Origin of the sequence: Kitasatospora sp. NPDC018058 (assembly GCF_044327205.1) — a bacterium.
Lineage (GTDB): Bacteria > Actinomycetota > Actinomycetes > Streptomycetales > Streptomycetaceae > Kitasatospora.
Window position 1 is genome coordinate 1 of record NZ_JBIRFA010000040.1, and the last position, 57,671, is coordinate 57,671.

Sequence of the window (57,671 nt, forward strand, 5' to 3'; positions counted from 1 at the left end):
CTGTTGAGTTCTCAAGGAACGGACGCTTCCTTCGGACCGCCTTCCAGCGGGCCCTCCGGGCGCTTCGTTCTTTCGTGTTTCCAGCTTATCAGATGCTTTCCGCTCCGTTTTCCGGAGTTTCATTTATCCGATATGGCTTTCGCCTTTCGGCGCTCCCGAACTCTATCAGAGTTTCTCGGTCCGTTTTCCCGGTCGCTCTCGAATTCAGATTCGAGGACTTCCTTGGGGCTCGTCCCGTGGGGCAACCCGGAGAACATTACGCACCGGGTCGCCCCACGTCAAACCAGCCTCAGCAGGGGCCGGAGGAGGCTCAGACCTCGACCACGACCGGCAGGATCATCGGCCGGCGGCGGTAGTTGTCCGCGACCCACTTGCCGATGGTCCGGCGGACCAGCTGCTGCACCTGGCGGGGCTCCAGCACGCCGTCGCTGGCCGAGCGGTCCAGGGCCTCCTGGAGCTTGGAGGCCACGGGGACGAAGGCGCTGTCCTCGATGCCGGAGCCGCGGGCCTGGATGGTCGGGCCACCGACGATCTTGCCGTTGGTCGAGTCGACCGCGACGAAGACCGAGATGAAGCCCTCCTCGCCGAGGATCTTGCGGTCCTTGAGCGAGGCCTCGGAGATGTCGCCGACCGAGGCACCGTCCACGTAGACGTAACCGGCCTGCACCTTGCCGACGATCCGGGCGACGCCGCCCTCCAGGTCCACGCAGACGCCGTCCTCGGCGATGACCACGCGGTTGCGCGGCACGCCGGTGGCGACGCCCAGCTCGGCGGCGGCCCGCAGGTGGCGCCACTCGCCGTGGACCGGCATCAGGTTCCGCGGCTTGCAGATGTTGAAGAAGTAGAGCAGCTCGCCGGCCGAGGCGTGGCCGGAGACGTGCACCTTGGCGTTGCCCTTGTGCACGACCTTGGCGCCCCAGCGGGTCAGGCCGTTGATCACGCGGTAGACGGCGTTCTCGTTGCCCGGGATGAGCGAGGACGCCAGGACGACGGTGTCGCCCTCGACGATGCGGATCTGGTGGTCGCGGTTGGCCATCCGGGACAGCGCCGCCATCGGCTCGCCCTGCGAACCGGTGCAGATCAGCACGACCTCCTTGTCCGGCAGGTCGTCGAGCTGCTTGACGTCGACGACCATGTTGCCGGGGACCTTCAGGTACCCGAGGTCGCGGGCGATGCCCATGTTGCGGACCATCGAGCGGCCGACGAAGGCGACCTTGCGCTTGTACTCGTGCGCGGCGTCCAGCACCTGCTGGATGCGGTGCACGTGGCTGGCGAAGGAGGCGACGATGATGCGCTTCTCGGCGTTCGCGAAAACGTTGCGCAGTGCGGCCGAGATGTCCCGCTCGTGCGGGATGAAGCCGGGGACCTCGGCGTTGGTGGAGTCCACCAGCAGCAGGTCCATGCCCTCCTCCGCCAGCTTGGCGAAGGTCGGCAGGTCGGTCAGTCGACCGTCCAGCGGCAGCTGGTCCATCTTGAAGTCGCCGGTGGCCACGACCATGCCGGCGGGGGTGCGGACCGCCACCGCGAGGGCGTCCGGGATGGAGTGGTTGACCGCGATGAACTCGCAGTCGAAGGGGCCGATGCGCTCGCGCTCGCCCTCCTTGACCTCCAGCACGTACGGCCGGATGCGGTGCTCGGCGAGCTTGGCCTCGATCAGGGCCAGGGTCAGCTTCGAACCGATCAGCGGGATGTCCGGGTTCTCCCGCAGGAGGAAGGGGACGGCGCCGATGTGGTCCTCGTGCCCGTGGGTGAGGATGATGCCGTCGACCTTGTCGAGGCGGTCCCGGATGTAGCTGAAGTCCGGGAGGATCAGGTCCACGCCGGGCTGCTCGTCCTCGGGGAAGAGGACGCCGCAGTCGACGATCAGGATGCGGTCCCCGTACTCGAGGACCGTCATGTTGCGGCCGATCTCGCCGAGGCCGCCGAGCGGAGTGATACGGAGGGCGCCCTCCTTCAGTGCCGGAGGCGCGCCGAGCTCGGGATGCGGGTGGCTCAAAAGACTCTCCTCACGACGCACGCCATATGCCCGGGGTCCTCCCCCTGGAGACATATGGCGTGCGTACTCAGTGTCGTTTTCCTACTGGGTCTGTGCTCTCGCGCCTTCGGTCCGGTCCAGCGGCGGACCCCGTGAGGGTCCGGCGAGCCGGGGCGCGCACGTCTGTGTCTGCTACAGGTGTACCCCGCCGGCGGCGAGATCCTGCTTCAATCGGTCGATCTCCTCGGGCGTCGCACCGACCAGCGGCAGCCGCAGCGGGCCGGCCGGCAGGCCCTGGAGTTCCAGCGCGGCCTTGGAGAGGATCACGCCCTGGGTGCGGAACATACCCGTGAACACGGGCAACAGGCTCTGGTGGATCGCGGTGGCCTTGGCCACATCGCCCGCCAGGTAGGCCTCGATCATCGCCTTCAGCTCACCGGCGACCACGTGCCCGACGACGCTGACCACGCCGACGGCTCCGACCGACAGCAGCGGCAGGTTCAGGATGTCGTCGCCGGAGTACCAGGCGAGGTCGGAGCGGGCGATCGCCCAGGCCGCGGCGCCGAGGTCGCCCTTGGCGTCCTTGTTGGCGACGATCCGCGGGTGCTCCCCGAGCCGGACCAGCGTCTCGTGGCTCAGCGCGACCCCGCTGCGGCCCGGGATGTCGTACGCCATGACCGGCAGGCCGGTGGCGTCGGCGACCCGGGTGAAGTGCCGGTACAGGCCCTCCTGCGGGGGCTTGTTGTAGTACGGCGTGACCACCAGCAGGCCGTGCGCCCCGGCGGCCTCCGCCTGGCGGGCCAGCTCGACGCTGTGGTGGGTGTCGTTGGTGCCGACGCCGGCCACCACGTGGGCCCGGTCCCCGACCGCCTCCACCACGGCGCGGACGAGCTGGGCCTTCTCGGCGTCGCTGGTGGTCGGGGACTCACCGGTGGTGCCGTTGACGACGAGACCGTCGTTCCCGGAGTCGACGAGATGCGTGGCGAGGCGCTGGGCGCCGTCGATGTCGAGTCCGCCGTCGGCGGTGAACGGGGTGACCATCGCGGTCAGCACCCGGCCGAACGGCGTCTGGGGGGTGGAGGTCGGAGCCATGCGTCCAAAGCTACTCGTAGGCGGTGGGGCGGCACCCATGCCGGTCCATGGTTCGGACAGGTGCAGCAGGTCAGGGGCAAAGAGATGGGATCCCGGTGCTGCCCGCTCGGGGGTTCGGGCAGCACCGGAATCCGTGGTCACGAATGTATGGAGCGGCTAGAAAAGCCGCAATCCAGACATGCCCGACACTCTGCCCATATGCCTGTCGTCCCAGGTCAGGGGGCGACTCGCCCGTGCTTCTCGAAAGCCGCATGGGTGAGCGGCATGAGCCGGGCCCACTGCTCCTCCATCTGCTCGGCGACCATCTCGATCTCGCGCTGCGGGAAGGACGGCACCGCCGAGTTCTCCCGCCGGGTGCGCAGCGAGAGGAAGTGCATCAGCGAGCGCGCGTTGCAGGTCGCGTACATCGAGGAGAACAGGCCGACCGGCAGCACCGCACGGGCCACCTCGCGGGCCACGCCGGCCGCCAGCATCTCCTGGTAGCGGGCGTACGACTCGCGGTACGCGGCCTCCATCGCCTCGGCGGTGGTCTTGTGCTGCTCCGGGGTGCCCTCGGTGAACTCGTACTTGCCCGGGCGGCCCTCCTGGACCAGCTTGCGGTCCTCGCCGGGGACGTAGAAGACCGGCTGCAGCTCGCGGTAGCGGCCGGACTCCTCGTTGTACGACCAGCCGCTGCGGTGCCGGTGGAACTCGCGGAACACGAAGATCGGCGCACTGATGAAGAAGGTCATCGAGTTGTGCTCGAACGGCGTGCCGTGCCGGTCCCGCATCAGGAAGTTGATCAGGCCCTTGGACTTCTCCGGGTCCTGCTGGAGCGCCTCCAGGGACTGCTCTCCCGCGGTCGAGACCCGGGCCGCCCAGATGACGTCCGAGTCGGCGGCGGCGCTGCGGACCAGCTCCACCGTCACGTCGCTGCGGAAGCTGGGGGCCGTCGGTTCGTCGCTCACGCGTTACTCCTTGCGGGTTCGGTGCTGTGCAGCTTGATGGCGTGCTGCATGGTCTTGCGGGCGCGCGGGGTGTCGCCGGCGTCGGCGTAGGCCACGGCGAGGCGGAACCAGACCCGCCAGTCGCCCGGCGAGGCCTCCGCCTCGGCCTGGCGGCGGGCGAACACCGCGTCGGCCGAGGCCCGGTCGATCCGCCCGCCGGTGGTGCGCTTCAGCTCGTCCACCGGCAGGCCGCCCTCGGCCTCCAGCTCACGGGCGAGCTGCTCGCTGGACCGGCCGAACCGGACGGTCTGGCGCAGGAACCAGACGCCGATCACCGGGATGACGAAGGCGCAGACGCCGATGCCGATGCCGAGCGGCTTGCCGGTGGCGATCAGCTGGACGCCCTCCCCCACGCAGAGCAGGGCGACCACCAGCAGCACGCCGGACAGGACGAAGAAACCGGTACGAGAGGTCATCGCGGGCTCACAGGTCCAGGAAGTGTTCGAGGCCGAGGGTCAGCCCCGGCGTCTCGACGACCTTGCGCGCGCCCAGCAGGATGCCCGGCATGAAGCTGCTGTGGTGCAGCGAGTCGTGCCGGATGGTGAGCGTCTCGCCGGTGTCGCCGAACATCACCTGCTGGTGGGCGAGCAGGCCGCGCAGCCGTACCGCGTGCACCGGCACCCCGTCCACGTCGGCGCCGCGGGCGCCGGGCAGGCTGTGGGTGGTCGGGTCCTGCTGCGGGGGGCGGCCGGCCTCGGCGCGGGCTGCGGCGATCAGCTGGGCGGTGCGGGTGGCGGTGCCGCTGGGGGCGTCGGCCTTGCGGTCGTGGTGCAGCTCGACCACCTCGACCGACTCGAAGTACCGGGCGGCGATCTGCGAGAACTTCATCCCGAGGATCGCGCCGATGGAGAAGTTCGGCGCGATCAGCAGGCCGAGCTCCGGGGCCTGGTCCAGCCAGCCGCGGACGGTGGCGAGCCGCTCGTCCGTCCAGCCGGTGGTGCCGGTGACCACGTGAATGCCGTGGTGCAGGCAGTAGTCCAGGTTGCCCATCACCGAGTCCGGGTGGGTCAGCTCGACGGCGACCTGGGCCCCGGCCCCGGTCAGCTCCTCCAGCTCGGAATCGCGGCCGAGGGTGGCCACCAGCTCCAGGTCCGGCGCGGCCTCGACGGCCTTGACCGCCTCGGAGCCGATCCGGCCCTTGGCGCCGATCACGGCGACACGCAGCGTCATAGCGAAAGTCCTCTCACCAGCAAACTCAGACCGGGCAATCTCAGACCAGCAGATCGGCGAGCTTGGCGGCCCGCTTGTCGTTGACCGGGCCGATCAGTGCCAGCGACGGCCGGTACGCGCCCAGCACATCACGGGCGACCGCGTGGACGTCGTCCAGGGTCACGGCCGCGATCCGCTCCAGCATGTCGTCCACCGACAGGTGGTGCCCGTAGCTGAGCTCGGCCTTGCCGATCCGGTTCATCAGCGAGCCGGTGTCCTCCATGCCGAGCACGGTGGAGCCGGAGATCTGGCCGATCGCGCGGTGCAGCTCCTCCTCGGTGATGCCCTCGGCGACCACCTTGGCCAGCTCGGCGCGGCAGATCCTGAGCACCTCCTCGACCCGCTTGGGCTGGCAGCCGGCGTAGATGCCGAACAGGCCGCTGTCCGCGTACGAGGACGAGTACGAGTAGACCGAGTACGCCAGGCCGCGCTTCTCCCGGATCTCCTGGAACAGCCGGGAACTCATCCCGCCGCCCAGAGCCGCGTTGAGCACGCCCATCGCCCAGCGGCGCTCGTCGTGCCGGGGCACCCCGGGCACGCCCAGCACCAGGTGGGCCTGCTCGGTGGAGCGGTTGAGCACCTCGACCTTGCCGGCCGTGCGCAGCGCCTTGACGCCGCGGCGGGCCTCGGCGGGGGCGGCTGCCGAGCGGGCCAGCACCGGGGCGAAGGCCTGCTCGACCTGTTTGACCACCTTGCGGTGGTCCAGGTTGCCGGCCGCGGCGACGACCAGGTGCTCCGGACGGTAGCGGCGGTGGTAGAAGCCGGCGATCTGGTCCCGGGTGAGCGCCTTGATGGTCTCCTGGGTGCCGAGGATCGGGCGGCCTAGCGGGCCGCTGCCGTAGATCACCTTGGCGAACAGGTCGTGGACCACGTCGCCCGGGTCGTCCTCGGCCATCGCCATCTCTTCCAGGATGACACCGCGCTCGGCCTCCACGTCCTCGGTGCGGATCAGCGAGCCGGTGAGCATGTCGCAGACCACGTCGATGGCCAGCGGCAGGTCGGTGTCCAGGACCCGGGCGTAGTAGCAGGTGTTCTCCTTCGCGGTGAAGGCGTTCATCTCGCCGCCGACCGCGTCCAGGGCGGCCGAGATGTCCAGCGCGCTGCGCCGCTCGGTGCCCTTGAAGAGCAGGTGCTCCAGGTAGTGGGTCGCGCCGTTGAGCTGCGGGGTCTCGTCCCGCGAGCCGACGCCGACCCAGATGCCGAAGGTCGCGGAGCGCACCGTCGGCAGGGTCTCGGTGACGACCCGCAGGCCGCCGGGCAGGACGGTGCGGCGCACCGTGCCGGCGCCGTCGACGCCCTTGAGCAGGGTCCGGGTGGTGCCGGGTCGCTGCTTTACCGCCGGGGCCTGGGCCACGGTGGGTACCTCCAGACAAAACGTACGCGGGAAAGGCGCGTACGGACGAACGCGTGGACAACAGGGTGCGGCCCGCACGCCGGGAGGCGTACGGGCCGCAAGGGTCAGCTAGCGGCGCTTCACTCGGAAGCGGCCTCGCCGCCTTCCTCGCCCTCGATGACCGGGATCAGGGAGAGCTTGCCGCGCGGGTCGATCTCGGCGATCTCGACCTGCACCTTGGCGCCGACGCCGAGGACGTCCTCGACGTTCTCCACGCGCTTGCCGCCGGCCAGCTTGCGGATCTGCGAGATGTGCAGCAGGCCGTCCTTGCCCGGCATGAGCGAGACGAACGCGCCGAACGTCGTGGTCTTGACCACGGTGCCCAGGTAGCGCTCGCCGACCTCCGGCATGGTCGGGTTGGCGATCTGGTTGATCGTGGTGCGGGCGGCCTCGGCGGCCGGGCCGTCGGCGGCACCGATGTAGATGGTGCCGTCGTCCTCGATCGTGATCTCGGCGCCGGTGTCCTCCTGGATCTGGTTGATCATCTTGCCCTTGGGGCCGATGACCTCGCCGATCTTGTCCACCGGGATCTTGATGGTGATGATGCGCGGCGCGTTCGGGGACATCTCGTCCGGGGAGTCGATGGCCTCGTTCATCACGTCGAGGATGTGCAGGCGGGCGTCGCGGGCCTGCTTCAGCGCGGCGGCCAGCACCGAGGCCGGGATGCCGTTGAGCTTGGTGTCCAGCTGCAGCGCGGTGATGAAGTTGCGGGTACCGGCGACCTTGAAGTCCATGTCGCCGTACGCGTCCTCGGCGCCCAGGATGTCGGTCAGCGCGACGTAGTGGGTCTCACCGTCGACCTCCTGCGAGATCAGGCCCATGGCGATGCCGGCGACGGCGGCCTTCAGCGGCACACCGGCGTTCAGCAGCGACATGGTCGAGGCGCAGACCGAGCCCATCGAGGTGGAGCCGTTGGAGCCGAGCGCCTCGGAGACCTGGCGGATGGCGTACGGGAACTCCTCGCGGGAGGGCAGCACCGGCAGGATGGCGCGCTCGGCCAGGGCACCGTGGCCGATCTCGCGGCGCTTGGGCGAGCCCACGCGGCCGGTCTCGCCGACCGAGTACGGCGGGAAGTTGTAGTTGTGCATGTAGCGGCGACGCGTCTCCGGGGAGAGCGTGTCCAGCTGCTGCTCCATGCGCAGCATGTTCAGCGTGGTGACACCCAGGATCTGGGTCTCGCCGCGCTCGAACAGGGCCGAGCCGTGGACGCGCGGGATGGCCTCGACCTCGGCGGCCAGGGTGCGGATGTCGGTGACGCCGCGGCCGTCGATGCGGACCTTGTCCTTGATGACGCGCTCGCGGACGATCTTCTTGGTCAGCGCGTTGTAGGCGGCGCTGATCTCCTTCTCGCGACCCTCGAACTCGGGGAGCAGCTTCTCGGCCGCGACCGCCTTGACGCGGTCCAGCTCGTTGTTGCGCTCCTGCTTGCCCGGGATGGTGAGGGCCTGGGCCAGCTCGTCCTTGACGGCGGCGGTCAGCGCGGCGAGGACGTCGTCCTGGTAGTCCAGGAAGACCGGGAACTCGGCGGTCGGCTTGGCGGCCTGGGCGGCCAGCTGCGACTGCGCGGCGCACAGCACCTTGATGAACGGCTTGGAGGCCTCGAGACCGGCGGCCACGACCTCCTCGGTCGGCGCCTCGGCGCCGCCCTCGACCAGCTTGATGGTCTTGTCGGTGGCCTCGGCCTCGACCATCATGATCGCGATGTCGCCGTCCGGCAGGACGCGACCGGCGACGACCATGTCGAAGACGGCCGACTCCAGCTCGGAGTGGGTCGGGAAGGCCACCCACTGGCCCTTGATCAGCGCGACGCGCACGCCACCGATCGGGCCGGAGAACGGCAGGCCCGCCAGCTGGGTGGAGGCGGAGGCGGCGTTGATGGCGACCACGTCGTACAGGTGGTCGGGGTTGAGCGCCATCACGGTGCAGACGACCTGGACCTCGTTGCGCAGGCCCTTGACGAAGGACGGGCGCAGCGGGCGGTCGATCAGGCGGCAGGTGAGGATCGCGTCCTCGGAGGGCCGGCCCTCGCGACGGAAGAACGAGCCGGGGATGCGGCCCGCGGCGTACATCCGCTCCTCGACGTCCACCGTCAGCGGGAAGAAGTCGAAGTGCTCCTTCGGCTGCTTGGACGCGCTGGTGGCCGACAGCACCATGGTGTCGTCGTCCAGGTAGGCCACGGCGGAGCCGGCGGCCTGACGGGCCAGACGGCCGGTCTCGAAGCGGATGGTACGGGTGCCGAAGGAACCGTTGTCGATCACGGCCTCGGCGTAGAACACGTTCTCTTCCACCTGGAAGATCTCCTCTTTCGTACGTCTCCGGGAGAGCGTCCCCGCGCACTGCCTCGGGTTGGCCCCTGGGCCCTCCTGCCAGGGAGGGCGGCAGTCGGGCCGGTCTTCGATCGAAGCCTCCGGGGTGCCCCGCTCGGCTGCGGGGGTTCCGGGGGCCACTACCGAGGACCGGCGCCTCACGGCTGCCGGGCCGGGACGGGCGGTCCGCGTCTGGACGCTCTCTCGGATGCGGGCGGCTTCCGTTTGAAGCCTTCGTCCCGCGAGGGGTTCGGGTCTTTCTGCCCGGGTGGCGCGCTGGTGCGCCATCACCCGGCATGCCCACAACCCTACGGTGCAATCCTCGGCCACCTGGGGAGGTGCGCGCGAGTTGTTATGTCCGGGCGCCGCGGTTCAACCGCCGCGGCATACGCGCGAGGGGCGGCTCCCCGGTGTGGGGAGCCGCCCCGAGCGGCGTTCTCAGCGGGCGCCGCCGGCGGCACCGCGGCGGATGCCCAGGCGGTCGACGAGCGTACGGAAGCGCTCGATGTCCTTCTTGGCCAGGTACTGGAGCAGACGGCGACGCTGGCCGACCAGGATCAGCAGGCCGCGACGCGAGTGGTGGTCGTGCTTGTGGGTCTTGAGGTGCTCGGTCAGGTCCGAGATGCGACGGGACAGCATGGCCACCTGAACCTCGGGGGAGCCGGTGTCGCCCTCCTTGGTGCCGAACTCGGCCATGATCTGCTTCTTGACGTCAGAGGCGAGAGCCACTGCAACTCCTTCAAGGTCGTACCGAGCGGTCCTGGTCGACAACACAGGACTCTGTGAGAACTCGGTGTCGTGACGGAGCGCGGCCGGCGGTCTGCGCCCCACCCGGGGGAGGACACACGGCTGCGCTCGGAGGCCAAGCGTACCAGTGTCTCCCACCCGGCCGGTCGGCGGGCCTGATGGGAGGCACTGTCGGGTGGTACGGGCCCCGGCTCAGCCGGTGGCGCCGCGGACCAGCCGGTAGATGTTCAGGACGGCGAGCGCCAGCGGGACCAGGGACATCAGGGTGAGGCTGTCGACCAGGTCCAGGATGCGCCCCCAGAACGGGGAGACGCCGAGCCGGGGCACCACCAGGGCGATCGCGGTGAGCAGCGCCGCGCCGAAGGCGATCGAGGCGCCCAGCCAGATGGTGCGCAGGTCGAGCTCGGTGGTGGAGCCGGCCGCGCGCAGGAAGAACTGCGGGGTGTGCAGGGACAGCCCGACGATCAGCAGGCACAGGCCCAGCAGGCCCGCGACGGTGAGGCTGAGGACCTGCGCGGTGTAGCGGAACAGCCGGGCGCGCAGCATGGTGGCGATGCCCAGGGCGAGCGCGAGCAGCTCGGGGAAGGTCCGGTCGGTGAAGGCCAGGACGGCGCAGGCGCCGACCACGACCGCGGCGCAGCCGCCGACCAGGCCGACCAGCACCTCGTGGCCGCGGCGGGCCTGGTGGGCGATCTTCTCGTACTGGACCGCCTCGGCGCGCTCGGCCTCCTCGTCGTAGTCCCGGCTGCGGGTTCGGGTCTGGCCGGGGGCGCTGAAGCCGACCGGCAGCCGGGCGAAGCGGGCGGAGAGGCTGGGCAGGAAGCCGATCACGGCGACGGCCGCGACACCGGTGACGGCGGCGATGTTCCCGGCCGCGGTGTCCGGCATCAGCACGGCGGTGAAGGTGGCGAGCGAGCCGGCGACGGCGACGAAGGCCGCGGCGACGAAGGCGGCGTCCTTCTCCGGCAGCAGTCCGGCCAGCAGCACGGAGACCACCAGCACGGCGACGCAGCCGGTCAGGAACTGGAGCCGGCCGGGGCCGTCCCACGTGTGGGCGACGGCGAGGATGCCGCTGCCGCCGATCATGGCGTGCGGCAGGGCGCCGAGGCCGAGTGCGAGGGCGGAGTGGGCGTCCTGGTAGACCCGGGCGCGCACCCCGGCGAGCGCGGTGAGCACGACGGCGGTGACGCCGGCCAGGATGCCGGGCAGGCCGTGCATGTCGTGGCGGACGTCGGAGAACCAGAGCGCGAAGCCGAGCAGGGTGAGCAGCACCCCGGCGCCGATCAGGCCGAAGCCGCGCATGAGGTCGACGGTCCAGAACCGGCGGTCGGCCTCGACGGCGCTGGCGATGGCGTCCGCGACGTCGTCGTAGACGGCCGGCGGGAGGGACTCGGCGAACGGGCGCAGCGCGAGCAGGTCGCCGTCGCGGACCTGCTGGGCGCCCAGCGGCAGGCTGCTGTCGAGCACGGTGCCGTCGCGACGGACCAGGTGGAAGCCGGTGGGGGCGCCCTCGGGCTGGCTCTGCTTGGCCAGCCGCAGCACCTCGGGGTAGACGTCCGCGAGCGGGACGTCCTCGGGCAGGGCGACGTCGATCTTGCGGTCCGGGGCGACGACGGTCACCCGGCAGTAACCGGTGGCGGCCGCGGAACTCATCGCCGCACCTCGATCCTTCGACGCACTGGGCGCTCCCCCTTGTTGACGGTGCCGCGGCACGGCCGCGCGCGGTGTGGCTGTGGAACCGGCCCGGCCGGGCCGCGAGTTGGCGCGGCGTTACCCTACCCGCTCGGTTCGTGCCCGGCGCCGCTGCGGGGCGGTGCACGGTGCGGGGGCGGCCGGGGCCGGATCCCGCCCCTATGTAGGATCGGCGCCTGCGCAAGGTAGTACGGGGGCTGCGCTGTGTGGGGCGTCCTCAGCCACAACATCCCGTACGGGCCGTACGCAGTCGCGTGAGGGCTGATGCCGAAGTGATCGATCGACGCCGCGGGGTGGATGACGCATGGGTGTGATCACGGTCAAGCGACCGGCCAGGGCCTACCCGCCGACGGTGCCGGACGAGCCGGTGGAGCTGGTGACTCCGCCCGAGCTGCCCCGGCAGGGCGGCGAGGACTGGCTGATGAGCATCCTGCCGATGCTCGGCATGGGCGGTTCGGCGGTGTTCTTCTTCTCGCCCGGTGCGGCCGCCCCGATGAAGGTCATGGGCGGTCTGATGATCGCCTCGACGGTCGGCATGGTGCTGGCCCAGATCGTGCGGGCCCGCAAGGGCGGCTCGACCGCGATGGCGGACGAGCGGCGCGACTACCTCAAGTACCTGCAGCAGACGCGCCGTCAGGTGCGCCGCACGGCGGAGAGCCAGCGCGGCGCGCTGCTGTTCCTGAACCCGGCGCCGGACCAGCTGTGGTCGATCGTCGAGGACGGCCGGCGGCTGTGGGAGCGGCGGACCACGGACGGCGACTTCGCGCAGATCCGGGTGGGCCTCGGGCCGGTGCAGCTGTCCACCCCGCTGGTGGCGCCGCAGACCGCGCCGATGGACGAGCTGGAGCCGCTGTCGGCGGCCGCGATGCACTCCTTCCTGAAGGCGCACGGCACCCTGCAGGACCTGCCGCTGGCGGTGTCGCTGCGGGCCTTCTACCACATCACGGTGTGCGGCGACCCGGACTCGGTGTACGGCAACGTGCGCGCGATGATCGCCCAGTTGACCACCCTGCACTCGCCGGACGACCTGATGGTCGCGGTCGCGGCGGCGCCCGGCGCGGCCGAGGAGTGGGGCTGGACCAAGTGGCTGCCGCACAACCAGCACCGCAAGGAGGCCGACGGCGCGGGCTCGCGCCGGCTGTTCGCCGCCGACCTGGGCGACCTGGAGTTCCTGCTGCAGGACGAACTGGCCGGCCGCCAGCGATTCGTCCGGGACGCCGCGCCCGCGGCGGACCAGCCGCACATCGTGGTGATCATGGACGGCGCCGGGGTGCCGCACGACTCGGTGCTGGCCGGCGCCGAGGGCGTCCAGGGGGTGACCGTCATCGAGGTCGTCCCGGGTGACGTGGACGAGCCCAGCGGGCACCTGATGGTGACGGTCAACTCCGAGGAGCTGGTGCTGCGTTCCGCCTCCGGCGCGACCTACACCGGCAAGCCGGACCTGCTCTCGGTCTGGCAGTCCGAGGCGCTGGCGCGACAGTTGGCGCCGTACCGGATCTCGGCCGGCGGCGACGACGAGCCGCTGCTGTCCAACCTGGACTTCACCGACTTGATGAACTCGGGCGACCCGGGTTCCTTCGACGTGAGCCGCAGCTGGCGCACCCGCCCCCAGCACGAGCGACTGCGGGTGCCGATCGGCGTCGGCGCCAACGGCGAGCAGGTCTACCTGGACATCAAGGAGGCCGCGCTGGAGGGCATGGGCCCGCACGGCCTGTGCGTCGGCGCGACCGGTTCCGGCAAGTCGGAGCTGCTGCGCACGCTGGTGCTGGCGCTGGCGATGACCCACTCCTCGGAGACGCTGAACTTCGTGCTCGCGGACTTCAAGGGTGGCGCCACCTTCTCCGGCATGGCGGACATGCCGCACACCTCCGCGGTGATCACCAACCTGGAGGGCGAGCTCACCCTGGTCGACCGCATGCGCGACGCGATCGAGGGCGAGCTGCAGCGCCGCCAGGAGCTGCTGCACCGCTCCGGCAACTACGCCAACATCCACGAGTACGAGCGGGCCCGGGCAGCCGGCGCGGCGCTGGACCCGCTGCCCTCACTGGTGCTGATCATCGACGAGTTCTCCGAACTCCTCACCGCCAAGCCGGACTTCATCGAGATGTTCATCCAGATCGGCCGCATCGGCCGATCGCTGGGTGTGCACCTGCTGCTGGCCTCGCAGCGCCTGGAGGAGGGCAAGCTGCGCGGCCTGGACACCTACCTCTCGTACCGGATCGGTCTGCGGACCTTCTCGGCGGCCGAGTCCCGGGCGGCGATCGGCGTGCCGGACGCGTACCACCTGCCGCCGGTGCCGGGTGTCGGCTACCTGAAGTTCGGCGAGGACGTGATGGACCGGTTCAAGGCCGCGTACGTCTCGGGGCCGTACCGGGCGCCGGGGCAGCAGCGGTCGACCGGCGGACGGCGGGTGAACGCCCACCCGGTGGAGTTCACCGCGGCCTACGTGGACCTGCCGGACCCGGTGGAGGAGGAGGCGCCGCAGGCGCCGGAGCAGGACGACGCGCTGGTGGACACCGTGCTCGACGTGTTCGTCCAGCGGATGGCCGGCCAGGGCCCGGCCGCCCACCAGGTGTGGCTGCCGCCGCTGGACGAGGCGCCGAGCATCGACCACCTGCTGCCGCCGCTGCAGGTCGTCCCGGAGCGCGGGCTGACCGCGCCGGGCTACCCGGGCGGCCGGCTGCGGACGCCGATCGGCGTCGTGGACAAGCCGCGCGAGCAGAAGACCGACATCCTGGAGGTCGACTACGCGGGGGCGGCCGGCCACGGTCTGATCGTGGGCGGCCCGCGCTCGGGCAAGTCGACCGTGGCGCGCACCGCGGTCGCCTCCTTCGGCGTCACCCACACCCCGCGCGAGGTGCAGTTCTACCTGCTGGACTTCGGCGCGGGCAGCTTCCAGTCGCTGACCGGGCTGCCGCACGTCGGCGGGGTGGCCGGGCGTCTGGACGTGGACAAGGTGCGTCGGATGGTCTCCGAGGTGCACGGGGTGATGAACCGGCGCGAGGAGCTGTTCCGGACGGCCGGGATCGACACGATCGGGACGTACCGGGCCCGCCGGGCGGCCGGACAGCTGCCCGACGAGGCCTTCGGCGACGTGTTCCTGGTGATCGACGGCTGGAACACCTTCAAGCAGGAGTTCGAGGCGCTGGAGCCGGTCATCGGCGACATCGCCCAGCGCGGCCTCGGCTACGGCGTCCACCTGGTCATCACCGCGACCCGCTACGCGGAGGTCCGCCCGGCGCTGAAGGACCTGCTGCAGAACCGCATCGAGCTGAAGCTCGGTGACGCGATGGAGTCCGAGGTGGACCGCCGGGTGGCGCAGAACGTCCCGCCGCTGGCGGGTCGCGGCGTCACCGCGGAGCGGCTGCACTTCCTGTCCGGCCTGCCGCGCCTGGATGGCTCCTCCTCGGTGGAGGACCTGCAGGACGGCGTGGCCGGGCTGGTCAGCGCGATCGACGGCGCCTGGACCGGCCCGCGCGCCCCGCAGGTGCGCATGCTGCCGGCCATGCTGGACGGCGACTCGCTGCCGAAGGGCTTCGAGCACCCCGAGCGTGGTGTCTCCTTCGGCGTGGACGAGGCCGAGCTGGCGCCGGTGTTCGTCAACTTCGAGACCGACCCGCTGTTCATCGTTTTCGGCGACACCGAGTCGGGGAAGTCGGCGCTGCTGCGCATGCTGGTCAAGCAGATCACCGAGCGCTACACGCCGGAGCAGGCGGGCATCGTGGTCGGCGACTACCGGCGCGCGCTGCTGGGCACCGTGCCGCCGGAGTACCTGGTGGAGTACGCGGCGGCGCAGCCCGCCATGTCGGCCGTCGTGGACATGCTGCGCGGGGCCTGCGCCCGCCGCCTGCCCGGCCCGGACGTGACCGCCGAGCAGCTGCGCAACCGCAGCTGGTACAGCGGCAAGGACATGTTCGTCGTCGTCGACGACTACGAGCTGGTCGCGACCAGCTCGGGCAACCCGCTGGCACCGCTGGCCGAGTTCCTGCCGTTCGCCCGGGACATCGGCCTGCGGGTGATCGTGGCCCGCAGCGCGGGCGGCGCCGGGCGCTCGCTGTACGAGCCGGTGCTGCAGCGGATGCGCGAGCTGGGCGGGCAGGGCGTGATCCTCTCCGGCAACCGGGACGAGGGCGCGCTGCTGGGCACGGTCAAGCCGCAGGCGCTGCCGCCGGGCCGGGGCGTCTACGTGTCACGCCGCGCCACCAACGGGCAGATGGTCCAGACGGGCTGGCTGCCGGTGGTGTGACCGCACCGCCGCTACGGACCGTGATCGAAGGGGTCGGACTCCCGGGAGTCCGACCCCTTCGCCGTCCCAGGTGCTGAAACGTTACCTAGTTCTTTCCGGACCGGGGCTGCGGTTCCCGTACCCGGCCCGGGAGTTGCCCCGCCCTTCGAAGGTGCCTGGGCGTCATGCCATCCGACTGGATCGCTACCTTCGAATGGCTGCCTGCAATGCGAAATTCACCTTCGATTCATCCTCTATGCGGCCGAGGTAACAAGTCGGACAAACCGCGCGACGACCCTACGTGATCATCAGATCGCATGTTTATGCGCTTCACCGCAACGGATTCCGAAGCAGTTCCGGCGTTGACGCGATCAATACGCCCAAGGTTCCATTGCGGCCCGGGAGCGACCGGAACAGACCCGAGCAACCAGCCAGCGGAGGCGATACCGCTCCCATTCCAAGGACCGCTAAGAGTCGATCGGAAGCCACATGACCGACACGCTTCGCCCGCCACAGACCGTAGCCGCCACGGCGGCCGAGGCAGCCGCCCCCCAGCAGCTCAAGCGCTCGATCGGCGTCGTGGGCGGCACACTGCTCACGCTGTCCTGCGTCACCCCGGCCTCGACGCTCTTCGTGATCGTGCCGCAGCTGTTCTCCAGCATCGGCAGCGCCACCGCCATGGCCATCGCCATCGGCTCGGTGCTCTGCATCGCGGTCGCGTTCTGCTACTCCGAGCTGGGCACCCTGATCCCCAGCGCCGGCGGCGAGTACGCGATGGTCGGTACCCTGGCCGGACGGCTCGCGGGCTGGCTGGTCTTCATCCAGTCGCTCATCGTGGTGATGATCGTCCCGTCGGTCATCGCCCTCGGCACCGCCGACTACCTGGCGCCCGTCCTCCACGTCGACAAGCCGATCGCCGGCGCCGCGGTCATGCTGGCCGCCACCCTGGCCGGCCTGCTCGACCTGCGGGCCAACGCCTGGATCACCGGCATCTTCCTCGTCCTGGAGGTCGTCGCCGCCGGCGTCGTCTCAGTGCTCGGCTTCGCCCACAGCAACCCCGACCACCCCAGCCTGCTGCACGGCGTGGTCGCCGGGGACGGCGGCGCCGTCAGCCCGGTCCGCATCGGCGCCATCATCGGCGCGCTCGGTATCGCCCTCTTCGTCACCCAGGGCTTCTCCACCGCCGTCTACCTGTCCGAGGAGCTGGAGAACCCGCGCCGCACCGTCTCGCGCACCGTGCTGTGGACGCTCGGCCTCTCCAGCGCCATCATCCTGATCCCGGTCGTCGCCATCACCGTGGGCGCCCCCGACCTGCAGACCCTGGCCTCCGGCGACATCTCCGGCATGGTCACCGCCTGGAGCAACTCCGCGGTCGGCACCTTCATCAGCCTGTGCATCGCGCTGGCCATCATCAACGCCGGCATCGTGATGGTCATCCAGAACTCCCGGGTGCTGTTCGCCTCCGCCCGTGACAAGGCCTGGCCCGAGCCGGTCAACAAGGCCTTCGGCACCCTCGGCCGCTTCGGCTCCCCGTGGATCGCCACCCTGGCGGTCGGCCTGCCCGGCGCCGCGCTCTGCTTCGTCAAGGGCGAGCTGCTCAGCAACATCACCGGTGTCGCCGTCACCGCGATGTACCTGCTGGTCGCGATCGCCTCGCTGCTCTCCCGGCGCGGCCACCACAAGCACGCCTCCGCCTGGCGGATGCCGCTGTGGCCGGCCGTCCCGGCACTGCTGGTTCTCGTGCTGGTCTACATCATGATCCAGCTGGACGCCGAGCCCCTGCTGTGGACCGGCGGCATCACCGCCGCCGCCACCCTCTACTGGCTGTTCTACCTGCGCCCGCGGCAGGCCACCCACTGGGTGATCAGCCTCCCCGAGGACCAGCAGGGCTGACCCCCGCTCCCCCACATCCCTCCCCCACACGGCGGTGCCCCGGGCTCTCCTCCAAGCCCGGGGCACCGCCGTGTCCGTACCGCTACCGCTACTTCTTCAGCTTCCAGACCGGGGCGGCCGCGATCGCCTGCATCTGATCGTTGGTCAGCACCGGGGCCGTGCGGGTCGCCGGGGTCTTCTGGGTGCCGCTGTTGAACGAGCTGATCACCACCCGCAGACCGTCCGGGTGCAGGGTGTCGACGGTCCACATGCCCGGGTTGCCGCCCTCCTTGCGGATCACGAGCTTGGTGCCGTCCGGCAGCGTCTGGGCGTTGCCGAACAGCTGCCCCTTGACGTCCTCGCTGTGGCTCCAGTCCTGCACGTTGAGCTGCACCAGGGACTTGCCCTTGCCGTCGTCGAGCACGAAGTTGGCGTAGCCGAAGCCGTCGCCGTCGGTCTCGGTCTCGGTCAGCCCGGCCGGCAGCAGCTTGGCGACGTTCTGCAGGATCTCGGTCGCGCTGTACTCCTTGCCGGTGTCGCGGGCCTTGACCGGCTTCGGCTCCGGGATCGCGGCGATGATCCGGTCCCAGGACTTGTCGGTGACGACCGCCTTGAGCTGCTCCGGCGACAGCGGCGGAGTCGGGCGGCTGTCCGGACTGCCCTTCTCGGCCGGGGAGTTCCACTCGGACAGCTCGATCTGGCGGCCGTCCGCACCGATCAGCTTGGCGTTCCACCACTTGGTGGAGACGTGCTTGTCGGGATACTCGTAGCCCTGGAAGATCGTCAGCGAGCCGCCGTCCGGCAGGGGGGTGCTGGTGCAGGCGTCGTACTGGACCAGCTTCTTGTCCGGGCAACCGTTCTGCGTGAGGTTGGGGTCGTTCTTCCCCAGGCGGCCGAGCGAGATGCCCATCGCGGCCTGGCCCTGGCCGTCGTCGAAGAGCAGTGTGGCGCCGGCCGCGATGCCGCCGCCGTACGGCTTGCCGGGCGTGGGCTCGGTGCCGGTGCCCTTGCCGTCGGCGGTCTGGCCCTTGGGCAGCAGGGCCTGGAAGGTGGCCAGCACCTCGTCGCCGGAGGCCGAGGCCGTCGCCGGGGAGGCGGTGGCGGAGGCCGAGGCCGCGGCCGAGCCCGCGGAGGCCGGGGTCACCGCGGCGCTGGAGCTCGCGGCCGCGGAGCTCGCGGCGGCCACCGTGCCCGCGCCGGAGGAGGAGGTGGCACCGGTCAGGTACACCGCACCGGTGCCGACCAGGGCGAGCGCGGCGGCGCCGCCCACCACTGCGACGGTCGAACGGCGGCGCCAGCGGCGGCGGCCGCGCTGGTACCCGCCCGCGACCAGGTCGGCCTGATCGACCTGCTCCGGGCGGAAGCCTTCACCGGTACGGGTGATGGCGTAAAGAAGGTCGTCCTCGAACTTGTCTGGTTCGGACATGGTTGATCACCGTCTCCTTGCGTCACGAATGTGGTCGGCGGACCGTGCGAAAACGTTCAGTGGGCGGCGAGTTCGGCCAGCGAGTCGCCGAGCAGGGAGCGCAGCCGGGCCAGCGCCCGGGTGGTCCGGGTGCGGACCGCACCGGAGGAGACCCGCAGCACCTCGGCGGTCTCCTCGACGCTGCGGTCCTCCCAGTAGCGCAGCACCAGCACGGCGCGGTCCTTGGCCGGCATCTGCCCGAGCGCGTCGAGCAGGGTCAGCCGCAGACTGCTGTCCGCGTCGCGCCCCTCCGGCTCCGGCAGCGCCTCCGTCGGGCGCTCGCCGCTGGACCGGCGGCGCTGCTGGGCGATGAAGGTGCGCACCATGACGGTGTGGGTGTAGGCCGCGGGGTTGTCGATCCGGCTCCGGCCGCCGGTGAAGGCGCTGCGCCGCCAGAGCACGTACATCCGGCTGAGCGCCTCCTGAACGAGGTCCTCGGCGTAGTGGGTGTCCCCGCTGGTGAGCAGACAGGCCGAGCGGTACAGGTGTCCGGTGCGGCTGGAAACGAGTTCCAGGAACTCGGCGTCCTTGGCCTCCCGGCCGCCCCTGATCCACCCCATGCCCGCCGCTCCCCCTCGTCCGCGCTCCCTGACACTTCTTCGATGCGGTGAGCGGCCGACGGTGTTACAGACGTTTCACAGGATTTTTCCGAGCAGTCGCGAGGCGCGGATTCAGTCGGCGGACTTGCGGCGCTGGTCACGCAGCACGACACCGCCACCGATCAGCAGCGCGACCAGCAGCGCCCCGACGGCGACCACGTACGTCGCGGTGCGGCCGTCCCGGTCGGCCTGGGTCTCGCCGAGGCCGACCGGCCGCGGCACGATCGGGGCGGCGGCCAGCTGCACCGGGGCGTCCGGGACGGGGGCGGACGGCGCGACGTCGGGCGCCTTGGTGACGGCCTTGACCGGGTCCACCACGCCCCAGCCGGTGAACCGGTTCGGGTCGCGCTCGGTGCGTTGGGCGGTCTGCTCGATCCAGGCCCGCACCTGGGCCGGCTTCCAGTCCGGGTGGGCGCCGACCAGCAGCGCGGCCAGCCCGGAGACGTACGGGGCGGCGAAGCTGGTGCCGTTGTCCACGCACTGGCCGCCCCCGGGCACGGTGGACAGCATCTCGACACCGGGCGCGGCCACCTTCACGAAGGAGCCGTACTGGGAGAACGGCGCGCGCTCGTTGTTGCGGTCGGAGGCGCCCACGGCCAGCACGGTCGGGAAGGCCCCCGGGTAGGTGTCGCCCTCCTTGCCGTCGTTGCCGGTGGAGGCGACCACCACGATGCCGGCCGTCTCGGCGGACTGGATCGCGACCTTCAGCTCCTGGTAGCCGCCGAAGTGGGCGTCGCCCGCGCCGCGCACGTCCTGGGAGATGTTGATGACCCGGATCGGGGGTTTGTCCTTGTTCTTCGGGTCCTCGTCGTACTTGACGGCCTCCGTGATGGCCGCGACGAGGCTGGAGACGTCGCCGTTGCCCTCGCTGTCGTTCTGCCGGACCGAGTAGATCTGGGCGTCCGGGGCCAGCCCGACGAAGCCGGTCTTGTCACTCTTACGGGCGGCGATGATGCCCGCCACCTTGGTGCCGTGGCCGACCGGGTCGTTCTTGGAGGTGCCCTCGACCGGCTGCTTGGTCTCCTTGTTGACCAGCAGGTTGGAGCCCTGCAGCACCTTTCCGGCCAGTTGCGGGTTCTGCTCGTCCACCCCGGTGTCGATGACCGCGACCACCACGCCCGCGCCGGTGGTCTTCCCGCCCTGCCAGAGCTCGTCCAGCAGTATCCGCTGCAGCGACCACGGCACGGTCGGCACGTCGGGGGCGGGCTTGGGGCAGTCACCGGCGGCGGCCAGTCCGGGCCCGCCGTCCGCGTACGCCGGGGCGGTGAGCGGGCCGCCCAGCACCACGAGCACGGCCAGCGCCGCGGCCGTCCTACGGAACCCGCGTCCGGACACCCTGCCACCCCTCATGTTCTCCACCCGTGCCACGCGCCGAAGGGCGGGTGCCCGGAACCCGGGTACCCGCCCCTGTCGTTCCCCTCCGGGAACCCTCGGTCAGCCGCCGTTCCAGAGATTGGCGTTCTTGGTCTCGGTCTGGTTGTAGTGGACCGCGGCGGACTCCAGCGAGCTGGCGATCTTCGCACAGGTCTGCTGCAGCTCGGAGGCGGCCAGGTCCCACTTGGCCTGCTGGGCGTTGTAGCCCTGCTGGGCCTGGCCCTGCCAGCTCTGCGCGATGGCGGTGACCTCCCTGCGCAGATCGGTCAGCATCGTGTCGATGCGCTTGGCCGAGTTCTGGACCTCCTGGGACGCGTTGTGGAGGGTCTGGAAATTGACGAGGATCTGGTCGGTCACAATGTCTCCCTTGACGAGGATGCGGAGCACCCCGCGCTCAGCCGCGGGCGCCCCGTCGAGCGGAAGGTCGGAACAGCGCAGTGATCAGCGGTTCGGCGATCAGCCCTGCTGGCCGAACAGCGCCTTCTGCTCCTCTTCGGCGCTCGCATAGTGCTTGGTGGTCAGCTCGATCGCGTGCTGGATCTTGGTCAGCGATTCCTTCAGCGCCTTGACGTCGTCGTTGACCCGGTTCTGCAGGGTCGTGTAGGCGTTCGCCGCCTGGCCCTTCCAGCCGCCGGTGATGTTGTCGACCGTGCTCTGGAGCTTCGCGCGCTCCTGCTCGATGCTCCCGACCGCCGCCTCGATCTTCTTGGCGAAAGCCGTCATCTCCTGCGCAGTCATCGTGAACTGACCGTCAGCCATGCTCCACCGTCCCCCATGAGACAAACATTGTGTGTGCGGAGGGCCTCACGGTCCCCCGCTGCATCACCCGTGTGATGTCCAGCAGCACTGTAGTCGGCACACGCAACTCACCCAACATCGAGCGCTGAGTAGTTACCAGACCATGACACTGGTGCCAATTCCGTTGCCCGGCTTGATCGGTCAGGCGTTCTGCGGCTGCGCGGCGCTCTTCGCGGTCAGCGGCGGACCCGCCGGAACCAGGTTCGACCACTGCTGCGGCACCGGCAGCGGCTGGAGGCTCGGGTAGCCCAACCGCGCCTGGTTGCCGCCGGGTTGGTCGTCCGGGTTCTGGGTCGGCTGCCCGTCCGGGTTCGGGGTGCCCGGCTGCGCGCTCGGCTTCGGCGAACCGCTCTGACCGGCGCTGGGCGAGGCGGTGGGGCGACCGCCGTCACCGTTGGACGGAACGGCGTAGCGCAGGCCGGTCTCGGTGATCAGGAAGTCGGTGCCGGAGCCGCCCGTCCCGTTGTCCATCGCGCGGTAGAACAGGCCATGACCCGGCGTCACGTACGCCGCGCCCGCGCCGTTGTTGTACGGCGCCGGGTACGCCGTACCGGCCCAGACGCTGCGCTTGGGCGTACGCCCGTCCTCGGCCAGGCCATCGAAGGTGCTGCAGACGACCAGGCGGGCGTCCTGGCGGTCCTGCCAGTTGTTCACCGGCGCACCGGACTTCAGCGGCCAGTCGTCGACGGTACCCGGCAGCCGGGTGTCGGTGTTGAGCTTGGACTGCTCGTCCGGGGTCATGTCGTCGCTGCGCGGCTTCTTGTCCTGGTCGTACTTGTAGAGCATCTGGTTGGCCGGGTTCTGCCGGATCAACTCCTCCTGGAACGGGGTGATCAGGTAGAGCCTGTCCTTGCCGACCACGTAGTGGCGGTCCTGGTAGTGCACCAGCCGGCCGATCCGGCGGTCCGCCTGGTTCCCCAGCTCCACCTGGGAGTTGGGGCCCTGGGAGTCGGCCGTCCCCTTGACCTCCGGGAAGGTGATCGGGGTGGCGGCCACCAGGGTGTCCAGCCACTCCCGCTTGACCCGCTGCGGCACCGCGTTGGGCCCGAAGACCGCGGTGATCAGCGCCTTGCGCTCCTTGTCGTCCGACTGCGGCAAGCCGATCTCGTGCTTGCGACCCTGCGCGTCGACCAGGAACACCTTCGCGCCGCCCGCGGCCGGCTGCCCCGCCACCGGAGCGGCGGAGACCTGCTGGTCGTCCGCCTGCTGCACCAGCATCAGCTGGTCCTGACCGAGCACCCGGTCCTTCGCCGACAGGGCCGCCGCGTCCTGGCCCGCCGCCACGAACAGCGCCTGGTTGACGGTCTCCTGCTTGTCGTCCGATCCCGGGCGGTCGCAGACCGCCCACTTCATCGGCTGGCTCGCGTTGTCCTTGCTCGGCAACTTGTCCGGGGCGTACGGGATGCCGATCGTCGGACCGTGGTTGGGGTAGCGGTCGAGCACCCCGTCGTCCACCACCACGACTTTGGCCTCGGCGGGCAGCACCAGCCGCGCCGAGGACATGTTCAGCACCTGGTGCAGCCGCTTGGTCTTTCCGTCCGGGTCGGTCAGCACCACGTACCGGGTGGTCGACTGCTTGCCCTGGATGATGTTCTTGCCGCTGTCCCACTGCAGCGGGGCGGCCGGCTTGAACACCCCCCAGAGCCCGAAGCCGGCCACGGCCAACGTCCCGACCAGCACACTCGGCAACACCGCCTTCACCGGTCGCGGCGCGTCCTCGTCACTGCCGCCGCCGGCGGGCAGCAGGAACGCCCCCACCGTGCGCTTGCGGGCGAAGGTGTACGCGTTCAGCTCGTCCCGGCGCGATGCCATCCTCGTCGTCCCCCTTGTCAGACGTGTGCCAGGCGTGGTCGGTCCCCGTCGGCCCGACCTGCCCCGTGGTCCGCACCCGCCGGGCGGGATCCGACTCGAACCCTCTACGATGCGGCAGCAGACGGTGAGTACGGTACGGGTACGGTCCGCGAACCAGCCAGCCGGGCCGCGACAACGGATCAGAGAGGGCCACCGGGGGATGCCAAGCCAGACCGCTCCAGGACGCCGCGGCACCGCAGGCGGCGGGAGGTCACGCCGGTCCGGACGGGCCCGCGGCGGCCCTTCCGCCCCGGCCGCCGCCGTCCACCCGCCGACGGCCACCACGGCCGGCGGCCCCGTCCAGGTGCGCGTCAACCCCCGCCCCGGGCTGCTCGGTGGGCGCCTGAAACTCCAACAGCTCGTGCTGGTCGAGGTCGCGGCCGCCCTGGTCGCGGTGGGCTGGACGATCAGCCGCCCGGTCGCGGCCGGCTTCGGCGCGGTCTCGCTGGTCCTGCTGGTGCTGGCGGTCGTCCCGCTGCGCGGGCGCACCATCCCGGAGCTGCTCCGGGTCCGCTCCGCCCTCAAGTCCCGCCGCAAGCAGGCGAAGTCGTTGCTGCCGCCGCCCGGCACCGACCCGGCCCTGGCGCCCGCGCTGGAGCTCGAACCGGGGCTGCGCACCTGCACCCACGCCACCGAGGCCGAGTTCGGCGGCCGCCCGATCCGCCGGGAGACCGGCATGGTGGGCGACGGCACCTTCCTCAGCTCGGTGCTGCTCGTCCAGGCCAAGGACCAGCCGCTGCGCCCGGTGCGCACCGCGCTGCCGCTGCCGCTGGACGTGATCTGCTCGGCGCTCACCGTGGACGACATCACCCTGGAGTCGGTGCAGCTGGTCCAGCACACCCAGCCCGCCCCGGCCCCGCACCTGCCCGAACAGTCGCTGGCCGCCCGCGCCTACCGCGAACTGCCCGACGGCACCTCCACCCCCGGTCTGCGGCTGACCTGGATCGCCCTCAAGCTCGACCCGGAGCGCGCGGCCACCGCCGTCCGGGCCCGCGGCGGCGGCGAGGAGGGCGCCCGCAAGGCACTGCAGCGGGTCACCGACCAGCTGGCCGGGCGGCTCAACAGCGCCGGGTTCAACGCGACCGTGCTGGACGAGCGCGAGCTGATCGCCGCCCTGGCCATCGCCACCTGCGCCAACCCGATCGCGGTGGCCGGGCGTCAGGGCACCGGCAGCGGCGGCGGCACCACCCGCCGCACCCAGGAGGGCAACCGCTTCTGGCGGATCGACGACCGCTGGCACAGCACCTACTGGATCTCCCGCTGGCCGCAGCTGAGCCGCCCCGACGGCGCCCCCGGCCGGATCGGCGCCCCGGACCTGGTCAACCTGATCACCGGATCCCCGGCCCTGGCCAGCACCTTCAGCCTGACCGCCGCGCACGGCACCGGCGACTCGGTGACCGTCAGCGGACACCTGCGGGTGACCGGGCGCAGCGAGAGCGAGGTCGGCCAGGTCGGCCGCCAGGTGGAAACGCGGGCGCAGAGCGCCGGACTCGGCCTGGTCCGACTCGACCTGGAGCAGGCCCCCGGCATGCTCGCCACCCTGCCGCTGGGAGGAGCGTCCTGATGGCATACCAGACCTACCCCGCCCCCGGCCCGACGCCCGGCGCCGAGCAGCGACGGGTCCGGCCGCGGATCCTGCCCGGCTTCGGACTGCGCGGCCCGCGCCGGGAGAAGCACGTGCTGGAGGCCGCCGACCTCTCGGCGCTGGCCTTCCCGGTCGGCGACGACGGCGTGGTCATCGGGGTCGACCCGCAGGGACTGCCCGCGGTACTCGGCCTGTTCCGCCCCACCGCGTACGACCTGGTGCTGGTCGGCGGCATGTGGACGGCGCAGATCATCGCGCTGCGCGCGGCCGCGATCGGCGCCCGGGTCGCCGTGGAGACCGCCCGCGGGCAGCTCTGGGGCCCGATGGCGCAGGCCGCCGGCGGCGGACAGCCGTGTGTGACGATCCACCAGGTCGGCCGGCTCGGCCCGCAGGGCGCCTCGGTGGCCTCGCCGGTGCTGGTGGTGCGCGACCTCGGCGCCCGCCCGCCGCGCAGTCGGCTCTCCGCCGCGCCCTGGCAGACCACCCTGACCCTGCTGCCCTACCTGGGCCCGAACGCCTCCCGGGTGCTCAACGCGGCCGACCTGGTCGGTGTGCAGCGGATCTCCCCGCAGGAGGCGGAGCTGACCGGCCGTGTGCTGTCCCTCCCACCGGAGGACGTGGCCGCGCTACCGACCCTCGGCGACGACCTCACCCTGTGGGCCACCCGGATGCGGCGTCAGTACGTCCGGGCCGTGGCCGGACAGGCCGAACAGCAGGTGCTCGGCGGCCCGCGCCGGATGGACTGAGCCGGCCGTCCCGGGCCGGTCGATCCCGGTCCGGGACGAAGCCGCCTTCAACGGGGGTAGCCGTACGGCCTAGTCTTTGTTACGGCAACGGCACCGCTGAACAAGCGGCGGCGAACACGAGGGAGCCCTAGTGAGCAGCGATCGGGACGGCGTCTACGTCGGCGACAACGCGGCGGAGGACGACGACGACTGGTCCGACGCCCCCGACTACACTCCCCCGTCCTGGTACGTGCAGTCGGACGCCCCGGCGGCTCCGGGCGATGCCCCGGTCGGCACTCCCGCCGCCGCACCGGCTGTCGCGCCCGCCCAGGGGGCCGACGCGGCCGCCCAGGCGCCCGCGACCGCACCGGTGCCGCCGGCGCCGTCCGTCCAGGCCGGGGCGCAGCACGTCCCGTTCCCGCTGCCGACCCCGGCCGCGACGCCCGAGCAGCAGGCGCCCGCCGCGGCCTGGCCGACGGCGGAGGCGCTGGCCCAGCCGGTGCCCGCGCAGCCGTACCCGGCCCCGACGCCTGCGGCGGGCCCGCAGCCGGGACCGCCCGCCCCGCCGCAGAACTTCGCGCAGCCGCCGGCCCAGCCGGTGCCCGCGCAGCCTCAGCCGCAGCCGCAGCCGCAGCCCCCGGCGGTCCCGCAGAACCCCCAGGTGCCTCAGGCTCCGCAGGACCCGCAGGACCCGCAGGTCACCTGGGATCCGCAGGCCGCCTGGGCCGCCCAGCCGCCCGCCGCCGCACAGCCGCAGCCGCAGCCGGTCCAGCCGCAGCCCGCGCAGCCGGGACCGCCCGCCCCGCCGCAGCCGGTCCAACCGCAGCCCGCGCAGCCGGTCCAGCCCCAGGCCGGCCCGGTGGACCCGCGCCAGAGCGGCTGGCCGCAGCCCGGTGCCTACCCCCAGCCGGCCGCCTTCCAGCCGCAGCCCGGCCAGCCCCCTCAGCCGGCTCAGCCGGCTCAGCCCGGCCAGCCGCAGCAGCCCGGCCCCGGGCAGCCCTGGCCGCCGCAGGGCGCCGCCGCGCAGCAGCCCGCCGCGTTCCAGCAGGCGGCCGCCCCGCAGCAGACCGCCCACGGCGCGCCGCTCGGCTACACCGCCGCCGTCGAGCTGTCCTCGGACCGGCTGCTGCGCAGCCAGCCCAAGCAGCAGCGCCAGCAGCCGCGGTTCCAGTTCGGCGGCAAGGCCGCGGCGGCCGAGAAGGCCCGCAAGCTGGAGATCATCCGCACCCCGGTGCTGAGCTGCTACCGGATCGCCGTGATCAGCCTCAAGGGCGGCGTCGGCAAGACCACGACCACCACCGCGCTCGGCGCGACCCTGGCCAGCGAGCGCCAGGACAAGGTGATCGCGATCGACGCCAACCCGGACGCCGGCACCCTGGGCCGCCGGGTCAAGCGCCAGACCGGCGCGACCATCCGCGACCTGGTGACGGCCATCCCGCACCTGCGCAGTTACATGGACATCCGTCAGTTCACCTCGCAGGACCTGAACTCGGGCCTGGAGATCCTGGCGAACGACGTCGACCCGGCCGTCTCGACCACGTTCAACGACTCGGACTACCGCCAGGTCATCGACGTGCTGGGCCGCCAGTACCCGATCATCCTGACCGACTCCGGCACTGGCCTGCTGTACAGCGCGATGCGCGGGGTGCTGGACCTCGCCGACCAGCTGATCATCGTCTCCACCCCCAGCGTGGACGGCGCCTCCAGCGCCTCGACCACGCTGGACTGGCTCTCCGCGCACGGCTACGCGGACCTGGTGCAGCGCAGCATCACGGTGGTCTCCGGGGTGCGCGAGACCAGCAAGATGATCAAGATCGAGGACATCGTCGCGCACTTCCAGACCCGCTGCCGCGGCGTCGTCGTGGTGCCCTTCGACGAGAGCCTGGCGGCCGGGGCCGAGGTCAACCTCGACATGATGCGGCCCAAGGTCCGCGAGGCGTACTTCGAGCTGGCCACCCTGGTCGGCGAGGACATCATCCGGGCCCAGCAGGCGGCCGCCCAGCAGGGCGGCTGGCAGCAGCAGGCCCAGCAGCAGCCCTACCAGGGCCAGGCTGCGGCCCCGCAGCCCGCCCCCGGTGCGCCGTGGGCGCCGCAGCAGGGCACGCCACGGCCGGGCTACGACTACGACTGCTATCAGGTCGGCCAGGGCCAGCCCCCGGTGCCCGCGCCGGACGGCTACCAGCCCCCGCCGCCGCCCGGCTACGGCTATCCGCCCGCCCAGGGCCAGCCGCCGGCTCCCGCGCCGCCGGCCACGCCGGACGGCTACCAGCCCCCGCCACCGCCCGGCTACGGCTACCCGCCCGCCCAGGGCCAGCCGCCGGCTCCCGCGCCGCCGGCCACGCCGGACGGCTACCAGCCCCCGCCACCGCCCGGCTACGGCTACCCGCCGCAGGCACCGCGACAGTGACGCACGGGAAGCGCCCGCCCCATCAGGCGGGCCCTTCCGGCATCCCCAGGGCTCAGGCGCCCCGTCGCTGCGCTCGCTCAGACGCCGTCGGTCAACTCGCGGGCGCGCTTGACGTCGTCGGCCATCCGGTCCAGCAGCGCCTCGATGGAGTCGAACTTCTCCATCCCGCGCAGGTAGGCCAGGAAGTCCACGGCCACGTGCAGCCCGTACAGGTCCAGGCCGACCCGGTCGATGGCGTACGCCTCGACGGTGCGGGCGGTGCCGTCGAAGGTCGGGTTGGTGCCGACCGAGATCGCCGCCGGCATCCGCTCGCCCTCGGCGGTCAGCCAGCCCGCGTACACCCCGTCGGCCGGGATCGCGCTGTGCGGCACGGTCTCCACGTTGGCGGTCGGGTAGCCCAGCTCGCGGCCGCGCTGTGCGCCGCGCACCACCTCGCCCTCGACCCGGTGCGGGCGGCCCAGCACCTCGTTCGCCCCGGCCATGTCGCCGGTCTCGACCAGCCGGCGGGTCAGACTGGAGGAGAACGGCTCGCCGTCCCCGGCGGTGCCGCATACCTGCAGGTCCACCACCTCGACCTCGAAGTCGTCCGCCCGGCCCAGCTCGGTGAGCAGCGCGACGTCCCCGGCGGCCCGGTGCCCGAAGCGGAAGTTGGGGCCCTCGATGACGACCCGGGCGTGCAGCGCGTCGACCAGCACCTGCTGGACGAAGGTCTCCGGGGCCTCCTGGGAGAACTCGGTGGTGAACGGCAGCACCAGCACCGCGTCCACGCCGAGTTCGGCGATCAGCTCGGCCCGGCGCGGGTGCGGCGCGAGCAGCGGCGGGTGGCTGCCCGGGCGGATCACCTCGCGCGGGTGCGGGTCGAAGGTCACCACGACCGCGGGGATGCCGAGTTCGCGGGCCCGCTCGACCGCCCGCCCGATGATCAGCTGATGTCCACGGTGCACCCCGTCGAACGAGCCGATGGTGACGACGCTGCGTCCCCAGTCACCGGGGATCTCCTCCAGGCCACGCCAGCGCTGCACCCGACCGCTCCTTGTTCCGTACGGTACGTACCCTCGGTACGCTCAAACGCTCAAAACCCGAACCCCTATAGCGTGCCATGCGCCTGCCCCGGCTCAGGCACCGGAATGGGGGTTGAGCGCACCGGCGCGCACAGAGCCCGCGCGGGTGCGGTCCGCTCGGCCTCGGCGGCGGCGTGCTGCGGGTCGCGCCCGGCCGTCACCAGGGCCCGCATCCGGGCCAGTCGGGGGCCGTCCGGGGCGGTCGGCGCGGCGTCCCGCGGCCACTGGGCGAGCAACCGGGCGAAGGCCGCCGAGCGCCCGGCGCAGCGCACCAGCAGTTCGTCCGCGTCCGCCAGCCCGGGGGTCACCCGGGCCAGCACCGCCCGGGCCCGGGCGGGCTTCTCGGCCGCGCAGTGCGCGGCCAGGTGCTCGACGGCGGCGAGCAGCACCGCCGGGTCGGTCTCGGCGGCGAGCAGGGTGTCCAGCAGTTCGCAGCGCAGCGCGTCCGCCGCCGGGTCGACCACCGGGACGGACAGCACCTCGGCGAAGGGCCGGCGGACCACCGCCGTACGGGCGGCCAGCGCGGCGCCCAGCAGTACCCGCAGCCCCAGCCGGGCGGCCGGACCGTCGATCGCGGCCCGCGCGAGTTTGCGGCCCAGGTAGTCGACGGCGACCGGCCCGGCCAGCGCCGGGTGCCCGCGCAGCAGCCGGGCGGCCAGTTCGGCGCCGCGCCGGGCGGCCACCGGGGTACGGGCGTCGGCGAGCACCCGCAGGGTCTCGGCGGGGGCCGCGCCGGGGGCCGCCAGCCGGTCGGCGAGCGCGGCCAGTACGGGCTCCGGGTCGCTCTCCAGGGCCGGGGCCAGCGCCCGCGGGGTGAGGAAGGCGTCCCCGCCGGCCCGGTGCAGGGCGAGCGCGGCGTCCAGGTGCTCGGCCCTGGTCGACGGGTCCCCGACCAGCAGGGCCAGGGCGGCGCCGTGCAGGCCCGGTTCGTCCTCGCGGGCGAGCAGGGTCAGCGCGGTGAACCGCAGCAGGTCGGCCCCGGCACCGGCCGCGTACGGGGCGGTCCGCAGCGCGTGCACCGCGGCCGCGACGTGCCGCTCGGGCCGCCGGTCGTGGCCCCAGCGGTCCACCGCGCGGCACAGCGCGGACGGCTCCTCGGCGGCGAGCACGGTGAGCAGCGCGTCCGCCCTCGGGTGCGCGGCGTCGGCCAGCGCGTCGGCCAACTCGTCCAGGGCGAGCCGCCGGTGGGCGTACAGCAGGTCGTGGGCGAGGTCGGCGGCGGTCCGTCCGGGGCGGCCCGGCAGACCGTCGGGGTCGTCGAACCAGGCGCAGAGCAGCGGGAAGACCGCGACCGGGTCGGCGCGCAGCCGCCCGGCCACCGCGCGGAGGAAGCGCTGCTGCGGGCCATCGGCGGCCACCAGGCGGCGCAGCAGGGCGAGTTCGACCTCGACGGGCAGGCCGAGGCCGGTCCAGAACGCCGGGCCGAAGCGGGCCGCCCCGTCCAGCGCCTCCCAGCCGCCCGCGTCGGCGGCCCGTTCGGCGATCCGGCCGGCCAACTGGTCCAGCAGCGCCCGGTGTTCGGCGGGGTCGGGACTGGCCGCCAGTCCGGCGGTGAGCAACCGGGCCGCCCACCAGGCGGGTTCGCTGCCCGGCGGGCGCAGATCCAGCGCGCGCCAGATCCGGTGCAGCCACGGGTCCAGGGCGGGCGCGCCCCAGGTCTCGGCGATCCGGCGCAGTGCGGCGGCGACCGGGCCGCTCCGGTGCCGGGGGACGGAGTTCACCACGGCGGGCGGGGCCGGGGTGTCCTCGGCCTCGCCGAGCAGCAGCCGCAGCGCCGCGTCCAGGTCCAGGTGCAGGCCCTGCAGCCAGTCGGCGAACTCCCCGTGCGCGAAGCGGAAACCGGGCCCGGCGGGGACGAACAGCCCCTCGGCGAGCACCGCCGTGGCCCAGCCGCCGTCGACCGGGAACAGCTCCTCGAACGCCTCCCGGGCCAGGCCCCCCGGCTCCTCGCCGAGCATCCGCCGGGCCGCCTCGTGCACCCGCCCGGCCACCGCCGCCGCGAGCCGGCGCACCCGCCCCTGACGCGCTCCCTCGGGCCGGGCTGCGCCCCGGCGGTGCGCGCCCGGGCGGCGCGGTCGGCCGTCCTCGGCCAGCCGCTGGGCCACCCGCAGGCAGCGCAGGTCCAGGTAGGCGCCGAACAGCTCGCTGCGGCGCGCCGGTTCGTCGTGCAGGCCCTGGGTCCACAGTTCCCCGGCCAGTCGGACGGCCAGCGGGTGCCGGGCGTCCTCGGCGGCGGGCGGACGGCCCGGCGGCAGCCCGTACCGGCGGCGCACCCGCTCGGCCGCCTCGGCGGGCAGCGGGCCGAGCCGGTGCCCGGCCAGGCTGGGCCCGCCGGGGCCGCCGCCGTCCATCCGGACGGTGGGGGCGCTGGCCAGGTCGCCGTCCGGGCCGGGCTCCGCCAGGTGCCGCGGGCCGTCGGCGCCGTTCCCCCAGGGCTCGGCGGCCAGCCGCTCCCAGAGTTCCTCGCCGCAGGCGGTCAGCAGCCGCGCCCCGCAGCCGGTCAGCCACTGCCCGGCGCCGCGCAGCCAGCGCGGGTCCAGCTCGGCCGGGGCCTCCTCGGGGCCGTCCAGGACCACCAGCAGTGGGCGTCCGGCCGCCGCGCAGAGCGCCGCGACCGGCTCGGGCGCGGGCGCCGGGGTGCCGAGTTCGGCCGCCGCGGCGGCGAGCGCCCGCTCCACGGGTTCGGCCAGCGAGCGGTCCTCGGCGCGCAGGTCGGCGCCGCGCAGCCAGAGGGTGGGCAGCGGCCGGGCGCCGCCGCCGCGACGGGAGGCCAGCGCGGCCAGTTCGGTGGAGCGCCCGCTGCCGGGGGCGCCGACCAGGGCGGTGACGGTCGCCGTCGGCTCGTCCCCGGCCAGGCCGTCCGACCGGTCCACCCGGTCCGCGGCGAGCCCGGCCACCCGGTCCGGCCCGGCCCCGGCGGCGGCCAGCTGGGCGCCGGTCAGCCGCAGCACCCCGGCCAGGTTGAGCGCCGGACCGTACGCGGGCACCGCCGCCGCGTTGCGTGCCAGCAGCCCCGCCAGCGCCTCGGCGACCACCGTCCCGCCCCCGGCGGGGACGGCCGGCAGCGCCCCGCCGTGCTGCGGGCCGCGCAGACAGGGCACGGCCACCGCGACCACGGCGCCGCTGCCGGCGTCCAGCACCGGCGAGCCGGCCGGCACCGCGACCCCGCCGAGCACCGGCACGTCCAGCAGCAGCACCCCGGCCGGCAGCTGCCCGCCGTACCCCGCGCCGCCGACTCCCAGCAGCCCGCAGCACAGCGCGACCGCCGCTTCGTCCTCCCCGGTGAGCGCGGGCACCAGCACCTCGTGCCCGGCCCCCACGGCGGCCACCGGCAGCGGCGGCACCGGCAGTCCGCCGACCCCGTCGGTGCGCAGCAGGGCGAGCCCGTGCTCGGGCAGCGGCAGCACGGCGTCCGGGCCGAGCACCCGGGTCTGCCCGCCGGGGGTGTGCAGGACGACCCGGTCCAGGCCCGCCACGGTCTCGTGCGCGGTCAGTACGTCGCCCTGCGGGTCGGCGACGAACCCTAAGCCGTGCAGCCTGCCGTTGAGGTCCCGGATCCGCAGCAGGTACCGCCCCGGATCGCCCTCCAGAAACCCCGGCATGAATGCTCCCTCGACCGTCGCTCGCTCGCCGCCGGGAGCCTGCCCGCCGAAGCGGCGGCCCGACCGCTCCCGCGCCGCTCACCACGGTCTTTCACCTCGCGCGCTCCCCCGCAGGGGTGACCCCTCTGTTCGAGTGAAGGGGCCCCCAAAGGTGAAACCCCCGCCGGGAGGACGGGGGTTTCACGAGGCTTGAAGTCCGACTCAGCCGACGAACACCGCCACCGGCTTCGCCTGCCCGCCCTTCTCCTCGACCAGGGCGAGGAAGCGCCCGTCCGGTCCGAACACCGCGATCGGCCCGTCCACGCCCAGCCCGGGCGCCTTCAACCGCGCGCCGTGCGAGAGCTTCTCCGCCGAGGCCTCGTCCAGGTCCCAGCGCGGGAAGGCGGCCGCCGCGGCCGCCGCGATCGGCAGCACCTCCAGCCCCGCGGCGGAGTCACCGGTGACTGCGGCCTCGAGCTGCTCCAGGGTGCGCGCCGACTCCACCGAGTACGGCCCGACCCTGGTGCGCCGCAGCGCGGTCAGGTGCCCGCCGACGCCCAGGTCGGCGCCCAGGTCGCGGGCCAGCGCCCGGATGTAGGTGCCGGAGGAGCACTCCACGGTCACGTCCAGGTCGATCACCGGTGTGCCGTCCTCGGCGACCGCCGCGCGCTGCTCGTGCACGGTGAAGGAGTGGATCGTGGTCGGCCGGGCCTCCAGTTCGAAGTCCTCGCCCTCGCGCACCCGCGCGTACGACCGCTTGCCGTCGATCTTGATCGCGCTGACCTTGGACGGCACCTGCATGATCTCGCCGGTGAGCGTCGCGATCCCGGCGTCGATCGCCTCCCGGGTGACGGCGTCGGCCGGGGTCGAGGAGGTGACCTCGCCCTCCCGGTCGTCCGTCACGGTGGTCTGGCCGAGCCGGATGGTCGCCTCGTACGTCTTGGCGGTCAGCATCAGGTGGCCGAGCAGCCGGGTAGCCCGCTCGACGCCGATCACCAGGACGCCGGTGGCCATCGGGTCCAGCGTGCCGGCGTGCCCGACCTTCCGGGTCCCGGCCAGCCACCGCAGCTTGGCGACGACCCCGTGGGAGGTGATGCCCTCGGGCTTGTCGACGATCACCAGGCCGTCCGGGCCGGTGCCTTTGCGCTTCATCGAGTTCTTTCTCTAAACCAGCGATTGCCAGCGATTGATTCTGGGGGGCGAGATGCAGAAAGATCAACGCGGGATGATCAACGAGGGGGTCGCAGCGCGCTCCGGAACCGCTCGACCACCGCGGCCACGTCCTCCCGGGCGCTGAACCCGGCAGCGAAGATGTGCCCCCCGCCGCCCAGTTCGGCGCAGGCCGCGGCGACGTCCACCGCGCCCTTGGAGCGCGAGGAGCCGCGCAGGGTGCCGTCCGGGTCCTGCTTGAGCACCAGCGCCACCTCGGCCTCGGCCGGCCGGCGCAGGATGTCGATCAGTCCCTCGATCTCCTCGACCGTGACGCTGAACAGCGCCAGGTCCTGGTACGGCACCCAGGTCCACACCAGGCCCAGCCCGTCGGCCGCGTCCGGCTCGTAGACGGCCCGGTCCAGCGCGGCCGCGAGCACCTTGAGGTAGCCGAAGGAGGAGGTGTCCCACAGCTGCCGGGAGATCAGGTCGTGCCGGATGCCGGTGGCCAGCAGCCGCCCGGCGAGCTCGTGGGTCGCGGGCGTGGTGGCCCGGTACTTGAAGGAGCCGGTGTCGGTGGCGACCCCGGTGTACAGGCACGTGGCCAGGTCCTGGTCGAGCTCGACGCCCAGCCGGCGCAGCAGTTCGTCGACCAGCACGGCGGTGGCCGGAGCGGTCGGGTCGATCAGCTGGTGGGTGCCGAAGCCCGGGTTGGAGGCGTGGTGGTCGAACACCACCAGGACGGGTGCGGCGAAGGCCTTGTCGTGCAGCAGCCCCAGTCGGCTCTGCGCGGCCACGTCGAAGCAGAGCACCAGCTCGGGCACGTCCGGTACCTCGGCGGCCGGCACGATCAGCTCCTGGCCGGGCAGGAACGCCAGCGACTCCGGCACGATCTGCGGGTCGTCGCCGAAGGAGACCCGCACCTGCTTGCCGAGCGCTCGCAGCGCCAGTGCCGCCGCCAGCGAGGAGCCCAGCGCGTCGCCGTCCGGGCAGATGTGGCAGATCAGATCGATCGAACGGGCCCGCCCGATCTCCGCCACCACCTGCTGCCAGAGCAGCTCGAAGCCGCTCTCCTCGGCGCGCGGCCCCGGGAGCGCCACAGGGGCACCCTCCACCGTGCTGGTGGAGGACGCCCCCGTGGTCGATCCGGCTCGCGAGGCGGCCTGAGCCGACTCACCCGCCATGACTACTCGTCCTCGTCGTCACGCTCGGACGCCGGCACCCGGTACGGGTCCGCGTCGCCGGCGTAGGTCGCCCCCGCGGCCTGGGTGCGCACCGCGGCGTCGGAGGTCCGGGCCCGGTCGAGCAGGTCGTCGATGTTCCGGGCGTTCTCCGGCAGCGCGTCCGCGACGAAGGTCAGCGACGGGGTGAAGCGCACCCCGGTCTGCTTGCCGACCTCGGAACGGAGCACGCCCTTGGCGCTCTCCAGCGCGGCCGCGGTGGCCTGGCGCTCGGTGTCGTCGCCGAAGACGGTGTAGAAGACGGTGGCCTCGCGCAGGTCGCCGGTCACCCGGGTGTCGGTGATGGTCACGAACCCCAGACGCGGGTCCTTGATCCGCCGCTCCAGGGTCTGGGCGACGACCACCTGGATGCGGTCGGCGAGCTTGCGCGCCCTTGCGGTGTCGGTCACGTTGCCTCCTCGTGCAGTGGGCCCGGCACCCGGGCGAGCTGCGCACCCGTCGGGGCCCACGCCCCAAAGTACCGGCCCGCGCCCGGCCTTGCGGGCGCTCTGGGTCCTGATCTGTGTGAGAACGGCGACTTCCGTCGACGGGCTCCACAGCGGTCATTCATCGTCGTCGTTGTGGTACCTCCTCCTCGCGGAGAGGAGCTGCACCTCGGGGCGGCCGGCGACCAACCGCTCACAGCTGTCCAGGATCTCGGTGACGTATCCGGCGTCGCCGGACACCACCGCGAGGCCGATCTCGGCCCGGCGGTGCAGATCCTGGTTCCCGGTCTCGGCAGCGCACACGCTGTACTTGCGCTGCAGTTCGGCCACGATGGGCCGCACGATCGAACGCTTCTCCTTGAGCGAGTGGACGTCGCCCAGGAGCAGGTCGAAGGTGAGTGTTCCCACGAACATGTATGACAGGTCTCGCCGACCTGGAAGGCCTCGGGGGCGTACGGTCCGGAACCGGACTGACGCCGCGACATCTGACTACCCCGGACCCTACACAGCGAGACCGGGGCCGGTCGACGGAAATACCACCCGTCGACCGGCCCCGGTGACCAGCGACTACGCGCGCGGCTTCTCGCGCATCTCGTAGGTCTCGATGATGTCCTCGACCTTGATGTCGTTGAACGACCCCAGGGTCACACCGGCCTCGAAGCCCTCGCGGACCTCGGTCGCGTCGTCCTTGAAGCGGCGCAGACCCTCGATGGTGAGGCTCTCCGCCACGACCTTGCCGTCGCGCAGCAGGCGGGCCTTGGCGTTGCGGCGGATGATGCCGTCGCGGACCAGGACACCGGCGATGTTGCCGAACTTGGAGGAGCGGAAGACCTCGCGGATCTCCGCGGCGCCGAGGCGCACCTCCTCGTACTCCGGCTTGAGCATGCCCTTGAGGGCGTTCTCGATCTCCTCGATCGCCTGGTAGATGACCGAGTAGTACCGGACGTCCACGCCTTCCTTGTCGGCCGCGGTACGCGCACGGCCTTCGGCGCGCACGTTGAAGCCGATGATGATGGCGTCCGAGCCCATCGCCAGGTCCACGTCGGACTCGGTGATGGCACCCACACCGCGGTGCAGGACCCGGAGCTCGACCTCCTCGCCCACGTCCAGCTTGACCAGGGCGTCCTCAAGGGCCTCGACCGAACCGGAGACGTCACCCTTGATGATGAGGTTGAGCTGCTCGATGGAGCCGGCGGCGATGGCCTTGTCCAGGTCCTCCAGGGACACCCGGACCCGACGCTGCGCGAAGGCGGCGTTGCGGTCGCGGGCCGAGCGCTTCTCGGCGATCTGGCGGGCGGTGCGGTCCTCGTCGACGACGATGAAGCTGTCGCCGGCGCGGGGCACCGAGGTCAGACCGAGCAGCAGCACCGGGCGGGACGGGCCGGCCTCGGAGAGGCTGTTGCCGTTCTCGTCCAGCATCGCGCGGACGCGGCCGTAGGCGTCGCCCACGACGATCGAGTCGCCGACGCGGAGCGTACCGCGCTGCACCAGCACGGTCGCCATGGCACCGCGGCCCTTGTCCAGGTGCGCCTCGATGGCGATACCCTGCGCGTCCTGCTCCGGGTTGGCCCGCAGGTCCAGCGAGGCGTCCGCGGTCAGGACCACGGCCTCCAGCAGCTGGTCGATGTGCAGACCCTGGCGCGCGGAGATGTCGACGAACATGGTGTCGCCGCCGTACTCCTCAGCCACCAGGCCGAACTCGGTCAGCTGACCGCGGACCTTGGTCGGGTCGGCGCCCTCGACGTCGATCTTGTTGACGGCGACCACGATCGGCACACCGGCGGCCTTGGCGTGGTTCAGCGCCTCGACCGTCTGCGGCATGACACCGTCGTTGGCCGCGACCACCAGGATCGCGATGTCGGTGGACTTGGCACCACGGGCACGCATGGCGGAGAACGCCTCGTGACCCGGGGTGTCGAGGAAGGTGATCGGACGCTGCTCGCCGTTCACCTCGGTGACCACCTGGTAGGCACCGATGTGCTGGGTGATGCCACCGGCCTCGCCGGCCACCACGTTGGACTTGCGGATGGCGTCCAGCAGGCGGGTCTTACCGTGGTCGACGTGACCCATGACGGTGACGACCGGCGGGCGCGGGGCCAGCTGGTCCTCGTCGCCCTCGTTCGCACCGAAGTCGATGTCGAACGACTCCAGCAACTCGCGGTCCTCGTCGTCCCGGCTGACGATCTCCAGCTGGAAGCCCATCTCGCCGGCCAGCAGCTCGAGGGTCGCGTCGGAGACCGACTGGGTCGCGGTGACCATCTCACCGAGGTTGAACATGACGGAGACGAGCGCGGCCGGGTTGGCGTTGATCTTCTCCGCGAAGTCCATCAGCGAGGCGCCGCTCGACAGGCGAACGGTCTGGCCGTTGCCGCGAGGCAGCATCACACCGCCGACGGACGGGGCCTGCATGGCCTCGTACTCCTGGCGCTTCGCCCGCTTCGACTTGCGACCGCGAGCCGGGCGACCACCCGGACCACGACCGAAGGCGCCCTGCGTGCCACCACGGGCACCCGGGCCGCCGGGACGACCGCCGAAGCCACCGGGACGCGGGCCGCCGAAGCCGCCGCCGCCACCGGGAGCACCGCCACCCGGACGCGGGCCGCCGAAGCCGCCGCCACCGGCCGGACGCGAGCCCGGACCGGCCGGACGACCCTGGAAGCCGGGACGGGCACCGCCCGGAGCACCCGGACGACCGCCGGGGCCACCCGGACCACGGCCACCCGGACCCGGACGCGGGCCGGCCGGACGCTGCGGCATCATGCCGGGGTTCGGACGCGGCATGCCGGACGGGGTCGGGCCGCCGGGACGCGGCGCGGCCGGACGCGGCATGCCGTCGGGACGGGGGGCACCACCCGGACGGGGGGCACCGGCACCCGGCGCACCGGCCGGACGCGGACGGTCGCCACCCGGACGGGGGGCACCGGCACCCGGCGCACCGGCCGGACGCGGACGGTCGCCACCGGGGCGCGGACGGTCGCCGCCCTGGGCGCCCGGAGCACCCGGACGGCCACCCGGCGCGCCCGGACGGCGGTCGCCGGGGCGGGCCATGCCGGTCGCGCTGCCCGAGGTGAACGGGTTGTTGCCCGGACGCGGGCCGGCCGGACGCGGGCCCGGACGGGCGCCGCCGGTCTGACCGGCCGGACGCGGGGCCTGGGCGGCCGGACGCGGGGCGTCACCGGCCGGAGCCGGCGAGGAGAACTCGGCCGCGGGCGCGACCGGGGCCGCCGGAGCGGCGGGACGCGCGGCCGGGCGCGGGCCCGGGGTCGGCGCGCCCGGACGCGGGGCGGCGGGGGCGGCCGGCGCGGCGGGAGCCGCAGCGGCCGGGGTCGGACGGGGACCAGGGGTCGCGCCAGGGCGCGGACCCGGGGTCGGGGCACCCGGCTTGGGTGCACCCGCGGCACCTGCCGCGGGCTGGGGCGCCGCGGTCTTCCGCGGGCCCGGCTTGGCAGCGCCACCACCGGTGGGGGACACACCAAGCGCGTCAGTCAGCTTGCGCACGACCGGCGCCTCGATCGTCGAGGACGCCGAACGGACGAACTCACCGAGCTCGGTGAGCTTGGCCATGACGGCCTTGCTCTCCAAGCCAAGCTCCTTGGCGAGTTCGTAAACCCGGACCTTAGCCACTTCACTCCTGTCTATGAGTCCGGGGGTCTCGTCCGCCGGACTGTCGCTACTTCATGGGCGTACCCATCGCGTACTCATCGCGTACTCATCGAGTGCTCATCGCAATCTCGACCTACTTCCACATCGCGAGGTACCTGACTGGTGGCACGGCGCGCGGCTGCCCGAACGCTGTGCTTGTTGCGGTGGTTCTCCGCCGCGGTGAGCGGCGGCCGTCACGGAAGGTGGCCCGTCTGAGAGGCTCCACCTGCCCGCTCCTCGATGAACTCGCGGAGCCGCTCCGTGTCGAGCGCCCCCTGGAGCCGGAAGGCCCGGGGAAACGCCCGACGGCGGACCGCGAGGTCGAGGCAGGCCGAATCGGGATGCAGGTGTGCGCCCCGGCCCGGCAGTGCACCACGGGGATCAGGGACGCAGACGCCCTCGACCGCCGTGACACGCAACAGCTGGTGCTTGGCCGCGCGCTTGCGGCAGCCCACGCAGGTGCGTTCCGGGCGTGCTCGGACATGCGTCCGGCCAGACGAAGGCAAGTCTACCCCTCCGAAGCGACATGGCGCCGCCCCGCAGATCCGGAGGACCGGCGGGGACGACTACGACAACACCGACCACTGGGTGTCCGCCACCCGTTTTCCTATTCGGGGCGACCGCTGTCCTCGGTCTGGCCCTCGGTGTCCGGCCGGATGTCGATCCGCCAGCCGGTGAGGCGCGCGGCCAGGCGGGCGTTCTGCCCCTCCTTGCCGATCGCCAGCGACAGCTGGTAGTCCGGCACGATCACCCGTGCGGAGCGCTGGGCGGCGTCCACGATCTCCACGCTGGTCACCCGTGCGGGGGACAGCGCCGCGGCGACCATCTCGCGCGGGTCCTCGGACCAGTCGACGATGTCGATCTTCTCGCCGTGCAGCTCACCCATCACGGCGCGCACCCGGGAACCCATCGGACCGATGCAGGCGCCCTTGGCGTTCAACCCGGCGCGGCGCGACCAGACCGCGATCTTGGTCCGGTGGCCGGCCTCACGGGCGATCGCGGCGATCTCCACGCTGCCGTCCGCGATCTCCGGGACCTCCAGCGCGAACAGCTTCTTCACCAGGCTCGGGTGGGTGCGCGACAGCGTCACCGACGGCCCGCGGACGCCGCGGCGCACCGCCACCACGTAGCACTTCAGCCGGGTGCCGTGCCGGTAGTCCTCGCCCGGGACCTGCTCCTGCGGCGGCAGGATGGCCTCCAGCTTGCCGATGTCGACCAGCACGTTCTTCGGGTCGTTGCCCTGCTGGACGACACCGGTGACGATGTCGCCCTCCTTGCCCGCGTACTCGCCGAAGGTCTGGTCGTCGGCGGCGTCGCGCAGGCGCTGCATCATCACCTGGATGCCGATGCTGGAGGCGATCCGGCCGAAGCCGTTCGGGGTGTCGTCGAACTCCTTCGGCTCGACGCCCTCGTCCAGCTCCGCCGGGTCCTCCATCGCCCACACCGTCACGTGGCCGCTCTTGCGGTCCAGGTGCACCCGGGCCCGGCGGCGCGAGCCCTCAGTGCGGTGGTACGCGGTGAGGAGGGCGGACTCGATGGACTCGACCAGCAGGTCGAAGGGGATGTTCTTCTCGTTGACCAGCGTGCGCAGGGCACTCATGTCGATGTCCACGGCTACGCCTCCTCGTCTTTCGTCACGTTCATCATGGTCGTACGGCGGCCGGCTCACTCGGCGCCGTCGTCCCCCTCGTCGAAGTCGGCGGCCTCGTCCAGGAGCTTCTCGTCGTCCTTGCGGTTGAACTCCACCTGGACCCGCGCCCGGGCCACCTCGCCGTACTCCAGACGGCGCTCCTTCGGACGGCCGCGCCCCTTCACCGGCTGCACCTCGACCAGCGCGCCGTCCTCGTCCGCCTCCAGCACCCGGGCGACGATCTCCCCGCCGTCGACCAGGTGGATCTTGGCGAGCCGGCCCTCGGCGCGCTGCCAGTGCCGGGGCAGGACCAGCGGACGCTCCGCACCCGGCGAGCCGACCTCCAGCAGGTAGGGCTCCTCGCCCATCAGATCCGACGCGTCCAGGGCCTCACCGACCACCCGGCTGAACTCGGCGATGGTGTCCATGTCCACGCCGCCGTCCGTGTCGACGTCGATCTGCACCTGCCGGCGGCTGCCCGCCTTGGTGACCTTGACGTCCTCCAGGTCCAGTCCGGCCTGCGCGGCCAGCGGCTCAAGCAACGCGCGCAGCCGGTCGGTGTGGGTGGTGCTCATCCGGGTGGACTCCTCGGCCGCGTCTGCTGTTGTCAGAAGGTCGCCCCGCGCCCTCCGCGCCCCACGGGCGCACACCGGGTCGCGGCAGCTCGGCCCAAAGCCTAGCCGGTGAAGCCGCGAACCACCGATTCCGGACCTCCCCCGACCAGCCGGACGCCACCCACTGCGAGCAAGCTCACACCGCCCCACCCACCACACCCCACCCCCGATCCCCACCCACAATCGTGGGGGTTCTGCGAAGATTCAGGCCAACGAGGGCAGGCGGGGAGGCCGTCCTCCCGTACACGCCCCGGAGTGACCCCGATGCAGCCGCACAGCCGACGGACCTTCCTGGCCCTCGGGCTGATCACCCTCACCACCGCCTGCACCGGCTCCCCGGAGTTCGACCCCCGCAGCGACGTGACGCCCGGCAACAAGGGGCCCGGCCCCGATTTGGACGACCCCGCCCGCCTGCGCGCCATCGCCGCCACCGACACCCTGCTGGCCGCGTACGACGCCGCCCTCGCCACCCCCGGCGCCCAGACCGCCCTGCTCCACCCCCTCCGCGCCGACACCGTCCAACACCGCGCCGCCCTCGCCTACGGCATACCCGCCGCCTCCGTCCCCCCGGCCCCCACCCCCGCCACCCCGGCGGCAACCCCCACCCACACCCCCGCCACCCTGGCCGCCCTGGAACGCCAGACCGCCCAGGCCCACCTCACCGACCTCGGCACCGTCCAGCCGCCCCTCGCCCGCCTGCTCGCCTCCGTCGCCACCTCCAACACCCTGCACGCGGCCGCCCTCGGAGCCCCCCTCGACGACCAGGCCACCCCGACCACTCCCCCGTCCCCCTCCGCCACCCCCACCCCCGGCACCTCCCTGCCCGCCCTCCAGAACGCCCTCAGCGCCGAACACGCCGCCGTCTACGGCTACGGCGTCGTCGGCGCCCACCTCCCCGAAGACCAACAGCGCGCCGACGCCCGCACCTTCTACGCCGCCCACCAGTCCCAACGCGACGCCTGGCAGCGCCTCCTCACCACCCTCGGCGCCACCCCCACCCCCGCCGCCGGCGGCTACCAGCTCCCCTTCGCCGTCACCGACGCCCCCACCGCCGCCAAACTCGCCGCCCACCTGGAAACCCGCCTCACCGCCGTCTACGCCGACCTCGTCGCCGCCCTCCCCGCCCCCCAACGCCCCACCGCCGCCACCGCCCTGCGCGACTGCGCCCTCCGCGCCCACCACTGGGGCGCCCCCGACACCCCCTTCCCGGGCATCCCGGAACCCGTCCCCACCCCGACGGCCACGCGCCAGAGCTGACACAGGAGGACGGGCGCGCAGGGCGAAGCCCGCGCGCCCGCGACGCAACCGCCCCACCCCCGGAAGCGCCCCGCGCCCACCCTCCCGAGCGCCCACCCCCACACAAACACCCCGCGCCACTGACCTGCGATTTCACCTCCATCCCCGACAATGGACAGGCCACCCCCAAGGGAGCATCAACCGGAAGGCCGGGCATGTCGGGAAACGCACCACACATCACCATCCCCACCTGGCTGACCAACAGCGTCACCGCCGCCCAAGGCGAGGAAGGCCGCCGCTGGCTGGCCACCCTCCCCGAGACGGCGGCCGCCCACCTGGCCCGCTGGAACCTCACCCTCGAACGCACCCTGGACCCCGGCGGCAGCCTCAGCCTGATCAGCTACGTCCACCGCGACGACCTCTCCCCCGCCGTTCTCAAGACCGGTCTGGTCACCCCCGAGACCGCCCACGAGCACACCGCCCTCACCCACTGGGCCGGCCGGGGCGCCGTCCTCCTCCTCGACGCCGACCCCGCCGAGGGCGTCCTCCTCCTGGAGCGCCTCCACGGCGAGATCCCGCTGCGCTCCCTCGCCGAGCCCAAGGCCATGCTGGAGGCCACCAGCCTGCTCCACCGCCTCTGGGTGGAGCTCCCCGACGGGCCCGCCCCCTACCCCACCCCCGCCGGCCGGGTCACCGACACCGCCACCCGCCTCACCCGGCACCGCGACGACCCCGCCGCCACCGCCGCGCAGTCCCTGATCACCGAGGCCCTGGCCACCGCCGAGTCCCTGGCCGCCTCCGCCACCGAGACCTTCCTCCTGCACGGCGACTTCCACCACGGCAACGTCCTCGCCGCCGACCGCGCCCCCTGGCTGGCCATCGACCCCCGCCCGCTGGCCGGCGAGCGCGCCTACGACCTGGCCCGCCTCGCCCTGGACCGCGCCGACACCCTGATCGGCTCCCCCGGTGCCCCCGCCGCCGTCCGCCGCCGGCTCCACCAACTCGCCGACGCCCTCGACGTCGACCAGGACCGCCTGCGCGGCTGGACCCTCTTCCGCTCCGTCGACCTGGCCCTCCGCGCCCTCGCCGCAGGCCGCCACGAAGACGCCGAGCTCTACCTGGAGTTCGCCGGGCACCTCTAGAAAGCGCCCCCGTCACAGGACACCCGCACGAGCCTCCCGGGCTAAACCCGCCCACCCCCGAGCACCCGCAGAGGCAACCGCGCCCCCATCACCGCGTACAACCGGTCCGTCGCCGGAAACCGCACCGCCCGGGCCAAGTCCTGGTATCCCAACGCCCGGTACAGCCGCCGGGCCGGCGTCTCCGCGTCGATCGCCGACAGGATGCTCCGGTCCAGCCCCGACGTCTCGCACAGCATCCGGATCAGCCGAGTCCCGACCCCCTGCCCCTGGAACTCCGGCAGCACGTGCAGCTCGGTGACCGCGAAGACCCCGTCCAGCCAGTCCCCGTACCCCCGGGCGGTCAGATAGGGCTCGATGATCGTGCTCCACCAGTGCTCCCGCTGGTTCGGCATCCCGTACCCGAACCCGACCAGCCGTCCCCCGCTCATCGCCCCGAACGCGATCACCCCGGGCTGTTGGGCGTGCCGTCCCACGATGTGCAGCCGTACCGCGACCTCCTCGGGCGTGAGGCCGAACGCCACCGCCTGGACCTCCAGCGCCTGCGGCGCCCAGTCCGCAAGGTCGATGGCCCCGATCGTCACCCCGGTCAGCTGATCCATGCTCCGGACGTTACTACCAGCGGCCCCGTGGCGCGGCCGAAGATCAGAACCCGACGCCCGGCGAACCGCGCCACAACAGCGCCCCCCACTGGAAGCGCTCGGAGAAGCACCCGCAGAGCGCTCGGAGAAGCATTCAGAACAGCACGCTCATGAACGCCCCGACCTCCTGGAACCCCACCCGCCGATAGGCGGCCCGCGCCCGCAGGTTGAAGTCGTTGACGTACAGCGAGACCACCGGCGCCACCTCCCGCAGCGCGACGTCCAGCACCGCCGCCATCCCGGTCTCGGACAGCCCCTGCCCCCGGTACTCCGGTGCCACCCAGACGCCCTGGATCTGGCAGGCCCCCTCCGTCACCGCCCCGATCTCCGCCTTGAACACCACCTGCCCGTCGTCCGTGAACCGCGCGAACGACCGCCCGGTGGAGACGAGTTCGGCCACTCGGGCCTGGTAGAGGAGCCCGCCGTCCCCCGCCAGCGGCGACACCCCCACCTCCTCGGTGAACATCGCCACGCACGCGGGCATCAGCGTCTCGACCTCGTCGCGCCGCACCCTCCGCACCAGCGGGTCGGGCGCGATCTCCGCCGACGGCGAGGAGGTCGCCAACAGCGGCTGGTGGCCCCGGACTTCACGGGCCGGCCCCCAACTGCGCTCCAGCAGCGCCCAGAAGGCGGCGGTCGCCTCGGCCAGCCCCACGATCGAGGAGCAGCGCCGCCCCTGCCGCCGGGCCCGCTCGGCGAAGGCGGCGACGGCCTCCGGTCCGGCGTTGACCAGGACGAGGTTCGCCCCCGCGTAGCACATGGCGTCCAGCACGCCGCCCCCGTCGTACCAGCCCCACATCTCCCCACCCAACCGCCACGGGTCCAGCCCGACGGCCTCGACCCGGGTGGCGACGAAGGCGTTGCCGACCGGGTCGCGGTGGAGGATCTCCAGGGCGTCCGCGAGATCCGACGGTTCCAGCACGCGGGTGGTGGCCAGGGCCCGGACGGCCTGGAAGGAGCTGGGGAGAATCACACCTCGATCGAGCATCGAGACCGCACCTCACTGAGACGACTCTGGCCGCACCCTACTCCGTGGCCCCACCCGGCTACGGCTGCGGGGCCGTCCGCGAACGGACGGCCCCGCTTCCGGAAAACTGCGCTGCAGTTGCGTTCGGGCCGGACGTGTCCGGCCCGGACGGTCACTCCGCGGCGACGACGGTCGGCGAACCGGCCTCGACGCCCTCCTCCTGCATCTGCTCGGCGAGCTTGAGCGCCTCCTCGATCAGGGTCTCGACGATCTTCGACTCGGGAACGGTCTTGATCACCTGCCCCTTGACGAAGATCTGGCCCTTGCCGTTGCCGGAGGCGACCCCGAGGTCGGCCTCGCGCGCCTCGCCCGGGCCGTTCACGACGCAGCCCATGACGGCGACCCGCAGCGGTACCTCCATGCCCTCCAGCCCGGCGGTGACCTCCTCCGCGAGCTTGTAGACGTCGACCTGGGCGCGACCGCAGGACGGGCAGGAGACGATCTCCAGCCCGCGCTGGCGCAGCCCGAGGGACTCCAGGATCTGGGTGCCGACCTTGATCTCCTCGGCCGGCGGAGCCGACAGCGAGACCCGGATGGTGTCGCCGATGCCCTCGGCGAGCAGCGCGCCGAAGGCGACCGCGGACTTGATGGTGCCCTGGAAGGCCGGCCCGGCCTCGGTCACACCGAGGTGCAGCGGGTAGTCGCAGGCGGCGGCGAGCTGCCGGTAGGCCTGGATCATCACGACCGGGTCGTTGTGCTTGACCGAGATCTTGATGTCGCGGAAGTCGTGCTCCTCGAACAGCGAGCACTCCCACAGCGCGGACTCGACCAGCGCCTCCGGGGTGGCCTTGCCGTACTTCTCCAGCAGGCGCTTGTCGAGCGAGCCGGCGTTGACGCCGATCCGGATCGGTACCCCGGCGTCCTTGGCGGCCTTGGCGATCTCACCGACCTTGTCGTCGAAGGCCTTGATGTTGCCCGGGTTGACGCGCACGGCCGCGCAGCCGGCGTCGATCGCCGCGAAGACGTACTTCGGCTGGAAGTGGATGTCGGCGATGACCGGGATCTGCGACTTCTTGGCGATGATCGGCAGCGCGTCGGCGTCGTCCTGGGAGGGGACCGCGACCCGGACGATCTGGCAGCCGGACGCAGTGAGCTGGGCGATCTGCTGCAGCGTCGCGTTGATGTCCGAGGTGACGGTGGTGGTCATCGACTGCACCGAGACGGGGGCGTCACCGCCGACCGGCACGTTGCCGACCATGATCTGCCGGGAGTAGCGCCGCTTGGCCAGCGGCTTGAGCGGCAGGGACGGAATACCGAGCGAGATCGCGGTCATGTGCGCAGGGTTCCCCGGGGTTGAGGTGTGGTCGACCGCCCGGCCGCTGGGACGGCCGGGGCCGGGCGCGCTGACGATCGCGCACCCGGCCTCCACGGTACGGCACGGTCCGGGCCCCCAGCACACCCGCCGTCCCTGAAGGCCCTAGCCGATCTTCACCGGGTTCACCAGGTCGGCGACCATCACCAGCAGGGTGAAGCCGATGAAGACGCTGGCCACGACGTAGGCGACCGGCATCAGCTTGGCGACGTCGAAGGGGCCCGGGTCGGGCCGGCGGAACATCCGTGCGAACCGGCGGCGGACGGCCTCCCAGGCGGCGCCGGCGATGTGGCCGCCGTCCAGCGGGAGCAGCGGCAGCATGTTGAACAGGAAGAGCGACAGGTTGATGCCGGCCAGCAGATTCACGAAGATCGCGACCCGCTGGGTGGCCGACTCGTCGAGGGAGAAGACCTCACCGCTGACCCGGGCCGCGCCGACCATGCCGATCGGTGAGTCCGGGTCGCGCGGGGCGTCGCCCACGACGGCGTTCCACAGGCCGGGGATCTTGCCGGGCAGGGCGGCCAGCGACTTCACGCCGTTCTCCGCCATGTCGGCCATCCGGTCCACGGACTGCCCGAAGGTCTGCTGGACGGTTTCCCTCTTGGGGGTGAACCCGAGGAACCCCGCCTGGACGGTCTGGCCCTTCACCGGCACGCCGTTGCCGTCGTACTTCTGCACGTCGTTGACGGCGATGGTGGGCGTGAAGGTGACCCGCTGGCCGCCGCGCTCCACGACGATCTCCACCTTCTTGCCGGCCGACTTCCGGATGTCCGCCTGGAGCTGGTCGTAGTCGCGGATCCGGTCGCCGTCGAAGGAGAGCACCTTGTCCCCCTGGCGCAGGCCCACCTCGTTGGCCGGGGTCTTGGGCGCGTCGGCGGGGCACACGTCGGTGGGCTGGCCGGCCTTGACGACGCACGCGGCCACCGAGCCGATGGTCGGCACCGGCATCGAGACGCCGAAGCCCATCATGACGGTCAGGAACAGCCCGAACGCCAGGATCAGGTTCATGAACGGCCCGGCGAACATGACGATGATCCGCTTCCAGGGCTTGCGGGTGTAGAACAGCCGGTTCTCGTCACCCTCCTGGAGCTCCTCGTAGGAGGCCTCACGGGCGTCCTCGATCATGGTCCGCCAGGGCGAACTGCTGCGCTTGGTGATCCGGCCGTCCTCGCCCGGCGGGAACATCCCGATCATCCGGATGTACCCGCCGAACGGGATCGCCTTGATGCCGTACTCGGTCTCGCCCTTCCGGCGGGACCAGATGGTCGGGCCGAAGCCGACCATGTACTGCGGCACCCGGATGCCGAACAGCTTGGCCGTGGAGAGGTGGCCGAGCTCGTGCCAGGCAATCGAGATGAGCAGCCCGACCACGAAGACCAGGATGCCGACCACCGTCAAAACCGTTGCCACCGCTGGCCCTCCGTCATGCTGCTCCGCTCATCGTCTCGTCGTACCGCGTTTCGTGCCGCGCCGGGAATACCGCCGGTGCCGCGGGCCGGTCCGTCAGCCCGCCGCCAGCTCGCGGGCCCGGGCGCGCGCCCAGTCCTCCGCGTGCAGGACGTCCTCCACCGTCAGGGAAGTTCCCGCCGCCGGCGCACCGTGCTCCGCCACGACCTTGGCAACAGTGTCCACGATCCCGGTGAAGGCGAGGCGGCCCTTCAGGAAGGCCTCCACACACTCCTCATTGGCCGCGTTGAACACCGCCGGCGCCGTACCGCCCAGCGTGCCCACCTCGCGGGCCAGCTCGACCGCCGGGAAGGCCTCGTTGTCCAGCGGGAAGAACTCCCAGGTCGCGGCCTTGGTCCAGTCACAGGCCGGGGCGGCGTCCGGCACCCGGTCCGGCCAGCCGATCCCCAGCGCGATCGGCATCCGCATGTCCGGCGGGCTGGCCTGCGCCAAGGTCGAACCGTCGGTGAACTCCACCATCGAGTGCACCACCGACTGCGGATGGACCACAACCTCGATCCGGTCGAACGGCACGTCGTACAGCAGGTGCGCCTCGATCACCTCCAGGCCCTTGTTGACCAGGGTGGCCGAGTTGATCGTGACGACCGGGCCCATCGCCCAGGTCGGGTGCGCCAGCGCGTCCTGCGGGGTCACCCCGGCCAGCTGCTCCCGGGTCCGGGTGCGGAACGGGCCACCGCTCGCGGTCACCACCAGCTTGCGGACCTCGGCCCGGGTGCCGCCGGCCAGCGCCTGGAACAGCGCCGCGTGCTCGGAGTCCACCGGCACGATCTGGCCCGGCTTCGCCACCGCCTTCACCAGCGGGCCGCCGACGATCAGCGACTCCTTGTTCGCCAGCACCAGCACCCGGCCCGCCTTCAGCGCGGCCAGCGTCGGCCGCAGGCCGATCGAACCGGTGATGCCGTTCAGCACCGAGTGGCACTCCATCCCGGCCAGCTCCGTCGCCGCGTCCGGCCCCACCAGCACGGCCGGCAGCGCACGGCCCGCCGCCTTCGCGGCCAGCGCCTCACGCAGCGCCGACTCGGCCGCCGGATCGGCCACCGCCACGGTGTGCACGCCCAGCCGCAGCGCCTGCTCGGCGAGCAGCTCCACCCGGCCGCCGGCCGCCGACAGGGCGACCACCCGGAAGCGGTCCGGGTTGCGGAGCACCACGTCGATGGCCTGGGTGCCGATCGAACCGGTGGAACCGAGGATCACCAGCTCCCTGGGGCCTGAGGGGTCCGCCACGGTGGGCGTGAAACGCAGCTGCGGGTGGGCGAGCGAAGTCATGCGCCCATTGTGTCCTGTTCGCGGCACTCCCCGGGACGACCGCCGACCCTTCGGACTACCGTCGAAGCCATGCGTACCGTCATCGCCGGGGGCCACGGACAGATCGCGCTGAAGCTGGAACGGCTGCTCGCCGACCGCGGCGACCGCCCGGCCGGGATCATCCGCCGCCCCGAACAGGCCCAGGACCTCGTCGACGCCGGCGCCGAGCCGCTGCTGCTCGACCTGGAGTCCGCGACCGCCCCGCAACTCGCCGCCCTGCTCGCCGACACCGACGCGGTGGTCTTCGCCGCCGGCGCCGGACCGGGCAGCGGCGCCGCCCGCAAGAACACCGTCGACCGCGACGCGGCCGTCCTGCTCGCCGACGCCGCCGAGCTCGCGGGCGTACGGCGGTACCTGATGGTCTCCTCGATGGGCGCCGACGCGGCCGCCCACCACCCCGACGACGCGGTCTTCGAGACCTACCTGCGGGCCAAGGGCGCCGCCGACGACGCGGTCCGCTCCCGCACCACCCTCGACTGGACGGTGCTGCGCCCCGGGCAGCTCACCGACGGCCCCGGCGCCGGGCTGGTCCGGCTCGCCCCCTCGGTGGCCCGCGGCGCGGTCGACCGGGCCGACGTGGCCGCCGTGCTGGCCGCGCTGCTGCGCGAGCCCGGCACCGCCGGGCAGACCCTGGAGCTGGTCGCCGGGAACGCCACGATCGCCGAGGCGGTCGCCGCGGCGGCCGGACACGACGGCTGAACGCGACGCAGGGCCCGGTCCGAGACGAACCGGGCCCTGCGTCGGCTGGCCCCGTCAGAGGCCGAGGCGGGTCAGAGGTCGAGGCCGGTCAGGACCATGACCTTCTCGACGGTGTAGTCGTCCATCGCGTACTTGACGCCCTCACGGCCGACGCCGGAGTCCTTGACGCCGCCGTACGGCATCTGGTCGGCGCGGTAGGACGGCGCGTCGCCGATGACCACGCCGCCGACCTCCAGCTCCCGGTGGGCGCGGAAGGCGGTCTGCAGGTCGTGCGTGAACACGCCCGCCTGCAGACCGAACGGCGAGTCGTTGACGGCCGCGAAGGCCTCGGCCACGCCGTCCACCTTGTGCAGCGACAGCACCGGGCCGAACACCTCGGCCTTGGCCAGGATCGCGTCGGCGGGCAGCTCGGCCAGCACGGTCGGGGCGTAGGTCGCGCCCTCGCGGGTGCCGCCGGTGAGCACCTTGGCGCCCTTGGCGACCGCGTCCTCCACCCAGGACTCCACCCGCTTGGCGGCGTTCTCGTCGACCAGCGGGCCGACGTCCGTCGCGTCGTCGTTGGGGTCACCGGTGACCTGGGCCTTGACCTTGGCCACGACCTTCTCCACCAGCGCGTCGTACACCGACGCGTCGGCGATCACCCGCTGCACCGAGATGCAGGACTGGCCGCCCTGGTAGTTGGCGAACATCGCGATCCGGGTGGCCGCCCAGTCCAGGTCGGCCTCCGAGGACCAGTCGGCGAGCACCACGGCCGCGGCGTTGCCGCCCAGCTCCAGGGTGGTGTGCTTGCGCGGCACCGAGTCCATGATCTGGTAGCCGACCCTGTCCGAACCGGTGAAGGAGATCACCGGCAGGCGCTTGTCCTGCACCAGGGCCGGCATCCGGTCGTTCGGCACGGTCAGGATCGACCAGGAGCCGACCGGCAGGTCGGTCTCGGCCAGGATCTCGCCCAGCACCATCGCCGACAGCGGGGTCGCCGGGGCCGGCTTGAGGATGATCGGGGCACCGACCGCGAGCGCCGGGGCGACCTTGTGGGCGACCAGGTTCAGCGGGAAGTTGAACGGGGCGATCCCCAGCACCACACCGCGCGGGAAGCGGCGCACCAGCGCGAAACGGCCCACGCCGCCCGGGTCGGTGTCCAGCCGCATCGTCTCGCCGTTGGTGCGGCGCGCCTCCTCGGCGGCCCAGCGGAAGACCGACACCGCGCGGCCGACCTCGCCGCGGGCCCACTTGATCGGCTTGCCGTTCTCGGCGGTGATCAGCTGGGCGAGCTCCTCGGTGCGCTCGGTCAGCCGCTTGGCCACGTGGTCCAGGGCGGCGGCCCGCTGGTGCGCCGGGGTCGCGGCGAACACCGGCAGCGCGGCGACGGCGGCGTCCAGCGCCTCCTCGACCTGCGCCTCGGTCGGGATGCTGACCTTGCCGACCAGACGGCCGTCCCAGCTGTTGTGCACCTCGAAGTCGGTGTCACCGCTCGCCCGGCGGCCGGCGAGCCAGAAATCGTACGTGGTGGTCACCGTGGTACCGGCCCTCTCCTCGTCGTCGTACGGCCCACAGGCGTGGGACCCGAACCCGAGGGTAGGTGCGAGGGCGCACAGACCGGATTGGCCGACTAGGAGCGTTCGGCTCCGGGGCCACTCCACAGCGTCCAGGCCGGTGTTCTATTCCTCCCCGGAGCGGAGCGCCAGCCACAGCTCCATCCGCACATCGGTGTCGTCCAGCGAACGGCCCAGCAGCTCCTCGACCCGGCGCATCCGGTAGCGCAGCGTGTGCCGGTGCACCCCGAGGTCGGCCGCCGCCGCGTCCCACTGACCGTGCCGGGACAGCCACGCCCGCAGCGAGGCCACCAGGTCACCGCGGGCCGTCCGGTCGTGCTCGCGCAACGGCCGCAGCAGCCCCTCCGCGAACGCCGTCACCGCGTCCTCCCCGAGCAGCGGCAGCAGCGAACCCGCGCCGACCTCCTCGTGGTCCACCGACCGCCGGCCACCGCGCAGCGCCACCGCCAACGCCCGCTCCGCCTGCGCGTGCGCCGTACCGGCCTCCTCCAGGGACGCCGGCGCCGAGACGCCCAGCGACAGGCCCTCGTGCTCCTCCACCGCGCCCAGACACGCCCGGTGCACCGCGCCGTTGTCCAGCGCCAGCACCATCAACCGCGGCCCGTGCGCGCCGTCCTCCCGCGCCACCAGCAGCTTCTCGCCCACCCGGGACCCCGCCTGCTCGGCCCGGTCACCCAGCTCCGCGAGCGCCTCCGCGGCGTCCGCGTTCGGCCCGGACCCGGCCACCAGGACCCGTATCGTCCCCTCCGGCAGGCCGCCGAACAGCCCCACCGCCACCTGACGGGCCGTCGCCACCTCGCCCGCCAGCACCATCCGCAGCAGCGCCGCACCCATCCGCTCCTCCGCCTGCCGCAGCTCGCGCGAGCGCTCCAGGGTGAGGGTCAGCAGCGCCACCGCCGCGTTCAGCACGTACCGCTCGGTCGGCGTGATCCGGTCCTCGGTCCCGACCGCCAGGAAACCCCGGGCCCGCCGGTCCGCCCCCAGCGACTGGACCACCACGTAGTCCTCGTCCGCCGTGTCTATCCCCGGCGCACGCCCCTGCAGCGCGGCACTCGACGGCGCCGGCCGCCGACGCAGCCGGTCCACCTCCGCCGCCAGCCGCCCCGCCCGGCGGGCCGCCCAGTCCGGCGCCACCACCGACAGCGCGCCCGACCCGTCGTACAGCGCCGCCCAGCCCCCCAGCCGCGCCGCCAACCGGCGCACCACGGCCGTCGTACCGTCCTTGCCGAGCGCCGCCCGGGTCAGCTCCTCCTGCGCCTCGAAGCTCGTCGTCACCGCCTCGTACTGCTCCGCGGCCAGCGCCGCCGACACCACCTTGCTGATCGCGATGAACGGCGTCGGCTCCGGCACCCGCAGCAGCGGCAGCCCCCGCTGCGCCGCCGCATCCACCAGCGGCTGCGGCACCTCGGTGTGCGACAGCCCCACCCCCAGCCCCAGCCCCACGACCCCGGCGTCGGCCAGCCGGTGCACGTACGCCTGCAGCTGCGCCGCCGTCCGGCCCAGCTTGATACCGGTGGTGAGCAGCAGCTCGCCACCCTCCAGGAACGGCGTCGGGTCGTCCAGCTCACTGGTGTGCACCCAGCGGACCGGCCGCTCCAGGTGGTCCGCGCCGGCGAGCACCGTCAGATGGAGCGAACTGTTGCGGACGACGGAGGCGAGTGTGGGGGGCATGGCACCTTCGGGGGGTCGACCTGACCGCGCCGTTGCGGCCGGGCGAGGAGAGGGATGTGGGACTGGTGAGGGTCTCTCCCCTTCATTATGGACGCCCCGGACAACCAGCACTGCCGAATCCACCTCGAAGGCGACTTCCCTCCCACCCCCTCCGCGGCCCCCGGCTCACCCCCGCAAGTCCACCAACAACGGCGGCACCTGCTCCCCCGACACCGCCGTCAGCGACACCACCGCGTGCCCCGCCGGCAACGCGTGCGCCAGATCCGACGGCGACCACCGCAACCGCTCCACATCCCGCGTCGTCACGGACTCGGTCTGCGCCGTCGTACCCGACAGGGCCTTCCGCCCGATACGGCCGGCGCGCCTTATCACTCCGCCGGAGGTGTCGGGCGTGTGGGTCACCGCGGTCTCCTGCACCAGGTGCGTCCCCCAGGCCTCCGAGAACAGCCGACCGTCCCACGGCGCGATGCCCGGGAAGGCCATCCGGCAGCCGACCGCACCGAACAGCGGCGCCCTCAGCGCCTCCGGCAGCTCCACCAGCGTCCGCAGCAACAGCACCGTGCCCGCGTTCGCACCGCGCATCCCCTGCAGGCCGCGAACGGAACCGGCGTCCAGCGCGGCGGAGGCGTCGTCCACCACCAGCCCGGCGAACAGCGAGCGGTCCTCGCGGGAGCCGGCCGCCTGCACGAACTGACCCACCACCAGCCGGGACAGCATCCGGGCGGCCTCCGGGTGGCTGCGCTCCGGCAGCTTCACCCGGACCCGCAGCGGGTGGTCCAACACCCGCATCGCGAACGGGGGGCGGCCGCCACCGTCGGTCGCGAAGGCGCCCTCGAAGGCGGGCCGGTCCAGCAGTGCCAGCCGGTCCGCGAGCAGCGCCCCGGGGTCGTCCGCCCGGCCGCGCTGGCGCTCCCGGTGCTCCAGGTCCCGCTCGTACACAGCCAGCCGACCGGCCGCACCGAGCCCCTTCACCAGCGCCGCCAGCGTGTCCGGGTCCCCGCTCAGCAGCGCGCGCAGCTCGCGCACCCCCGGGTAGCGGCGGAACGCGGCGTGGAACGGGCCGACCACCTGCTGCAGCGCCGTCCTGGCGTTCTCGGCGCGGGCCGTCAGCTCGTCCGGCAGCAGGGCGTCGGCCAGTCGGGCGGCCGCCTCGTCCGGGTCCTGCGCCACACCGTAGAGGTCCAGCCCGTACACCGAGGCCGGGTCGCCGGGGGTGATCACCACGTCGTACCAGGCGTCCGGGCCGAGGTCGGCGTCCGCCGCCCCGACCACCACCGCGCACGCGGTGCCGGCCAGCGCCTGCAGGCACAGCGCCTCGGCCACCGGCCGGGCCAGCCGCGCGGTCTTCCCGGTGCCGGCCGGGCCGACCGCCAGCAGCGAGGTGCCCAGCACCGCCGGATCCAACGCGAAGCCGGCCGCCCGGTGGCTCAGTGGGTTCTTCGGCACGTCCTGGGCAACGCCGAGGCAGACCTGACCGAGCAGCAGATCATGCCGCCGGGCCCGGCCGGGCAGCTCACGCGCCTCCGAGGGATGGGCGAACGCCGCCGCACCGCGGGCGGCCACCTGCTCGGTGAAGGCGGGCACGAACACCGGATCCGCCTGCGCGGACTCCCAGGCCCGCTGGATCCGCACGTAGTCGACGTCGCCGACCGCCTCGGCGTCCAGCCGCGCCGCCGCCTCGGTCGCCCCACCCTGGCGCAGCCTGGCCCAGGGGTCCTGCCCGCGGGTGGCCTCCGCCGCCGCACCGTCCTCCTCGCCGGGCGTCTCCTGGGTCACCGTGCGGGACAGCAGCGGGGCGACGTAGCGGCGCCACACCTCGGGCCAGCGGCCCATCCGGCCGAAGACCTTGATGACGGCACCCAGCACGAGGACGTTCAAGGTCAGCACCACGGACGTGGCGACGAAGGCCGACTGGGACGGCAGGACACCGATGAGAGTGGTTCCGTCCTTCGCGAACTCGACGCCGTAGACAAAGGCCAACCACCCCACCACCGCGTTGAGCCCCGCCCGCAGCAGCAGCGGCCAGGTCGGGACCTTGGCCGCCTCGGCGCGCTCCGGGTCGATACGGCGGTAGCCGAGCCGGTAGACGCCGGGTCCGGCGTCGGGGCGCGGGGCGGTGGCCCAGTCGGCGAGGTCGAAGGCGGGCGCGCCGGGCCGTTGGTGGGGAAGGGGGGTGGGGGGTCTGGTGGTGGTGCGCTCGCCGTGGTGGTGTGACCCGTCCTGTGCCATGTACGGCCCCGCTCCCTCGCCCGCCCGCCCGGCCCGACCGCCGTCGGTGCCGCCATACCCATGCCGCCGTACCGGCGACACGCCCGCGCTCAGGGTAGTGGAGCGGGGTCTGCGAGTAGTCGCGCCACCCGCGCTGGCCGCGTCGGACAAGTCGGACGGCGCAGTGCTACCGAGTGGCGCATGCCTGGTCGGGGACGGCGGCCGTAGCCTGCGAAGCACCGAGCCGAGAAGTCTGGAGATACCCATGAGCGCCGTAACGCCGCTCCCGCAGGAGCGCCGCCTGGTCACCGCGATCCCCGGTCCGAAGTCGCAGGAGCTGCAGGCCCGCAAGCTGGGTGCGGTGGCGGCCGGCGTCGGCACCACCCTGCCGGTGTACGTCACCCGTGCCAACGGCGGTGTGCTGGAGGACGTGGACGGCAACTCGCTGATCGACTTCGGCTCCGGCATCGCCGTGACCAACGTCGGCAACAGCGCCGAGGCCGTGGTGGCCAAGGCGAGCGAGCAGCTGGCCGCCTTCACCCACACCTGCTTCATGGTGACCCCGTACGAGGGTTACGTGGCCGTCGCCGAGCAGCTGAACGAGCTGACCCCGGGCGACCACGAGAAGCGCACGGCGCTGTTCAACTCGGGCGCCGAGGCGGTCGAGAACGCGGTGAAGATCGCCCGCGCCTACACCAAGCGCACCGCCGTCGTGGTGTTCGACCACGGCTACCACGGCCGCACCAACCTGACCATGGGCCTGACGGCGAAGAACATGCCGTACAAGCAGGGCTTCGGTCCGTTCGCCCCGGAGATCTACCGGGTGCCGGTGGCCTACCCGTACCGCTGGCTGACCGGTGCGGAGAACTGCGCCGCCGAGGCCGCCGCGCAGGCGATCGACATCATCAACAAGCAGATCGGCGCCGAGAACGTCGCGGCGATCATCATCGAGCCGATCCAGGGCGAGGGCGGCTTCATCGAGCCGGCCAAGGGCTTCCTGCCGGCCATCGTGGAGTACGCGCAGGCGAACGGCATCGTGTTCGTCGCCGACGAGATCCAGACCGGCTTCTGCCGCACCGGCCAGTGGTTCGCCTGCGAGGACGAGGGCATCGTCCCGGACCTGATCACCACCGCCAAGGGCATCGCCGGTGGTCTGCCGCTGGCCGCGGTGACCGGCCGCGCCGAGATCATGGACGCCGCGCACGCGGGCGGCCTGGGCGGCACCTACGGCGGCAACCCGGTGGCCTGCGCCGCCGCGCTGGGCGCCATCGAGACCATGAAGGAGCAGGACCTCGTCGGCAAGGCACAGCGGATCGGCGAGGTCATGCTGGGCCGCCTGCGCTCGATGCAGGAGAAGTTCGACATCATCGGGGACGTCCGCGGCCGCGGCGCGATGATCGCCGTCGAGCTGGTGAAGCCGGGCGGCAAGGAGCCGAACGCGGAGGCCACCGCGGCCATCGCCAAGGCCTGCCACGCCGAGGGCCTGGTCGTGCTGACCGCCGGCACCTACGGCAACGTGCTGCGCTTCCTGCCGCCGCTGGTCATGCCGGAGCACCTGCTGAACGAGGGCCTGGACATCATCGAGGGCGCGTTCGCGCTCCAGGGTGTCACCGCCGCCTGATCCAGGCGCCACCTGCCCGCCGGAGGGATGTCCGGACAGCGCTGAACGGCCCGTGGGGACCTCTGGTCCGCACGGGCCGTTCGGTTTGTACGGATCGGGGTTCGGCGGCCGGGCATGATCGACGGGACGGCCGGGAGGGCTGCCCGGG

Annotated in this window: 42 protein-coding genes; 9 read left to right on the plus strand and 33 right to left on the minus strand. The window is 72.7% G+C overall.

Annotation, left to right across the window (positions count from 1 at the left end):
* Nucleotides 1-310: 310 nt before the first annotated feature.
* From ACH4E7_RS36030 to eccD, 9 genes are all read right to left on the minus strand, one after another.
* Nucleotides 311-1,996: a ribonuclease J gene (locus ACH4E7_RS36030; protein WP_396253404.1), complete on the minus strand. Its 1,686-nt coding sequence runs from the start codon at nucleotides 1,994-1,996 to the stop codon at nucleotides 311-313.
* Nucleotides 1,997-2,167: 171 nt separating this feature from the next.
* Nucleotides 2,168-3,067 (minus strand): 4-hydroxy-tetrahydrodipicolinate synthase, encoded by a 900-nt coding sequence (gene dapA / locus ACH4E7_RS36035; RefSeq protein WP_396253405.1) that lies wholly within the window; start codon nucleotides 3,065-3,067, stop codon nucleotides 2,168-2,170.
* A 215-nt stretch (nucleotides 3,068-3,282) separates the two neighbouring features.
* Nucleotides 3,283-4,014 (minus strand): FAD-dependent thymidylate synthase, encoded by a 732-nt coding sequence (gene thyX / locus ACH4E7_RS36040; RefSeq protein ID WP_355674560.1) that lies wholly within the window; start codon nucleotides 4,012-4,014, stop codon nucleotides 3,283-3,285.
* The gene (locus ACH4E7_RS36045) at nucleotides 4,011-4,469 is read right to left on the minus strand and encodes a hypothetical protein (protein WP_396253406.1); all 459 of its coding nucleotides are present in this window, start codon (nucleotides 4,467-4,469) and stop codon (nucleotides 4,011-4,013) included. Before ACH4E7_RS36045 ends, thyX begins: the two co-directional genes overlap by 4 nt.
* A gap of 7 nt (nucleotides 4,470-4,476) precedes the next feature.
* Entirely contained in the window at nucleotides 4,477-5,223 is a 747-nt protein-coding gene (gene dapB / locus ACH4E7_RS36050; protein WP_396253407.1) for a 4-hydroxy-tetrahydrodipicolinate reductase, read from the minus strand.
* A gap of 40 nt (nucleotides 5,224-5,263) precedes the next feature.
* Nucleotides 5,264-6,616 carry a M16 family metallopeptidase gene (locus ACH4E7_RS36055; protein WP_396253408.1) on the minus strand — a complete coding sequence of 451 codons (1,353 nt, stop codon included), beginning with the start codon at nucleotides 6,614-6,616 and terminating at the stop codon, nucleotides 5,264-5,266.
* A gap of 119 nt (nucleotides 6,617-6,735) precedes the next feature.
* Entirely contained in the window at nucleotides 6,736-8,943 is a 2,208-nt protein-coding gene (locus ACH4E7_RS36060) for a polyribonucleotide nucleotidyltransferase (RefSeq protein ID WP_396253409.1), read from the minus strand.
* Nucleotides 8,944-9,399: 456 nt separating this feature from the next.
* Complete coding sequence (gene rpsO / locus ACH4E7_RS36065; protein WP_030062424.1) at nucleotides 9,400-9,690, minus strand: 30S ribosomal protein S15; 291 nt, start codon at nucleotides 9,688-9,690, stop codon at nucleotides 9,400-9,402.
* 210 nt (nucleotides 9,691-9,900) lie between these two features.
* Nucleotides 9,901-11,361 carry a type VII secretion integral membrane protein EccD gene (gene eccD, locus ACH4E7_RS36070; protein WP_396253410.1) on the minus strand — a complete coding sequence of 487 codons (1,461 nt, stop codon included), beginning with the start codon at nucleotides 11,359-11,361 and terminating at the stop codon, nucleotides 9,901-9,903.
* Between the two features lie 343 nt (nucleotides 11,362-11,704).
* Between eccD and eccCa the strand changes: the two genes are divergently transcribed.
* Together eccCa and ACH4E7_RS36080 are read left to right on the plus strand one after the other, a co-directional pair.
* Nucleotides 11,705-15,646, plus strand: a complete 3,942-nt coding sequence (gene eccCa, locus ACH4E7_RS36075; RefSeq protein ID WP_396253411.1) for a type VII secretion protein EccCa — start codon at nucleotides 11,705-11,707, stop codon at nucleotides 15,644-15,646.
* Between the two features lie 468 nt (nucleotides 15,647-16,114).
* Nucleotides 16,115-17,518 carry an APC family permease gene (locus ACH4E7_RS36080; RefSeq protein WP_396253412.1) on the plus strand — a complete coding sequence of 468 codons (1,404 nt, stop codon included), beginning with the start codon at nucleotides 16,115-16,117 and terminating at the stop codon, nucleotides 17,516-17,518.
* Between the two features lie 88 nt (nucleotides 17,519-17,606).
* Here ACH4E7_RS36080 and ACH4E7_RS36085 read toward each other — a convergent pair whose 3' ends face one another.
* From ACH4E7_RS36085 to ACH4E7_RS36110, 6 genes are all read right to left on the minus strand, one after another.
* Nucleotides 17,607-18,923, minus strand: a complete 1,317-nt coding sequence (locus ACH4E7_RS36085) for a hypothetical protein (protein ID WP_396253413.1) — start codon at nucleotides 18,921-18,923, stop codon at nucleotides 17,607-17,609.
* Between the two features lie 56 nt (nucleotides 18,924-18,979).
* Nucleotides 18,980-19,522 carry a SigE family RNA polymerase sigma factor gene (locus ACH4E7_RS36090; RefSeq protein ID WP_396253414.1) on the minus strand — a complete coding sequence of 181 codons (543 nt, stop codon included), beginning with the start codon at nucleotides 19,520-19,522 and terminating at the stop codon, nucleotides 18,980-18,982.
* 111 nt (nucleotides 19,523-19,633) lie between these two features.
* Nucleotides 19,634-20,911, minus strand: a complete 1,278-nt coding sequence (gene mycP / locus ACH4E7_RS36095) for a type VII secretion-associated serine protease mycosin (protein WP_396253415.1) — start codon at nucleotides 20,909-20,911, stop codon at nucleotides 19,634-19,636.
* Between the two features lie 84 nt (nucleotides 20,912-20,995).
* Nucleotides 20,996-21,292, minus strand: coding sequence for a WXG100 family type VII secretion target (locus ACH4E7_RS36100; protein ID WP_396253416.1), 297 nt, complete (start codon nucleotides 21,290-21,292; stop codon nucleotides 20,996-20,998).
* A 99-nt stretch (nucleotides 21,293-21,391) separates the two neighbouring features.
* Complete coding sequence (locus tag ACH4E7_RS36105; protein ID WP_396253417.1) at nucleotides 21,392-21,694, minus strand: WXG100 family type VII secretion target; 303 nt, start codon at nucleotides 21,692-21,694, stop codon at nucleotides 21,392-21,394.
* A gap of 180 nt (nucleotides 21,695-21,874) precedes the next feature.
* Nucleotides 21,875-23,545, minus strand: a complete 1,671-nt coding sequence (locus ACH4E7_RS36110) for a type VII secretion protein EccB (protein WP_396253418.1) — start codon at nucleotides 23,543-23,545, stop codon at nucleotides 21,875-21,877.
* Between the two features lie 199 nt (nucleotides 23,546-23,744).
* Between ACH4E7_RS36110 and eccE the strand changes: the two genes are divergently transcribed.
* From eccE to ACH4E7_RS36125, 3 genes are all read left to right on the plus strand, one after another.
* Nucleotides 23,745-25,148, plus strand: coding sequence for a type VII secretion protein EccE (gene eccE / locus ACH4E7_RS36115; RefSeq protein WP_396253419.1), 1,404 nt, complete (start codon nucleotides 23,745-23,747; stop codon nucleotides 25,146-25,148).
* Complete coding sequence (locus ACH4E7_RS36120) at nucleotides 25,148-25,915, plus strand: hypothetical protein (RefSeq protein WP_396253420.1); 768 nt, start codon at nucleotides 25,148-25,150, stop codon at nucleotides 25,913-25,915. The genes eccE and ACH4E7_RS36120 overlap by 1 nt, the downstream gene beginning before the upstream one ends.
* Before the next feature lie 130 nt (nucleotides 25,916-26,045).
* A complete protein-coding gene (locus tag ACH4E7_RS36125) occupies nucleotides 26,046-28,301 on the plus strand; it encodes a MinD/ParA family protein (RefSeq protein WP_396253421.1) in 2,256 nt (751 codons plus the stop codon).
* A 77-nt stretch (nucleotides 28,302-28,378) separates the two neighbouring features.
* Here the strand turns inward: ACH4E7_RS36125 and ACH4E7_RS36130 are convergent, their stop codons facing one another.
* From ACH4E7_RS36130 to rimP, 10 genes are all read right to left on the minus strand, one after another.
* A complete protein-coding gene (locus ACH4E7_RS36130; protein ID WP_396253422.1) occupies nucleotides 28,379-29,323 on the minus strand; it encodes a bifunctional riboflavin kinase/FAD synthetase in 945 nt (314 codons plus the stop codon).
* Nucleotides 29,324-29,388: 65 nt separating this feature from the next.
* A complete protein-coding gene (locus ACH4E7_RS36135; protein WP_396253423.1) occupies nucleotides 29,389-32,964 on the minus strand; it encodes a serine protease in 3,576 nt (1,191 codons plus the stop codon).
* Nucleotides 32,965-33,165: 201 nt separating this feature from the next.
* The gene (gene truB / locus ACH4E7_RS36140; protein ID WP_396253424.1) at nucleotides 33,166-34,095 is read right to left on the minus strand and encodes a tRNA pseudouridine(55) synthase TruB; all 930 of its coding nucleotides are present in this window, start codon (nucleotides 34,093-34,095) and stop codon (nucleotides 33,166-33,168) included.
* A 77-nt stretch (nucleotides 34,096-34,172) separates the two neighbouring features.
* Nucleotides 34,173-35,192 carry a bifunctional oligoribonuclease/PAP phosphatase NrnA gene (locus ACH4E7_RS36145; protein ID WP_396253425.1) on the minus strand — a complete coding sequence of 340 codons (1,020 nt, stop codon included), beginning with the start codon at nucleotides 35,190-35,192 and terminating at the stop codon, nucleotides 34,173-34,175.
* Nucleotides 35,193-35,278: 86 nt separating this feature from the next.
* Nucleotides 35,279-35,722 carry a 30S ribosome-binding factor RbfA gene (rbfA, locus tag ACH4E7_RS36150; RefSeq protein WP_396253426.1) on the minus strand — a complete coding sequence of 148 codons (444 nt, stop codon included), beginning with the start codon at nucleotides 35,720-35,722 and terminating at the stop codon, nucleotides 35,279-35,281.
* Nucleotides 35,723-35,875: 153 nt separating this feature from the next.
* Nucleotides 35,876-36,172 carry a DUF503 domain-containing protein gene (locus ACH4E7_RS36155; RefSeq protein ID WP_196949803.1) on the minus strand — a complete coding sequence of 99 codons (297 nt, stop codon included), beginning with the start codon at nucleotides 36,170-36,172 and terminating at the stop codon, nucleotides 35,876-35,878.
* A gap of 153 nt (nucleotides 36,173-36,325) precedes the next feature.
* A complete protein-coding gene (gene infB / locus ACH4E7_RS36160; RefSeq protein WP_396253427.1) occupies nucleotides 36,326-39,382 on the minus strand; it encodes a translation initiation factor IF-2 in 3,057 nt (1,018 codons plus the stop codon).
* 212 nt (nucleotides 39,383-39,594) lie between these two features.
* Nucleotides 39,595-39,906 carry a YlxR family protein gene (locus tag ACH4E7_RS36165; RefSeq protein WP_396253428.1) on the minus strand — a complete coding sequence of 104 codons (312 nt, stop codon included), beginning with the start codon at nucleotides 39,904-39,906 and terminating at the stop codon, nucleotides 39,595-39,597.
* A 101-nt stretch (nucleotides 39,907-40,007) separates the two neighbouring features.
* Nucleotides 40,008-41,012 carry a transcription termination factor NusA gene (gene nusA / locus ACH4E7_RS36170; protein ID WP_355674583.1) on the minus strand — a complete coding sequence of 335 codons (1,005 nt, stop codon included), beginning with the start codon at nucleotides 41,010-41,012 and terminating at the stop codon, nucleotides 40,008-40,010.
* 53 nt (nucleotides 41,013-41,065) lie between these two features.
* Entirely contained in the window at nucleotides 41,066-41,605 is a 540-nt protein-coding gene (rimP, locus tag ACH4E7_RS36175) for a ribosome maturation factor RimP (protein WP_396253429.1), read from the minus strand.
* A 303-nt stretch (nucleotides 41,606-41,908) separates the two neighbouring features.
* On the opposite strand from rimP, the gene ACH4E7_RS36180 reads away from it, so the two are divergent.
* The gene (locus tag ACH4E7_RS36180) at nucleotides 41,909-42,901 is read left to right on the plus strand and encodes a ferritin-like domain-containing protein (RefSeq protein WP_396253453.1); all 993 of its coding nucleotides are present in this window, start codon (nucleotides 41,909-41,911) and stop codon (nucleotides 42,899-42,901) included.
* 194 nt (nucleotides 42,902-43,095) lie between these two features.
* Nucleotides 43,096-44,022, plus strand: coding sequence for an aminoglycoside phosphotransferase family protein (locus ACH4E7_RS36185; protein WP_396253430.1), 927 nt, complete (start codon nucleotides 43,096-43,098; stop codon nucleotides 44,020-44,022).
* 41 nt (nucleotides 44,023-44,063) lie between these two features.
* On the opposite strand, the gene ACH4E7_RS36190 is transcribed toward ACH4E7_RS36185, so the two are convergent.
* The 5 genes from ACH4E7_RS36190 to dxr form a co-directional block, all read right to left on the minus strand.
* Complete coding sequence (locus ACH4E7_RS36190; protein ID WP_396253431.1) at nucleotides 44,064-44,621, minus strand: GNAT family N-acetyltransferase; 558 nt, start codon at nucleotides 44,619-44,621, stop codon at nucleotides 44,064-44,066.
* 133 nt (nucleotides 44,622-44,754) lie between these two features.
* Nucleotides 44,755-45,648 (minus strand): GNAT family N-acetyltransferase, encoded by an 894-nt coding sequence (locus ACH4E7_RS36195; protein WP_396253432.1) that lies wholly within the window; start codon nucleotides 45,646-45,648, stop codon nucleotides 44,755-44,757.
* Between the two features lie 151 nt (nucleotides 45,649-45,799).
* On the minus strand, nucleotides 45,800-46,960 hold the full coding sequence (gene ispG, locus ACH4E7_RS36200) for a flavodoxin-dependent (E)-4-hydroxy-3-methylbut-2-enyl-diphosphate synthase (RefSeq protein ID WP_355674588.1): 1,161 nt from the start codon (nucleotides 46,958-46,960) through the stop codon (nucleotides 45,800-45,802).
* Between the two features lie 144 nt (nucleotides 46,961-47,104).
* Nucleotides 47,105-48,409 carry a M50 family metallopeptidase gene (locus ACH4E7_RS36205; protein WP_396253433.1) on the minus strand — a complete coding sequence of 435 codons (1,305 nt, stop codon included), beginning with the start codon at nucleotides 48,407-48,409 and terminating at the stop codon, nucleotides 47,105-47,107.
* A 93-nt stretch (nucleotides 48,410-48,502) separates the two neighbouring features.
* Nucleotides 48,503-49,732, minus strand: coding sequence for a 1-deoxy-D-xylulose-5-phosphate reductoisomerase (dxr, locus tag ACH4E7_RS36210; RefSeq protein ID WP_355674590.1), 1,230 nt, complete (start codon nucleotides 49,730-49,732; stop codon nucleotides 48,503-48,505).
* Between the two features lie 69 nt (nucleotides 49,733-49,801).
* On the opposite strand from dxr, the gene ACH4E7_RS36215 reads away from it, so the two are divergent.
* A complete protein-coding gene (locus ACH4E7_RS36215; RefSeq protein ID WP_396253434.1) occupies nucleotides 49,802-50,470 on the plus strand; it encodes an NAD(P)H-binding protein in 669 nt (222 codons plus the stop codon).
* 71 nt (nucleotides 50,471-50,541) lie between these two features.
* Here ACH4E7_RS36215 and ACH4E7_RS36220 read toward each other — a convergent pair whose 3' ends face one another.
* The 3 genes from ACH4E7_RS36220 to ACH4E7_RS36230 form a co-directional block, all read right to left on the minus strand.
* Complete coding sequence (locus ACH4E7_RS36220) at nucleotides 50,542-51,984, minus strand: aldehyde dehydrogenase family protein (RefSeq protein ID WP_396253435.1); 1,443 nt, start codon at nucleotides 51,982-51,984, stop codon at nucleotides 50,542-50,544.
* A 144-nt stretch (nucleotides 51,985-52,128) separates the two neighbouring features.
* The gene (locus tag ACH4E7_RS36225; protein WP_396253436.1) at nucleotides 52,129-53,694 is read right to left on the minus strand and encodes a PucR family transcriptional regulator; all 1,566 of its coding nucleotides are present in this window, start codon (nucleotides 53,692-53,694) and stop codon (nucleotides 52,129-52,131) included.
* 165 nt (nucleotides 53,695-53,859) lie between these two features.
* Nucleotides 53,860-55,923, minus strand: a complete 2,064-nt coding sequence (locus tag ACH4E7_RS36230; protein ID WP_396253437.1) for an ATP-binding protein — start codon at nucleotides 55,921-55,923, stop codon at nucleotides 53,860-53,862.
* A gap of 244 nt (nucleotides 55,924-56,167) precedes the next feature.
* Here ACH4E7_RS36230 and gabT point away from each other — a divergent pair, with 244 nt between their 5' ends.
* Nucleotides 56,168-57,523, plus strand: coding sequence for a 4-aminobutyrate--2-oxoglutarate transaminase (gene gabT / locus ACH4E7_RS36235; RefSeq protein ID WP_396253438.1), 1,356 nt, complete (start codon nucleotides 56,168-56,170; stop codon nucleotides 57,521-57,523).
* Nucleotides 57,524-57,671: the final 148 nt, after the last annotated feature.

What these genes read in the sequence shown, in the direction of transcription:
- dapA (WP_396253405.1), bottom strand. Translation starts at nt 3,067, where the DNA reads ATGGCTCCGACCTCCACCCCCCAGACGCCGTTCGGCCGGGTGCTGACC.
- ACH4E7_RS36045 (WP_396253406.1), bottom strand. Translation starts at nt 4,469, where the DNA reads ATGACCTCTCGTACCGGTTTCTTCGTCCTGTCCGGCGTGCTGCTGGTG.
- dapB (WP_396253407.1), bottom strand. Translation starts at nt 5,223, where the DNA reads ATGACGCTGCGTGTCGCCGTGATCGGCGCCAAGGGCCGGATCGGCTCC.
- eccD (WP_396253410.1), bottom strand. Translation starts at nt 11,361, where the DNA reads ATGAGTTCCGCGGCCGCCACCGGTTACTGCCGGGTGACCGTCGTCGCC.
- eccCa (WP_396253411.1), top strand. Translation starts at nt 11,705, where the DNA reads ATGGGTGTGATCACGGTCAAGCGACCGGCCAGGGCCTACCCGCCGACG.
- ACH4E7_RS36080 (WP_396253412.1), top strand. Translation starts at nt 16,115, where the DNA reads ATGACCGACACGCTTCGCCCGCCACAGACCGTAGCCGCCACGGCGGCC.
- ACH4E7_RS36085 (WP_396253413.1), bottom strand. Translation starts at nt 18,923, where the DNA reads ATGTCCGAACCAGACAAGTTCGAGGACGACCTTCTTTACGCCATCACC.
- ACH4E7_RS36090 (WP_396253414.1), bottom strand. Translation starts at nt 19,522, where the DNA reads ATGGGGTGGATCAGGGGCGGCCGGGAGGCCAAGGACGCCGAGTTCCTG.
- mycP (WP_396253415.1), bottom strand. Translation starts at nt 20,911, where the DNA reads ATGAGGGGTGGCAGGGTGTCCGGACGCGGGTTCCGTAGGACGGCCGCG.
- ACH4E7_RS36105 (WP_396253417.1), bottom strand. Translation starts at nt 21,694, where the DNA reads ATGGCTGACGGTCAGTTCACGATGACTGCGCAGGAGATGACGGCTTTC.
- ACH4E7_RS36110 (WP_396253418.1), bottom strand. Translation starts at nt 23,545, where the DNA reads ATGGCATCGCGCCGGGACGAGCTGAACGCGTACACCTTCGCCCGCAAG.
- eccE (WP_396253419.1), top strand. Translation starts at nt 23,745, where the DNA reads ATGCCAAGCCAGACCGCTCCAGGACGCCGCGGCACCGCAGGCGGCGGG.
- ACH4E7_RS36120 (WP_396253420.1), top strand. Translation starts at nt 25,148, where the DNA reads ATGGCATACCAGACCTACCCCGCCCCCGGCCCGACGCCCGGCGCCGAG.
- ACH4E7_RS36135 (WP_396253423.1), bottom strand. Translation starts at nt 32,964, where the DNA reads ATGCCGGGGTTTCTGGAGGGCGATCCGGGGCGGTACCTGCTGCGGATC.
- truB (WP_396253424.1), bottom strand. Translation starts at nt 34,095, where the DNA reads ATGAAGCGCAAAGGCACCGGCCCGGACGGCCTGGTGATCGTCGACAAG.
- ACH4E7_RS36155 (WP_196949803.1), bottom strand. Translation starts at nt 36,172, where the DNA reads ATGTTCGTGGGAACACTCACCTTCGACCTGCTCCTGGGCGACGTCCAC.
- rimP (WP_396253429.1), bottom strand. Translation starts at nt 41,605, where the DNA reads ATGAGCACCACCCACACCGACCGGCTGCGCGCGTTGCTTGAGCCGCTG.
- ACH4E7_RS36180 (WP_396253453.1), top strand. Translation starts at nt 41,909, where the DNA reads ATGCAGCCGCACAGCCGACGGACCTTCCTGGCCCTCGGGCTGATCACC.
- ACH4E7_RS36185 (WP_396253430.1), top strand. Translation starts at nt 43,096, where the DNA reads ATGTCGGGAAACGCACCACACATCACCATCCCCACCTGGCTGACCAAC.
- ACH4E7_RS36190 (WP_396253431.1), bottom strand. Translation starts at nt 44,621, where the DNA reads ATGGATCAGCTGACCGGGGTGACGATCGGGGCCATCGACCTTGCGGAC.
- ACH4E7_RS36195 (WP_396253432.1), bottom strand. Translation starts at nt 45,648, where the DNA reads ATGCTCGATCGAGGTGTGATTCTCCCCAGCTCCTTCCAGGCCGTCCGG.
- ispG (WP_355674588.1), bottom strand. Translation starts at nt 46,960, where the DNA reads ATGACCGCGATCTCGCTCGGTATTCCGTCCCTGCCGCTCAAGCCGCTG.
- dxr (WP_355674590.1), bottom strand. Translation starts at nt 49,732, where the DNA reads ATGACTTCGCTCGCCCACCCGCAGCTGCGTTTCACGCCCACCGTGGCG.
- ACH4E7_RS36215 (WP_396253434.1), top strand. Translation starts at nt 49,802, where the DNA reads ATGCGTACCGTCATCGCCGGGGGCCACGGACAGATCGCGCTGAAGCTG.
- ACH4E7_RS36225 (WP_396253436.1), bottom strand. Translation starts at nt 53,694, where the DNA reads ATGCCCCCCACACTCGCCTCCGTCGTCCGCAACAGTTCGCTCCATCTG.
- ACH4E7_RS36230 (WP_396253437.1), bottom strand. Translation starts at nt 55,923, where the DNA reads ATGGCACAGGACGGGTCACACCACCACGGCGAGCGCACCACCACCAGA.
- gabT (WP_396253438.1), top strand. Translation starts at nt 56,168, where the DNA reads ATGAGCGCCGTAACGCCGCTCCCGCAGGAGCGCCGCCTGGTCACCGCG.